Annotated in this window: 50 protein-coding genes (1 of these 50 running past the window's edge); 26 read left to right on the plus strand and 24 right to left on the minus strand. The window is 59.6% G+C overall.

The annotated features are described in order from the left end of the window. Window positions 1-130 precede the first annotated feature (130 nt). Window positions 131-1,033, plus strand: a complete 903-nt coding sequence (locus MWR57_RS08540; RefSeq protein WP_423124473.1) for an IS110 family RNA-guided transposase — start codon at window positions 131-133, stop codon at window positions 1,031-1,033. Between the two features lie 140 nt (window positions 1,034-1,173). Here the strand turns inward: MWR57_RS08540 and MWR57_RS08545 are convergent, their stop codons facing one another. The 4 genes from MWR57_RS08545 to MWR57_RS08560 form a co-directional block, all read right to left on the minus strand. Next, window positions 1,174-2,388, minus strand: coding sequence for a KamA family radical SAM protein (locus MWR57_RS08545; RefSeq protein ID WP_423124388.1), 1,215 nt, complete (start codon window positions 2,386-2,388; stop codon window positions 1,174-1,176). 347 nt (window positions 2,389-2,735) lie between these two features. Then, entirely contained in the window at window positions 2,736-5,087 is a 2,352-nt protein-coding gene (locus tag MWR57_RS08550) for a response regulator (protein ID WP_423124389.1), read from the minus strand. Beyond that, on the minus strand, window positions 5,074-5,754 hold the full coding sequence (locus MWR57_RS08555) for a YfiR family protein (protein WP_423124390.1): 681 nt from the start codon (window positions 5,752-5,754) through the stop codon (window positions 5,074-5,076). Before MWR57_RS08555 ends, MWR57_RS08550 begins: the two co-directional genes overlap by 14 nt. 11 nt (window positions 5,755-5,765) lie before the next feature. Continuing rightward, window positions 5,766-7,835, minus strand: a complete 2,070-nt coding sequence (locus tag MWR57_RS08560) for a TOL_0244 family TonB-dependent receptor (RefSeq protein WP_423124391.1) — start codon at window positions 7,833-7,835, stop codon at window positions 5,766-5,768. Window positions 7,836-8,098: 263 nt separating this feature from the next. Between MWR57_RS08560 and MWR57_RS08565 the strand changes: the two genes are divergently transcribed. The 3 genes from MWR57_RS08565 (at window position 8,099) to MWR57_RS08575 (ending at window position 12,254) form a co-directional block, all read left to right on the plus strand. Further along, on the plus strand, window positions 8,099-9,400 hold the full coding sequence (locus tag MWR57_RS08565; protein ID WP_423124392.1) for a nucleoside recognition domain-containing protein: 1,302 nt from the start codon (window positions 8,099-8,101) through the stop codon (window positions 9,398-9,400). A 229-nt stretch (window positions 9,401-9,629) separates the two neighbouring features. Continuing rightward, the gene (locus MWR57_RS08570) at window positions 9,630-10,229 is read left to right on the plus strand and encodes a LemA family protein (RefSeq protein ID WP_423124393.1); all 600 of its coding nucleotides are present in this window, start codon (window positions 9,630-9,632) and stop codon (window positions 10,227-10,229) included. A gap of 18 nt (window positions 10,230-10,247) precedes the next feature. Further along, complete coding sequence (locus MWR57_RS08575) at window positions 10,248-12,254, plus strand: M48 family metallopeptidase (protein ID WP_423124394.1); 2,007 nt, start codon at window positions 10,248-10,250, stop codon at window positions 12,252-12,254. Window positions 12,255-12,441: 187 nt separating this feature from the next. Here the strand turns inward: MWR57_RS08575 and MWR57_RS08580 are convergent, their stop codons facing one another. Continuing rightward, the gene (locus MWR57_RS08580; protein WP_423124395.1) at window positions 12,442-12,978 is read right to left on the minus strand and encodes an HPP family protein; all 537 of its coding nucleotides are present in this window, start codon (window positions 12,976-12,978) and stop codon (window positions 12,442-12,444) included. Next, the gene (locus MWR57_RS08585) at window positions 12,975-13,589 is read right to left on the minus strand and encodes a CBS domain-containing protein (RefSeq protein ID WP_423124396.1); all 615 of its coding nucleotides are present in this window, start codon (window positions 13,587-13,589) and stop codon (window positions 12,975-12,977) included. Before MWR57_RS08585 ends, MWR57_RS08580 begins: the two co-directional genes overlap by 4 nt. 273 nt (window positions 13,590-13,862) lie before the next feature. Here MWR57_RS08585 and MWR57_RS08590 point away from each other — a divergent pair, with 273 nt between their 5' ends. Next, window positions 13,863-14,558, plus strand: coding sequence for an XTP/dITP diphosphatase (locus MWR57_RS08590; RefSeq protein ID WP_423124397.1), 696 nt, complete (start codon window positions 13,863-13,865; stop codon window positions 14,556-14,558). A 129-nt stretch (window positions 14,559-14,687) separates the two neighbouring features. Here MWR57_RS08590 and MWR57_RS08595 read toward each other — a convergent pair whose 3' ends face one another. Then, entirely contained in the window at window positions 14,688-15,401 is a 714-nt protein-coding gene (locus tag MWR57_RS08595; protein ID WP_423124398.1) for a YkgJ family cysteine cluster protein, read from the minus strand. Window positions 15,402-15,700: 299 nt separating this feature from the next. Here MWR57_RS08595 and MWR57_RS08600 point away from each other — a divergent pair, with 299 nt between their 5' ends. The 6 genes from MWR57_RS08600 (at window position 15,701) to MWR57_RS08625 (ending at window position 24,172) form a co-directional block, all read left to right on the plus strand. Further along, on the plus strand, window positions 15,701-15,901 hold the full coding sequence (locus MWR57_RS08600; RefSeq protein ID WP_423124399.1) for a hypothetical protein: 201 nt from the start codon (window positions 15,701-15,703) through the stop codon (window positions 15,899-15,901). A gap of 12 nt (window positions 15,902-15,913) precedes the next feature. Continuing rightward, the gene (locus MWR57_RS08605) at window positions 15,914-16,318 is read left to right on the plus strand and encodes a MerR family transcriptional regulator (RefSeq protein ID WP_423124400.1); all 405 of its coding nucleotides are present in this window, start codon (window positions 15,914-15,916) and stop codon (window positions 16,316-16,318) included. Window positions 16,319-16,465: 147 nt separating this feature from the next. After that, window positions 16,466-18,238: an ATP-dependent zinc metalloprotease FtsH gene (gene ftsH / locus MWR57_RS08610; protein WP_423124401.1), complete on the plus strand. Its 1,773-nt coding sequence runs from the start codon at window positions 16,466-16,468 to the stop codon at window positions 18,236-18,238. 805 nt (window positions 18,239-19,043) lie between these two features. Next, window positions 19,044-21,578 carry a bifunctional aconitate hydratase 2/2-methylisocitrate dehydratase gene (gene acnB, locus MWR57_RS08615; RefSeq protein ID WP_423124403.1) on the plus strand — a complete coding sequence of 845 codons (2,535 nt, stop codon included), beginning with the start codon at window positions 19,044-19,046 and terminating at the stop codon, window positions 21,576-21,578. Between the two features lie 81 nt (window positions 21,579-21,659). Next, on the plus strand, window positions 21,660-22,739 hold the full coding sequence (locus tag MWR57_RS08620; RefSeq protein WP_423124405.1) for an AI-2E family transporter: 1,080 nt from the start codon (window positions 21,660-21,662) through the stop codon (window positions 22,737-22,739). A 197-nt stretch (window positions 22,740-22,936) separates the two neighbouring features. Next, the gene (locus MWR57_RS08625; RefSeq protein WP_423124406.1) at window positions 22,937-24,172 is read left to right on the plus strand and encodes an MFS transporter; all 1,236 of its coding nucleotides are present in this window, start codon (window positions 22,937-22,939) and stop codon (window positions 24,170-24,172) included. Between the two features lie 2 nt (window positions 24,173-24,174). Here MWR57_RS08625 and ilvY read toward each other — a convergent pair whose 3' ends face one another. Further along, entirely contained in the window at window positions 24,175-25,050 is an 876-nt protein-coding gene (ilvY, locus tag MWR57_RS08630) for an HTH-type transcriptional activator IlvY (protein ID WP_423124407.1), read from the minus strand. Window positions 25,051-25,475: 425 nt separating this feature from the next. Here ilvY and ilvC point away from each other — a divergent pair, with 425 nt between their 5' ends. The 6 genes from ilvC to MWR57_RS08660 all read left to right on the plus strand — a co-directional run bounded on the left by ilvC (window position 25,476) and on the right by MWR57_RS08660 (window position 30,334). Beyond that, on the plus strand, window positions 25,476-26,948 hold the full coding sequence (ilvC, locus tag MWR57_RS08635; RefSeq protein ID WP_423124408.1) for a ketol-acid reductoisomerase: 1,473 nt from the start codon (window positions 25,476-25,478) through the stop codon (window positions 26,946-26,948). Window positions 26,949-27,234: 286 nt separating this feature from the next. Continuing rightward, entirely contained in the window at window positions 27,235-27,582 is a 348-nt protein-coding gene (locus MWR57_RS08640) for a BON domain-containing protein (RefSeq protein ID WP_423124410.1), read from the plus strand. Window positions 27,583-27,734: 152 nt separating this feature from the next. Beyond that, the gene (locus MWR57_RS08645) at window positions 27,735-27,884 is read left to right on the plus strand and encodes a lmo0937 family membrane protein (RefSeq protein WP_423124411.1); all 150 of its coding nucleotides are present in this window, start codon (window positions 27,735-27,737) and stop codon (window positions 27,882-27,884) included. 51 nt (window positions 27,885-27,935) lie between these two features. Then, window positions 27,936-28,157, plus strand: coding sequence for a DUF3185 domain-containing protein (locus MWR57_RS08650; RefSeq protein ID WP_423124412.1), 222 nt, complete (start codon window positions 27,936-27,938; stop codon window positions 28,155-28,157). A gap of 105 nt (window positions 28,158-28,262) precedes the next feature. After that, a complete protein-coding gene (locus tag MWR57_RS08655; RefSeq protein ID WP_423124413.1) occupies window positions 28,263-28,463 on the plus strand; it encodes an SHOCT domain-containing protein in 201 nt (66 codons plus the stop codon). A 293-nt stretch (window positions 28,464-28,756) separates the two neighbouring features. Then, complete coding sequence (locus MWR57_RS08660) at window positions 28,757-30,334, plus strand: ammonia-forming cytochrome c nitrite reductase subunit c552 (protein WP_423124415.1); 1,578 nt, start codon at window positions 28,757-28,759, stop codon at window positions 30,332-30,334. 97 nt (window positions 30,335-30,431) lie between these two features. Here the strand turns inward: MWR57_RS08660 and MWR57_RS08665 are convergent, their stop codons facing one another. The 12 genes from MWR57_RS08665 to MWR57_RS08720 all read right to left on the minus strand — a co-directional run bounded on the left by MWR57_RS08665 (window position 30,432) and on the right by MWR57_RS08720 (window position 41,706). Next, window positions 30,432-32,246: a methyl-accepting chemotaxis protein gene (locus MWR57_RS08665; RefSeq protein ID WP_423124416.1), complete on the minus strand. Its 1,815-nt coding sequence runs from the start codon at window positions 32,244-32,246 to the stop codon at window positions 30,432-30,434. A 168-nt stretch (window positions 32,247-32,414) separates the two neighbouring features. Further along, window positions 32,415-32,849: a rhodanese-like domain-containing protein gene (locus MWR57_RS08670; RefSeq protein ID WP_423124417.1), complete on the minus strand. Its 435-nt coding sequence runs from the start codon at window positions 32,847-32,849 to the stop codon at window positions 32,415-32,417. 13 nt (window positions 32,850-32,862) lie between these two features. Then, window positions 32,863-34,020 carry an aminotransferase class V-fold PLP-dependent enzyme gene (locus MWR57_RS08675; RefSeq protein ID WP_423124418.1) on the minus strand — a complete coding sequence of 386 codons (1,158 nt, stop codon included), beginning with the start codon at window positions 34,018-34,020 and terminating at the stop codon, window positions 32,863-32,865. 20 nt (window positions 34,021-34,040) lie between these two features. Then, window positions 34,041-34,655 (minus strand): sulfurtransferase-like selenium metabolism protein YedF, encoded by a 615-nt coding sequence (gene yedF, locus MWR57_RS08680; protein WP_423124419.1) that lies wholly within the window; start codon window positions 34,653-34,655, stop codon window positions 34,041-34,043. Window positions 34,656-34,674: 19 nt separating this feature from the next. Next, window positions 34,675-35,022, minus strand: coding sequence for a PilZ domain-containing protein (locus MWR57_RS08685; protein ID WP_423124420.1), 348 nt, complete (start codon window positions 35,020-35,022; stop codon window positions 34,675-34,677). A gap of 26 nt (window positions 35,023-35,048) precedes the next feature. After that, on the minus strand, window positions 35,049-35,729 hold the full coding sequence (gene cmk, locus MWR57_RS08690) for a (d)CMP kinase (RefSeq protein ID WP_423124421.1): 681 nt from the start codon (window positions 35,727-35,729) through the stop codon (window positions 35,049-35,051). Then, complete coding sequence (gene hisC, locus MWR57_RS08695) at window positions 35,722-36,825, minus strand: histidinol-phosphate transaminase (RefSeq protein WP_423124422.1); 1,104 nt, start codon at window positions 36,823-36,825, stop codon at window positions 35,722-35,724. Before hisC ends, cmk begins: the two co-directional genes overlap by 8 nt. A gap of 72 nt (window positions 36,826-36,897) precedes the next feature. After that, entirely contained in the window at window positions 36,898-38,355 is a 1,458-nt protein-coding gene (gene gatA / locus MWR57_RS08700; RefSeq protein ID WP_423124423.1) for an Asp-tRNA(Asn)/Glu-tRNA(Gln) amidotransferase subunit GatA, read from the minus strand. 132 nt (window positions 38,356-38,487) lie between these two features. Further along, complete coding sequence (gatC, locus tag MWR57_RS08705) at window positions 38,488-38,772, minus strand: Asp-tRNA(Asn)/Glu-tRNA(Gln) amidotransferase subunit GatC (RefSeq protein WP_423124424.1); 285 nt, start codon at window positions 38,770-38,772, stop codon at window positions 38,488-38,490. A gap of 64 nt (window positions 38,773-38,836) precedes the next feature. Further along, window positions 38,837-39,895 (minus strand): response regulator, encoded by a 1,059-nt coding sequence (locus tag MWR57_RS08710; protein WP_423124425.1) that lies wholly within the window; start codon window positions 39,893-39,895, stop codon window positions 38,837-38,839. Between the two features lie 78 nt (window positions 39,896-39,973). Then, complete coding sequence (locus MWR57_RS08715; protein WP_423124426.1) at window positions 39,974-41,020, minus strand: histone deacetylase family protein; 1,047 nt, start codon at window positions 41,018-41,020, stop codon at window positions 39,974-39,976. Window positions 41,021-41,118: 98 nt separating this feature from the next. Then, entirely contained in the window at window positions 41,119-41,706 is a 588-nt protein-coding gene (locus MWR57_RS08720; protein WP_423124427.1) for a 5-formyltetrahydrofolate cyclo-ligase, read from the minus strand. Window positions 41,707-42,058: 352 nt separating this feature from the next. On the opposite strand from MWR57_RS08720, the gene MWR57_RS08725 reads away from it, so the two are divergent. The 5 genes from MWR57_RS08725 to MWR57_RS08745 all read left to right on the plus strand — a co-directional run bounded on the left by MWR57_RS08725 (window position 42,059) and on the right by MWR57_RS08745 (window position 48,750). After that, on the plus strand, window positions 42,059-43,534 hold the full coding sequence (locus tag MWR57_RS08725) for a dihydrolipoyl dehydrogenase family protein (RefSeq protein WP_423124428.1): 1,476 nt from the start codon (window positions 42,059-42,061) through the stop codon (window positions 43,532-43,534). 118 nt (window positions 43,535-43,652) lie between these two features. Further along, window positions 43,653-46,775: a DUF5714 domain-containing protein gene (locus MWR57_RS08730; protein ID WP_423124429.1), complete on the plus strand. Its 3,123-nt coding sequence runs from the start codon at window positions 43,653-43,655 to the stop codon at window positions 46,773-46,775. After that, complete coding sequence (locus MWR57_RS08735) at window positions 46,772-47,461, plus strand: TVP38/TMEM64 family protein (RefSeq protein ID WP_423124430.1); 690 nt, start codon at window positions 46,772-46,774, stop codon at window positions 47,459-47,461. The genes MWR57_RS08730 and MWR57_RS08735 overlap by 4 nt, the downstream gene beginning before the upstream one ends. Window positions 47,462-47,476: 15 nt before the next feature. Beyond that, window positions 47,477-48,301 (plus strand): bifunctional DNA-formamidopyrimidine glycosylase/DNA-(apurinic or apyrimidinic site) lyase, encoded by an 825-nt coding sequence (gene mutM, locus MWR57_RS08740; protein WP_423124431.1) that lies wholly within the window; start codon window positions 47,477-47,479, stop codon window positions 48,299-48,301. 122 nt (window positions 48,302-48,423) lie between these two features. Continuing rightward, window positions 48,424-48,750: a hypothetical protein gene (locus MWR57_RS08745; protein WP_423124432.1), complete on the plus strand. Its 327-nt coding sequence runs from the start codon at window positions 48,424-48,426 to the stop codon at window positions 48,748-48,750. 89 nt (window positions 48,751-48,839) lie between these two features. Here the strand turns inward: MWR57_RS08745 and bioF are convergent, their stop codons facing one another. From bioF to MWR57_RS08765, 4 genes are all read right to left on the minus strand, one after another. Beyond that, window positions 48,840-50,003: an 8-amino-7-oxononanoate synthase gene (gene bioF / locus MWR57_RS08750; RefSeq protein WP_423124433.1), complete on the minus strand. Its 1,164-nt coding sequence runs from the start codon at window positions 50,001-50,003 to the stop codon at window positions 48,840-48,842. Next, on the minus strand, window positions 49,991-50,914 hold the full coding sequence (gene bioB, locus MWR57_RS08755) for a biotin synthase BioB (RefSeq protein ID WP_423124474.1): 924 nt from the start codon (window positions 50,912-50,914) through the stop codon (window positions 49,991-49,993). Before bioB ends, bioF begins: the two co-directional genes overlap by 13 nt. A 222-nt stretch (window positions 50,915-51,136) precedes the next feature. After that, a complete protein-coding gene (locus tag MWR57_RS08760; protein ID WP_423124434.1) occupies window positions 51,137-52,474 on the minus strand; it encodes a tRNA nucleotidyltransferase/poly(A) polymerase-related protein in 1,338 nt (445 codons plus the stop codon). A 126-nt stretch (window positions 52,475-52,600) separates the two neighbouring features. Beyond that, window positions 52,601-53,596 carry an NAD(P)H-dependent flavin oxidoreductase gene (locus tag MWR57_RS08765; RefSeq protein ID WP_423124435.1) on the minus strand — a complete coding sequence of 332 codons (996 nt, stop codon included), beginning with the start codon at window positions 53,594-53,596 and terminating at the stop codon, window positions 52,601-52,603. A 371-nt stretch (window positions 53,597-53,967) separates the two neighbouring features. Between MWR57_RS08765 and MWR57_RS08770 the strand changes: the two genes are divergently transcribed. From MWR57_RS08770 to MWR57_RS08785, 4 genes are all read left to right on the plus strand, one after another. Beyond that, window positions 53,968-54,552: a 5' nucleotidase, NT5C type gene (locus tag MWR57_RS08770; protein WP_423124436.1), complete on the plus strand. Its 585-nt coding sequence runs from the start codon at window positions 53,968-53,970 to the stop codon at window positions 54,550-54,552. Then, the gene (locus MWR57_RS08775) at window positions 54,546-54,983 is read left to right on the plus strand and encodes an NUDIX domain-containing protein (protein WP_423124437.1); all 438 of its coding nucleotides are present in this window, start codon (window positions 54,546-54,548) and stop codon (window positions 54,981-54,983) included. Before MWR57_RS08770 ends, MWR57_RS08775 begins: the two co-directional genes overlap by 7 nt. 1 nt (window position 54,984) lies before the next feature. Further along, window positions 54,985-55,926 (plus strand): GGDEF domain-containing response regulator, encoded by a 942-nt coding sequence (locus tag MWR57_RS08780; RefSeq protein ID WP_423124438.1) that lies wholly within the window; start codon window positions 54,985-54,987, stop codon window positions 55,924-55,926. A 193-nt stretch (window positions 55,927-56,119) separates the two neighbouring features. Further along, on the plus strand, window positions 56,120-57,335 hold the 5' portion of the coding sequence (locus MWR57_RS08785) for a 30S ribosomal protein S1 (RefSeq protein WP_423124439.1). It continues 506 nt past the right edge of the window; only the first 1,216 of its 1,722 coding nucleotides appear in the window; the start codon lies at window positions 56,120-56,122; the stop codon falls past the right edge of the window.

The following is a 57,335-nucleotide window of genomic DNA, read 5'->3' on the forward strand; positions in this document are numbered from 1 at the left end:
TCCCCTGAAATGAAGAAAAGTGCATCGAAATATGGCAGAATCTCCCACAGGGTGGGTGCAAAGTTTCAAAGAACAATTTGAAAATCAGGGCTGACGGCAAGAACGCCTTCAGTGAAGACTCTTTTTCAACATCCTGTTAGACCTCCGGCTTGAACCTGCCGGAGAAAATTTGCACATCGCCTACAATGACGAGGGCATCGCTGAAATTTGTCATAGACTGACGGCCATGTCGCCGACACGAATCGTAATGGAGGCGACTGGCGGGCTGGAAACACCCTTGGCGATTGAACTCCTGGCACACTCGTTGCCGGTGTCCGTTATTAACCCCCGCCAGGCCCGGGATTTTGCCAAAGCCACCGGTCAATTGGCAAAGACTGACCGAGTAGATGCCACAGTCCTGTGTGCCTTTGCTCGCGCTATCCGACCGCCTGTGCGACCGCTTAAAGACGCTGACCTGCGCGAGCTCGATGATTTGGTGAGCAGGCGTCGCCAGTTGGTCTCGATTCGTGTTCAAGAGACCATCCGTTTGAGTAGCGCAAAGTCAAAGACTATGCAAAAAAGCCTGAAGACCCACATTGATTGGTTGAACAAACAAATAGCCAAGCTTGATGATGATTTGGGCAAACGTTTACGAACATCCGAAGCTTGGCGCATCAAGGACGATCTGTTGAGTAGTATTCCCGGTGTCGGTGCGGTGACCAGTTTAACGATGCTGGCCAAATGCCCGGAACTTGGGCAGCTCAATCGACGGGAAATAGCAAAGCTGACAGGCGTTGCTCCATTGGCGAACGACAGCGGAAAACATCGCGGTAAGCGTTTTATCTGGGGCGGACGTGCCGATGTGCGAGCTGTCTTGTACATGGCCACCGTTTCGGCAATTCGCTGTAATGTTGCCATCAAAGCGTTTGCCGAACGCCTCAAAAAGACAGGAAAACCTGCCAAGGTAGTCATCGTTGCCTGTATGCGTAAGCTATTGACCATTATGAACGCCATGTTGAAAAATAATGCTCCTTGGACGCTAAAAACTACTTGACCTTAAACACGGTTGCTCTCCCCTTGCGGGAGAGGGTTAGGGAGAGGGGGAATCAGCTATGAGCCCGGCAGATTGGAGCTTCACCCACCCCTGGCCCCCTCCCGTCGAGGGAGGGGGTATTCGATTCGGGCATAGCTTCATCAGCTTGCCCGGCCGGCCGCGCCGATCAGGTCGGGATAGCGGTAAACCTTGCCCTCGTAGTTGCGCAGCAAAAGGTCGTTGCCCTCGCGACCGACCACGGTTTCCGGGAGGAGCGGAATCTTGCCCCCGCCTCCCGGCGCGTCGATCACATAGTTGGGTACGGCATAGCCCGAGGTATGGCCGCGCAGCCCTTGGTAAATCTCCAGCCCCTTGGAAACCGGGGTGCGGAAATGGGCCGAGCCGATAATGGGGTCGCACTGGTACAGGTAATAGGGCTTGACCCGGATCTTTACCAGCCCGTGCATGAGCTGCCGCATGGTGTCCAGGGAATCGTTGATCCCGGAGAGGAGCACGGTCTGGCTGCCCAGGGGAATGCCCGCATCGGCGAGCATGGCGCAGGCCCTGGTCGCTTCCTCGGTCAGCTCGTCGGGATGGGTGCAGTGGATGCTTATCCACAGCGGGTGATGTTTTTTCAGCATACCCACCAGCTCGGGCGTGATGCGCTGGGGCAGGACCATGGGCGCCTTGGTGCCGATGCGGATCATCTCCACGTGCGGGATCTGCCGTAGCCGGCTCAGCAGCCAGTCCAACTGTTCGTCGGCCATGGTAAGCGGGTCGCCGCCGGAAAGCAGCACGTCGCGGATGTTCGGATTGGCCGCGATGTAGGCGATGGCTTTCTGCCAGCGGGCCGGACTGTGGCTCTTGCGGCGACCGACCATCCGGGAGCGGGTGCAGTAGCGGCAGTAGCTCGAACAGTAGTCGGTGACCAGAAAAAGGACGCGGTCGGGATAGCGGTGCACCAGGCCGGGCACCGGGCTGTGGTTCTCCTCGCCCAGGGGGTCGTGCTCCTCGCCTTGGGAAACCAGGAGCTCGTTGACCGTCGGCACCATGGTGCGACGGAGGGGCTGCCTGGGATCGTCAGGGGAAATGAGGCTGGCGTAATAGGGGGTTATGGCCAGGGGCAGGGTGGCGCCATTGAAGGCCATGGCCTGCCGCTCGCTGTCCGAGAGGTCTATGAGCTTGCCGAGTTTTTTGAGGCTGGTGATGCGATTGCGAAGCTGCCAGCGCCAGTCGTGCCAGTCATCGTCGGTGGCGGAGGAAAAATGGCGTTGGCGGAAGGTCTGGGAGGGTGGTTGGCTGGGAAACGGAAAAGCGGTTGGGCAACACCCTGGAGGTTCCTCTTGCTCTTCAAGATCTATAACCTTTTGTTGCATCGTTTTTCTCCTTGCTGGCTGTTCGGTGGAGCTCGGGAAAAGAACAAATAATTTCAAAATGATATCGCTGATATCCGCAGGCGGCTCAACGTATTTGACTGAACCAGTTTATGCTTATTGCACGGAAAAGTGTCAAGAAAAAAAACAGGTCCGCTGTTTTTTTTAACTCTTTGTTTTTTTGTAGTTTTTTGCTTTGTTGGTTGGCGGGTTTGCCGAGGGTGCGGGAGGGGGGATTGAAGGATAGTTCTAACTATTTAAAATAACTTGCAATAATTTAAAGGGCTCCTGGAGGCCAAAGGGCTTGGGGTCACGCCGCAAAAGCCGTATTCGCTGCGAGCGTGAGTATTTCAGGAACCGTGGCCGGTCCGGGTGGGCGGGATCTCTTCAAGGATTTTCCTGAACTCGCCAATGATGATCGGTTTGGAGATATAGGCGTCCATGCCGGCGGTCACGCATTTTTCGCTGTACCCCTTCATGGCATGAGCGGTCAGGGCAACGATGGGGATGTGTCTGTCTGTTCCCTGTTCCAGGGAACGAATTTTCGCGGTTGCCTCAAAGCCGTCCATCTCCGGCATCTGCACATCCATCAGGATCACATCGAAGTGTTCCGCCCGGTATTTTTCGAGGGCTTCCAGGCCATTGTTGGCGACGACCACGGAATGCCCTTCTTTTTTGAGCAACCCTTGCGCCACTTTTTGATTCACCAGATTGTCCTCGGCCAGCAGGATATGGAGTGTTTTCTGTGTCTCTTCGCCTTGAGGCGTTTCGACGGCAGGCTCAAGACGTTCCGCCCGGACAAAAACGGTGGAGATGCTCTTGAGCAGATCCTTGTGCCGGCACGGCTTGAGCAGATAGGCGTGCACCCCGAGGCGGTTGCTTCGCTCCTTGTCCTCCGGCAACCCCGCGGAGGTGAGAATGATCACCGGCAGTTGGGTCAACCGAGGATGCTGCCGGATTTTTTCAATCAGGGTGAAGCCGTCCATGTCCGGCATCTGGATGTCGACGATGGCCAGGGCGAAGGGCGTTCCTGCGTCCAGGTGTTCCTGCAAAACCTGCAACGCCTCCGCGCCGCCGGAAACAGTCCGCGCTCGCATGCCAAGGTGCGTAAGTTTTTGCAGCAGAATCTTTTGGTTGATGGGGTTGTCGTCCACGACCAAAATGGATTTTCCCTCCAGGAAGGCAGGAGATGCCTGCGGAATGGCTTTTTCCCCAGACTGCTTTTGGCAGAGGATGGTGAAGAAAAAGGTGGAGCCGGCATTGGGAGTGCTTTCCAGCCAGATGCGTCCTCCCATGAGGTGGACCAGGCGGGAAGAGATGGAGAGCCCCAGGCCGGTGCCGCCGAATTTTCTGGCCATGGTGCTGTCCACCTGGCTGAAGGCTTCGAAAATCTTTTGCTGCTTGTCTTCGGGGATGCCGATGCCTTGGTCGGAAACGGAAAACAGCAATTCAACGGCGCCATCGTACTCGCCCTTAAGCTGCACATCCAAGAGGATTTGGCCGGATTCGGTGAACTTGATGCTGTTGCCCAGGAGGTTGGTCAACACCTGCTGGAGGCGGAAGGCATCGCCAATGAGGAATTCAGGAACATCCTCCTCGATGTGGCAGACCAGTTCCAGTTTTTTCTCGTGCGCCCGGCCCGCCAGTTCCTGCGTGGTATCCTCGACGGTTTCCCGAAGATTGAAGTCGCCCGTGGTGATGTCCAGCTTGTGCGCCTCGATCTTGGAGAAATCGAGAATATCGTTGATCACCTGGATGAGGCGGCTGGCCGAAAGGTCGATGGTTTCCAGATAATCCCGTTGTTCATCGGTCAATTCGGTTTGCAGGGCCAGTTGGGTCATGCCGATGACGCCGTTCATGGGGGTGCGGATTTCATGGCTCATATTGGCAAGAAATTCCGACTTTGCCTGGCTTGCCGCCTCCGCCGCCTCCTTGGCCAGGACAAGATCGCGGGTCCGCTCCTCGACCTTCAGTTCAAGATCGCTGTGTGCCAGGGTGAGCGCTTGATCCCGGATTTCAATTTCATTGAGCATTTCATTAAAGCCCATGGTCAGCGCGCCGATCTCGTCCTTGTTTTTCACCGGAGCCCGCAAGGAATAATCCTGATCCCGAGTAACCCCGCGAATTGTCGCGGCAAGCTGTTCTATGGGTTTGGTGAAAATCCGCTGGAGCTTCCCCGTGATGATCCAGACCAGGAAAAAAGTTGTCCCCATGACCAGGAGGGCGACCAGAAAATACCGCTTGAGCAGGATCTGTTCATGGTGGAGATCGGAGCGGACAAAGATCAGGCCAACGGTTTTGCCCCCAAGCTCTATCTCCGTAAGGAAATCGACGGAGTTTTTGCCAAAGACCGGGCTATTGACGGGGATCGCCGGCGGCTGAAAACCGGCCGCATCCTTGCCGTAGACGGCAAAGACCCGCTGGTCCGGAGTGAGGATGGCGGCATACCGGATGCTGGGTTCGGCGCGCAGCGCCAGCAGGGTTTCCGTGGCGGCATCCTGATCGGAAAAAACCACGGTGGATTTTGCGTTTTCCGCGGTTGCTTTTGTTAATACGGCCAAATTATTGGCCAGGACATGCCGAAAAGTGAAAAACTCGTAGGAAAACATGGCGATATTGACAAAAAGCAGCACTCCCCCGGTGACGAGCATGATGATGAGCAGAAGTTTTTTTCTGATCGGGAGGCGGTTAAAGTATTCCATGGTCCCTTGCTGTTTCCTGATTCAGGCGCAGGTTCGAGGTGATGGTGCTGGGGGAGGTGGCGCGGAGGGGTCTGTCGTAATCTATTGCCGACTGCTCCGGGCCAACGGCAAGCATGAGCAGCCGCGAACTGATTTTAAGCTCGGCTTTTTCCGTTGAGGCCGGATTGATCTGGAACTTGATTTTGGCGCCTTTTTGCACAAAATTGATGTCGCCGCCCAGGGTGATGAAATTTTTCTCCTCGCCCACGGTTATCACCGGTTTTCCCTTGAGCTGGGCCAGCACCTTGGCCAGGTCGGGATTTTTATAGGATTCCAGGAAAAAAACCATGTGCGCCTTGTCAAGATCCTCTACCGAGTTGGTCGTGATGATTTTCAGGGGCCGCACGCCGACGGTGCTGTTGTGCAGGGCATGTTCAATGGCGCGGTTTTTCTCTCCGTTGCCGACAATCACCAAAATATAGGGGCTTTTCGGGGAATCAAAAGAACGGTCCGGCCATTTGATGAAGTTGAAGAAATTGTAAAGAAAGCCGGCCTTGAGCTCATACTCTTCATAGCCCGCCCCATGTGCCGCGCCAAACGGCAGGCAGAGGAGAAACAGAAGCGCGAACACCGCGAAGATCCGCTTGCCGTCGGGGTTCGTCTTGGGCTGTGAAGGGTTTGGCGCCATGGATTCCTAACCTAGAAGGTCATGCGTACTTGCGCATAGACGCTGCGCTCAATTTCCGAGGGAATGGTGTTGATGAACAAATAACCGAATTCGGGCTGGGCGTTATCCAGCAGATTCTGGCCCACCAGGGAGAGTTCGACCGTGGGGTTGACCTGCCAGGCGACCCGGGCGTCCAGCGTGACATAGTTGTCGATGCCATAGGTCGGCAGGTTGTCCACATAGCGCAGCCAGGTGTCCAGGGTGATGTCGGAGCGGAGGTTCATCATGGACCGCAGCGAGACCTGGTTGCGGGGGCTTTCCCCTTCGGCATCCTCGCTGGCAAAAAGACCCTGGCCTGTCTCCTGCAGATCCAGGCGCAGGTAGGTGTAGGCCAATTGCAGCCGCCACCAGTCCAGGGGCTTGGCGTCGGCCACCAGCTCGAAGCCGTAGGTGTTGCCCTCCATGGTGTTTCCGGCCTCATAGTTGAGCTGATAGAACAAGGCCGGGTCGCCGCTGTTGTTCGCGGTAATAAAGTTCGCCGAGGCAGGGGTTGTCCGCAACCGGCTATAGTCGTTGAGAAAGGCGGTCAGGTCGAAGGCCAGCGCTTCATGGATCTGAGTCCGGTAGCCTACTTCGTAGGCAATGAGTTTTTCGGACTTGAAATCCTCATTGCCGTTAATGACAATCTCCGCCAATCCCGGACCAGGAGGAAGGAAGGGGATTGCCGCGCTGGGAGCAATGGCGCTGCTGATGCGGATATCGTGTTCGGCCTGGGAGGGGGTCCGCACCGCCTGGCTCACCGCACCCCAGAAGGTATGATGCTTGTGCGGGGTAAAGAGCAGCCGGCCGTTGGGCTGGACCTCATAGCCGGTGAAGTCGTTGTGCTCGAACTTGGAGCCCAGGGTGAGGCGGAGCAGATCGTCGACCAGGGTGATTTCATCCTGGACAAAGGCGCTGAGCAGCATATCGGTTCGACTGGCCGGAGCAAAGGAGAAGGTTTGGCTGTTTTCCAAGGAGTCGCGGGTATAACGGTAGCCCAATCCCCAGGTCAGCTCCTGTTTTGTGGTGGCCTGAAAGCGGTGCTGGAATTCGAGATCAGCCGTGCTCCGTTCGTCGCCCAGCAGCCGGTCGTTGCTCCTGGCCAGATCATAATAGGCCTGCAGGGTCATTTCCGAGTTGTCTTTCCCTTTTTTGGTCAGCCGGGTCAGGAGATCTCCGCCCCGAATGTTGCTGGGGTTGCTGATGTCGGTTGTGTAGGGCGGGCTTGTGGCGGGAATGTTCGTTGTGGCGTCCGCATTGCCGTTGTAAGCGTCCCCTTGGATGGTGAACGTGTAAGGGGACTCGAGGGCTCCGCTGTCCACCCGGAAGCCGCCGCGCCACTGGTACCAGTCGTCATCGGCCTTGGTGCCGTCGGCAAAGGCCATATCGTCGCGGTAGAAATTTTTTCCGTACACCCGATAGGTGGTGTGGTCATTGATTTTTCCGCCATGGCGGGCGGTGCCGAACCCCTTTTCCTCGCTGCCGGTTCCCGCGGTGAGCAGGGTGCCCTGGGTGTCCGCCGAGTGTTTGGTGATGATGTTGATGACGCCGTTGACCGCGTTGGCCCCCCACAGGCTGGCCCCCGGCCCCCGGATCACCTCGATCCGTTCTATATCCTCAAGAACGGTGTCCTGGGCATTCCACAGGACTCCGGAAAAAAGCGGATTGTACACGGTGCGGCCATCCATGAGCACCAGCAGTTTGTTGGCGGAAAAGGCATTGAACCCCCGGCTGGTGATGGCCCATTTGTTGGCGTCTATCCGCGCCACTTGGAGGCCGGGCACCATGCGCAGGATTTCCGGGATGCTGGTGGCGCCGGAACGCTTTATGTCTTCCTGGCTGACCACAAAAACAGCGGCCGCAGCCTCGCTGGCCTTTTCGGTTTTTTTGGAAACCGAGGTGATTTCCACGGCAAGCAGCTCTTCAAGGGAAAGCGCGGTAATATTGGCGCGGGCCGCCCAGCACGGCTGGCTGGCGGCCATGAGCATGGAGAGTGCCGCCAGGGTGGTTGCCTTGCGGGAAAGGGGCCTTTTTTTTCGGTGGAACGAGCGGATGCCTGCCATCGTTGCGCCTCGTGTGTTGTGCCCTGCGGCAGAGTGAAGGTGCGACCATGTTGTGAGATAAGGAAAGCATTTCAACTCTTTTCCCGTTGTCCCGGCAAGCGGGAGCGTGGACCGGCGCCATGGAAAGATGCGCATCGACAGCCGTATGCTAATAAGTGTATCAGAAGCTGTGTGAAAATGGAAAAATAAAGCCTGGCTTTTTGGCCGGGGTTTTGATTACCTAGGGTTGCTCTTTTTTTCACCCAGGGCAGACAGGGGAAGGCATGAAACAAAAAGCTTCGGTTATCAATATTATCTGGTTGTCCATGGTTGTGCTGGCCACGGTGACCGCCAGCTATACCAACCGGATGGACGCCCTTACCAGCGCCTCGTTCGAATCGGCCAAGGATGCGGTTACGCTGGCCATCGGCCTGATCGGGCCCATGGCCCTCTGGCTGGGGATCATGAAGGTGGCCGAGGCCGGGGGGCTGATGCGCATCGTGGCCCACCGGGTGCGGCCGTTGATGGTCCGGTTGTTTCCCGACGTGCCCCACGATCATCCGGCCATGAGCGCCATGATCATGAACATGGCGGCCAACGCCCTGGGCTTGGGCAACGCGGCCACGCCCATGGGGATCAAGGCCATGCAGGAGCTGGAGAAGCTCGCCCCGGAAAAGGGCACGGCCACCAACGCCATGTGCCTCTTTTTGGCGATCAACACCTCCAGCGTCACCTTGCTGCCCCTGGGGGTGATCACCATCCGGGCCGCCGCGGGCGCAGCGAGCCCGGCCGCCATTTTCATCCCTTCGCTTATCGCCACCACCTGTTCCACCATCGCGGCCATTGTGGCGGCCAAGATGCTGGCCCGCAACAATGGCGCGGTGGAGTTCCCTGTGCAGGCCACCCAGGAGACAGCACCAATCGAGGCAGAGGCCAGCGGTGAGCCGGAGCTGTATCCGCCCGGCGCGGCAGGGAAATGGTTCGTCTGGTTGCTGGTTGCCGCCTTTGCCGGAGGAGCGGTGTATCAATTGAGCAGCGCCGAGGCGCCGCTGGCCTTTTCCGCCGCCGGCCTCAACAGCCTGTCGAGCTGGCTGATTCCGGCCCTGATCTCCGGGCTGCTCATCTTCGGCTATCTGCGAGGGGTGCGGATCTATGAAACCCTCACCGACGGGGCCAAGGAAGGGTTTACCACCGCCATGCGCATCATCCCCTTCATGGTGGCGATCTTTGTCGCCATCGGCATGTTCCGGGCCAGCGGGGCCATGGATATCCTGGTTGGTGTCCTCTCGCCCGTTACCTCCGCGGTGGGCATGCCGGCCGAGGCCCTGGCCATGGGGCTGCTGCGCCCCCTTTCCGGCAGCGGCTCCTTCGCCTTCATGAGCGAGATCGTCCAACAGTCGCCGGACAGCATCGTTGCCGCCATGGTTTCGGTGATCCAGGGCTCCAGCGAAACCACCCTCTATGTGCTGGCCGTGTACTTCGGGGCCATCGGCATCCGGCGCACCCGCCACGCCCTGCCCGCCGCGCTCTGCGGCGAAACCGTGGGGCTCATCGCCGCGGTGACCGTCTGCAATCTCTGGTTTTAGCAGGGTGTTGAAAAACTCGTTTTTCGATGCCCTGCGTGCGATCCAGGGATGGATCGCCAATTTCGACGAGTCCTAACTCGTTGAAATTGTGAGATCGGACAGAATTTACTTCTGACCGATCGTGGTTGAAAAAAGCCAGGACGGCTTTTTTCAACATCCTGTTAGAACAGTGTGGCCATAACAGTGCTGATGTGACGGTTGGTATCACGCAAGAAGAAAGGAGGACGCGATGGCTGGTCTGAGCCTGGGGGGAATTGTCTTTTTGGCGGTGCTGGTGGTGATGATTGTCTGGGTGGTCGGGATCTACAACCGGTTGGTGGGGCTGCGCAACCGCTTCAAAAACAGCTTTGCCCAGATCGATGTGCAGTTGAAGCGGCGCTACGATCTCATCCCCAATCTGGTGGCCGTGGCCAAGGAGTACATCACCCACGAACGGGAAACCCTGGAGGCGGTCATTGCCGCCCGCAATCAGGCCTCTGGCGCGGAGAAGCAGGCTGCCGCCGATCCGGGCAACGCCGCGGCCATCCAGGGGATGATCGCGGCGGAGGGTGCGCTCTCCACCACCCTGGGCCGTCTTTTTGCCCTGGTGGAGTCCTATCCCGATCTCAAGGCCAACCAGAACATGATGCAATTGAGCGAGGAGCTGAGCTCCACGGAAAACCGGATCGCCTTTGCCCGCCAGGCCTTCAACGACGCGGTCATGACCTACAACACCGGGCGCGAGCTCTTCCCCGCCGTGCTTTTTGCCGGGATCTTCGGCTTTGAGCCCGCGCAGTTCCTGGAGCTTGAGGAGACAAAAGAGCGCGAGGCGCCCAAGGTCGCCTTCTGAGCCTCCGGTCGAGCAACGATGCGGGATTTTTTTGAACAGCAGCACCTCGCCCGGCGGAAGACCTTCCGGCTGGTTGTGTATTTTGCCGTGGCCGTATCCCTGGTCGTGGGGCTGGTTACGCTCTTCCTCTATCTGCTGGCCACCTTCAACCCGGGCCGTCTCTATGTCTCGGTGACCCCTTTCAACCTCTCCCCCAGCCAGTGGGATCTCGCCTTGATGGGCAAAATCGCCATGGTGGTTCTGGCCCTGATCCTTGTCGGCACCGTCTACAAGTACCTGCGGCTGCGCAGCGGCGGCGGCAGCCTCATAGCCCAGCTCCTGGGCGGGCGGGTCGTCTACCCCGATACCAACGATTTTCACGAACGCCGTTTGCTGAACATCGTCGAGGAGATGGCCATTGCCTCGGGGATTACGGTGCCTGCGGTCTATCTGCTCGACCGGGAATCCGGGATCAACGCCTTTGCCGCCGGGTTTTCCCAGGAGGACACGGTGATCGGCGTCACCAGGGGGGCGGTGCAGTATCTCACCCGGGAAGAATTGCAGGGGGTGATCGCCCATGAATTCAGCCATATCCTCTACGGCGATATGGCGATCAATCTCCGGCTCCAGGGGCTCCTGCACGGTATTTTGGTCATCGGGTTGTTGGGCGAGATACTGCTCAAAAGCGCCTTTTCCACGGATCGCGAGGGGGAGCGCGGCAAAGGCAATGGGCAGGGCACCGGCGGTTTTTATGCGATAGTGATCGGGGTTGTCCTGGTTATCCTGGGCTACACCGGGGTGTTTATTGCCAAGCTCATCAAAAGCGCGGTGGCCCGGCAGCGGGAATTTTTGGCGGATGCGGCGGCGGTGCAGTTTACCAGAAATCCCCTGGGGCTTGCCGGAGCGCTCAAAAAAATCGGCGGCTTGTCCGCCGGGTCGAAAATCCGCGACGCGCATGCCTCGGAGATCAGCCACATGTTTTTCGGCAATGGTCTCAGCGAAAGCTGGTTCAATATTTTTTCCACCCACCCGCCCCTATTGGCCAGAATTAAGCGGCTTGATCCGGAATTCCGGGGGGATTTTCCGGCGCGGGTCGCCCCGGCCCCGATCACCGAGGAAGAGGCCTTGATGCATGCAGCGCCCGCCGGACAGCCTGGCGGTGTGTCGGGCGAAGTTCCAGCCTCCGGGGATGGACGGCATGTCTTCGTCCATTCCCTGGCCGCGGGCCGTCCCCTGAAAGAGGCGATCGCCGCTCCGCACGGGGAGCATCTGCGTCTGGCCAGGGAGATGATCGACAGCATCCCCTCTCCGGTCCGGGCTGCGGCCAGGAACGGTTTCGGGGCCAGGGCGGTGGTGTACGGCCTTCTCCTTGACCCTGGTAAGGATCTCCGGGCAAAACAACTTTCGGTTCTGGAAAAAGAGGCGGACCCGGAGGTGCGTCAGGAGCTTATGCACCTCCTGCCCGCCCTGGATGGGCTTCTTGCGGAGATCCGGCTGCCCTTGGTGGATCTGGCCATACCGGCCTTGAAAAGCCTTTCCCCAGACCAGTATGGGGCGTTCAAGCGAACCGTTGACCGGCTCATGCAGGCCGACGGCCGGATCGGCCTGTTCGAATACGCATTGCACCATGTGCTGCTTCGGCATCTGGAGCCGCACTTCCACCCGCAGCCAGACTCCGTGCTCCCGGCCCGGTCTCTTGCCCAGATGCGCGACGAAATTTCCTGCATGCTCTCGCTTGTGTCCCGGCTGGGGCATGGGGATGAGGAGCTGGCCAGAAAGTCGCTGATGCAGGCGGTCCGGGTTTTTGGCAAGGAGATGAAGCTGTTTGCCTACCGGCCCGCTTCGGAATGTTCGTTCGCGGGGTTTGACAATGCCCTGAAAATTCTTGCCAAGGGCGGGATCGAGACTAGGCAACAGGTTCTTGCCGCGGCCCTGGATTGCATGACCTACGACGAAAAGATCACCATCCGCGAGGCCGAGCTGTTCCGCGCCATGGCCGAGGCGCTCAACTGCCCGGTGCCGCCCTGGCTGACCGTGGCGAGCTAGGTAAACTGGCCGGCAGCACCGCATCTGCTTTGTCATCGGCTGGCTCGTGTGCACTAGCACACTTCGCCGGCCTCTTGGTCGGCACTGCTGCCGACAATTGACACACGTATCTGCGGCACTGCCGGCCAGTTTCCCGATCTGTGGGTTGCTCAGTTTTCACCCTGCGTTGGATAGTTACGTTTTTGCCTCACCACCAGAATTCGGGGTATCGCCTTGTTTTCGGAATGTTGTTCACGAGAAGCGCGATCACCAGCATGATGCAGGCCCCGGCCCCGGCGGGAACAATTGCATAGAGATAGCCCATGGCGTAGATCTTTTCGCTGCCGATCACGGCGATGAGGGCGGTGGCGCCGCCCGGCGGGTGCAGGGTTTTGGTGAGGTGCATCACGGCGATAGCCGTGGCCACGGCCACCGCCGCTGCCAGCCACATGTGCGGAGCCAGCATTTTGTAGCTGGCCACCCCGATCAGCGCCGAAAGTATATGGCCGCCGAGGAGATTGCGCGGCTGGGCCAGGGGGCTTTTTATGGCGCCGTAGATCAACACCGCCGAAGCGCCGAAGGAGCCGATCAGCATGAGCAGGTCCGATTGGGGCAAGAGATTGTAGTTGATGAACGCCACCGCACCAATGCCGAGAAAAGCGCCGATCCAGGACCAGAAAATCTCGGACAGGCTGACCCGGGGCGGGCTTGTCGTTGTGCCGCGCATCTTGTCGAAATAGTTCATGAAATCCCCTTGTCCGGAAAAGCGTGCATGAGATCGCTGCGGGTGAGAATGCCCAGCAGCCGGTTCTTGGTGTCCGTCACCGGTATCCGGTTGATGCCTTTTTCCCGCATCAGGGTGCCGGCTTCGTGCAACAGGGCGGTTTCTAAAACCGTGACCACGGGGGTGGTCATGATTTCCCCTGCGGTTGTGCCGCGGATGCAGAGCGCGGGGCAACCTCCCGAGGCAAGGCTGTTGGCGATCAGGGCCATGCAGGAGGTCTGGCTGCCGTCACCCATGTTGCGGAAAAAATCCCGCTCCGAAAGGATGCCGACCACGGTGCCATCTTCCTGCACCACGGGAAGACCGGTGATGTGGTGTTTGGCCATGCGCGCCGCCGCCTCGGCCAGGGGAGTGGCGGGGAGAACCGTTATGACCTCTCGGGTCATGATCTCGGTGACACGCAAACTGTTGTATAACCGCGTTTCCGCATGCTCATAGGCGAGGAGATAGAGTTCCTTGAAATCCCCGGCCGAGATGTCGAGATAGCCGGGGATTTTTTTCATCGCCTCGTAGACATCTTCGTCGGAGAGAAGTTCTGCCGGGTTGGGCGCGGGACTGGTTCGTTGCGACATCAGCGGTTCCCCCTTGTGCTGAATTGAAAGAGACGCATGGGCCGGTTGCAGGATGAACCGTATTGCAAAAAACGGCTCCCATCATTGACCTAGGTCAAGTGCTGTAATTATCTTATGCAGAGACCGGCGTGGGAAACAAGGGCGAAGAACAAAGATCCCCAAGCGACCTGTCGCGCCTTCCCTTCCGTGGACCATATTGACTTCCGGCGGTGATGCGGGTAAATGATCATTCTTGCCTGGGCAGTGTCAGCGGCGACAAAAAGGAGAAAAATCATGTTCAATATATTGGTGTTGGCCACGACAAATAAGGGAAAGCTCAAGGAATTCCGGGAGCTGCTTAAGGATTTTCCCGTGGAGATCCGCAGCCTGGCCGATTTCGGCCCCATCCCCGCAGTGGTGGAAGACGGCGAAACCTTTGACGACAACGCCTATAAAAAAGCGCATTTCACCGCCAAGGTTCTGGGGCTGCCGTGCATTGCCGACGATTCCGGGCTGGCGGTGGAGGCGTTAAATGGGGCGCCGGGGGTGTATTCGGCCCGCTATGCCGGGGAGAATGCCAGCGATGCGGAGAATACCGCCAAGCTGCTTAAGGATATGGAAGGCGTTGCCAACCGCAAGGCCGCCTTCCACTGTGTCATCTCCATCGCCGTGCCTTCCGGCCCGGCCCTTACCTACGAGGGAACCTGCGAAGGCGAGCTGCTCACCGCGCCGAGGGGCGAGGATGGCTTTGGCTATGATCCGATTTTTTACTGCCCCACCTTGGGCAAGACCTTTGCCCAAGCCTCCATGGAGGAAAAAAACCAGGTGAGCCACCGGGGCCGGGCCATGGCCGAGATGGCCGCGGAGTTCGAGCAGGTGCTCAAGTGGGTGAAGCAAAGGCTGACCGAGGAAAAGCCGGCCAAACCGGACCACGAACAGTTCGAGCACAACGACTGGTCCGAGGAGATCATGGTGCGCGAGGTGAAGTAAGGGTTTGTAACCGTCCAGCAGCACCGCATCTGCTTTGTCATCGGCCTGTCCGCATACTATATGTATGGCGGACAGGCCTCTTTCGCGCATCTACGGCAGCAGCGAAGCGGCGCTGCTAAACGGTTACAATTACTTGGGTAGCCGAGAATTTTGCATCCCGAACATATCTTTACTCCCCTCGCCCACTTGTGGGCGAGGGGAGTTTCTCTGCAAACTGATTCTTCCTCCCTCCTCGACACACTCCAGCCCAGACCCTGTGAGCTGCTTGAACAGCGGTCTGCCAAAGAGAAAAAACTCCATCTCCAGCGAAATTCCCACCTTGTGGGCAACCTCACCCCTGATGGCCAGATCGGCGCGGACCATTTCGGTGAGCCGGGCGAGGGAGTCCCGGTCCGTGTCCGCGAGCAGCTCGGTAAATTCCTTGCCAGGGCAGGCCCGTTCGTGGCGGTCGATTTCGGCGAGGATCGGGTCGTTGGGGTTGATCAGGTCGGCGCGGCGCAGGGTGTTTTGGTAGATGGTGGCCAAAAGCGCTTCCGGCTGCCAGCACTTTAGAATCCTGCAGGTTGCCGGGCGGTGCGCATAGATGGTGCAGCCGTTGTTGGCCTCGGCAAAGAAGAGGCAGGTCCAGCCACTGCCTTGCCCCCGGATCTTGAGCAGCTCCACCGGTACCGGTTCAAGCCTGCCGGTGGCCGGGTTGTACCCCCTCTCCCCCTGCCGGATGGTGAGCAACTGGTCGTGCCGGATATACCCCTGGCGGACAAGCGCAAGATCATCGCGGTTGAGGGCTGGTCCGCCTTTTCGGCAGCAGGTTCCGCATTGTCGGCACGTTGTGGGCTCTGTCATGTCTCAGGAAAGAAGGCGCAAAGGGTATTTCGGGCGCAATATGATCCTTCCTCGGTCCAAATGCGAAGCATTGTTAGCCCGTTTGCGCACGAATAATTCCGCAGATCTATTGCAAGGTTTCATGTACATTATTTTTTATACAGTTGCAGCTCTTTGTTTTTATTGAAAAAATTTATTCGACCCTGCTCCCTTCGGGCCCCTTCCGTTTTCCCTGGCATAGCCCTTGCGTATACCTAAGAGCAAAGCGGTGCACGAAATGATTCTGCGCTGCCCAGGACACATGAGACAGGAGGTCGGCCATGAAGAAAACACTTCGCAGCGAAAAAAAAGGCGCAGCCCCGGTCGTTATCCAGACCACTGCCAAGCTAGCCGAAACCTTCTGGTTTGTCAGCTCCTTTGTCATGTCCCTGCTCATGGGTCCTTTCGCGGCCCTGCCTGCCATCATCGCGGTTTTTTCGCTGAAGATCGATGGACCCATGCCTTTGGAACTGCCCCGTTAAGGAGGATTCGCCATGAATGCACCGTGCCGCACCCCTGAAACCTCCGCGCCCGTCTTTGTCCATCCTTTGCTGGCCGATGACCAGGCCGTGTTCACCATCAGCGCCGCCGCCGAGATGCTGGCCATAACCCCGCGCACCCTGCGGATGTATGAGAGCGATGGGCTGTTGTCCCCGGTCCGCCACGGCAAATGGCGCTATTACAGTCTGGATAACCTGAAATGGGTTTCCTGCCTGCGAAGCATGATCCACGAGCACGGAATCAGCCTGGCCGCCATCCACAAGCTGCTGCAATACACGCCCTGCTGGAACATCGCCGGCTGCCCTTTTGAAAAACGCAAGCTCTGCACGGCCTTCATGTCCAGCGGCTTGGTGCCGAAAAAGATCGCGCCCCTCGGCGACCGGACAATGTCCGCCTGATTGCTTGCGTCTTTCCGTCCGCATCGTGTACAAAGTAAAAAATAGGGATTTCGGCTAAAGGCTGAAGACTGAAAGAATCAGTTTTCTGGCACGATTTTTTCCTTCAGCCTTCAGCCTTTAAACCTTCAGCTTTTCATGAGGTCTGCCTTGAACCAATTCTACAAAAACCTGTCCATCTGGCTGGTCATCGCCCTGGTGGGGCTGTTGCTGATCAATCTTTTCAATCCCGCTGGCGAGCCGGTCAACCAGATCAGCTACAACGATTTTCTGGAAAGCGTCAATTCTGGCAAGGTGAGCCGGGTCACCATCACGGAAAATGTGGCAGAGGCCCAGGATCTGGTGGGCAACCGCTTCAAGACCGTGCTGCCGGACAGTCTGGAGCAGGTGCAGCCTTTTATGAAGGAGGGGATCACCCTCCAGGTGGAAAAGAAAAAAGAACCCCATTGGCTGCTGGCCATTCTCGGCTCCTGGCTGCCCATGATCGTCCTGGTGGGGCTGGGCCTGTATTTCATGCGCCAGCAGCAGGGCGGAGGCGGCAAGGGGCTGATGACCTTCGGCAAGAGCCGGGCGCGGCTCATCGAGGGCGAGGAATCCAAGATCACCTTTGCCGATGTGGCGGGCATCGAGGAGGCCAGCGAGGAGCTGGGCGAGATCGTTGATTTTCTCCGCGACCCAGGCATCTTTACCCGGGTGGGGGCCAAGATTCCCAAGGGCGTGCTCCTTTCCGGCGAGCCGGGCACGGGCAAAACCCTGCTGGCCCGCGCCATTGCCGGGGAGGCCCAGGTGCCGTTTTTCTCCATCAGCGGCTCGGATTTTGTCGAGATGTATGTGGGCGTCGGTGCCAGCCGGGTAAGGGATTTGTTCAAGGAGGCCAAGAAAAAGGCGCCCTGTATCATCTTCATCGATGAGATAGACGCGGTGGGCAGGCAGCGCGGGGTCGGGGCCGGCGGCGGCAACGACGAGCGCGAGCAGACCCTGAACCAGTTGCTCGTGGAGATGGACGGCTTCGAGGCCAATGCCGGGGTTATCATCATCGCGGCCACCAACCGGCCCGATATCCTGGACCCGGCTCTCAAGCGGCCGGGCCGCTTCGATAGGCAGATCGTCGTGCCCCTGCCCGATGTGCGGGGCAGGGAAAAAATCCTCAAGGTCCATGCCGCCAAGGTCCAGTTGGACAGCGATGTGGATATGTCCATCATCGCCAAGGGCACCCCCGGTTTCTCCGGGGCCGAGCTGGCCAACATGGTCAACGAGGCAGCCTTGATGGCGGCCCGTTTCGAAGTGGGCCGAATCTCCATGGCCCTCATGGAAAAGGCCAAGGACAAGGTGATGATGGGAGCGGAGCGCACCAGCATGATCCTGAGCGACAAGGACAAGCGGCTCACCGCCTACCACGAGGCGGGTCATGCCCTGGTGGCCCGGCTGCTGCCCGGCACCGATCCGGTGCACAAGGTGACCATCATCCCCCGGGGGAGAGCCCTGGGGCTGACCATGCAGTTGCCCACCGACGAGAAGCACTCGCAGTCCCGCTCCTGGCTGATGAACAACCTCTGCATCCTCCTGGGTGGCAGGGTGGCCGAGGAGATCGTTTTCGGCGATGTGACCACCGGGGCGGGCAACGACATCGAACGCGCCTCGAACATTGCCCGGAAGATGGTCTGCGAATGGGGGATGAGCAAGGAGATCGGCCTGTTGAACGTGGCCGGGCCCGATGAAATGGGGCGGAGCAGGCAACCCTACAGCGGGGAGACCGCGGTGCGCATCGACCAGGCCGTGACCGGGTTGGTGACCGAGGCCAGGGATACGGCGACCCGGCTGCTCAACGAGAACCGGGCGATTCTGGAGGCCATGGCCAAGGATTTGCTGGAGAAGGAAACCATCGGCAGCGAGGATATTGAGCGGTTGATGGCGGCTGGCTGATAATTGAGTGCTGTTCTTAGGGCGTTCGGCGGCGGGAGGAAACTCCTTCCGCCTTTTTTTGTTCCCTCTTTCTTCTTTTGCTTGCCCAAAAGAAGAAACAAGAAAAGGGCACCCGTGTCACTTGTCCCGCCGCTGGCGGGATTCCCTGCGCTCCTCGATACTGCCGGGGCTTTGCAAACTCGGCTAACGCCTCAAACAGTGCAAATCCCCTTTTCGGCAGCCTCTCCGGTGCTCGGCTGCGTGCCAATGGGAGTCTTATTCTCCCCCATTTGTCCTGCCGCGCCTCGCAGACGGGGGCGGGGAAAAACGCTAAAACTGTTTGAGGGCGAAGCCCGAGTTTTTTAGCGTCCCGCTCCCGGCGAGAAGCAAGGGAAGCCCGAAGGGCCAGGACTGGCTGGGGTGCTTTTTTCTTGTTTCTTCTTTTGGGCACGCAAAAGAAGAAAGAAAAACAGCAGAACGGCTCTTCTCCGGCACTCCCGGATGTCTGTGCCCGACCCTCATGTTCTTCTTGACAGGTCGAGCCCGGCAAGGGTAGGAATCTGGTTTGAAAAAAAATCACCGGACCATGTCCAGCATGGTCCGGTGATAAAAGTGCAGAATACAAGAAAGTCCCCTCTCCCCTGGCGGGAGAGGGATAGGGAGAGGGATAGGGAGAGGGGGAAGGTCCTGGTTGGGAGGCCGTTGCCAACTTCACCCACCCCCCAACCCCCTCCCGTCAGCAGTGTTAACGGCGAGGGAGGGGGAGTCTCATGTAAAAAGCTCACCGGGCCATCCCGGTTTCTTATTATGTAAGGAGGTCGTACCCATGCTGGAAGCGTATCAAAAACATGTTGCCGAGCGGGCTGCTCTTGGCCTGCCCCCCCTTCCCCTTTCCGCCGACCAGACCACCGCCTTGGTTGCGCTGCTGCAAAAACCGGCCGTCGGAACGGAAGCCACCCTGGTGGATCTCATCTCCAATCAGGTACCTCCGGGGGTGGATGAGGCCTCCAAGGTCAAGGCCGAATTTCTGGCCGGGGTGGCGCAGGGCAGGATCGTCTCGCCGCTCATCGACAGGAAGGCGGCGGTCAAACTGCTGGGCACCATGCTGGGGGGCTACAATGTGCAACCGCTCATCGATCTGTTGGATGATGCAGCCCTGGCCCCGGATGCGGTGGCTGCGCTTTCCTCCACCCTCCTGGTCTATGATTCCTTTAACGAAGTGGCAGCCAAGGCAAAAAGCAATGACCATGCAAAGCAGGTGCTCACCAACTGGGCCGAGGCGACCTGGTTCACCTCCCGCGCCCCCATGCCCGAGGAACTCACGGTCACCGTGTTCAAGGTTGCGGGCGAGACCAACACCGACGATCTTTCCCCGGCCTCCGAGGCGTGGAGCCGTCCGGATATCCCCCTGCATGCCCAGTCCATGCTAATAAACCGGCTGCCCGGTTCGCTTCCGGTTATCGAAGAGCTGAAGAAAAAGGAGCACCCCATCGCCTATGTGGGTGATGTGGTGGGCACCGGCTCCTCCCGTAAGTCCGGGGTCAACTCCATGCTCTGGCACATGGGCCGCGACATCCCCCATGTGCCTGCCAAGCGCACCGGCGGGGTGGTCATGGGTTCCACCATCGCGCCGATCTACTTCAACACCGCCGAGGATTCGGGCATGCTGCCCATCCAGTGCGACGTGACCTCCCTGGAGACCGGCGACATCATCACCATCAACACCCGCACCGGCACCATCAGCCGGGAGGGGCAGGTGGTTACCACCTTCAGCCTTTCCCCCGCCACCCTGCCCGACGAGGTGCAGGCCGGCGGGAGGGTCAATCTCATCATCGGCAGGGGGTTAACCGCCAAGGCCCGCGAGGCGTTGAGGCTGCCGCCTTCCACCCTGTTCCGGGAGCCGGAGGTTCCCAAGGACAGTGGCAAGGGTTACACCCTGGCCCAGAAGATGGTGGGCAAGGCTTGCAATCTTCCCGGAGTACGGCCCGGCATGTACTGTGAGCCCAGGATGACCTCGGTGGGTTCCCAGGATACCACCGGCCCCATGACCCGCGACGAGATCAAGGAGCTGGCCTGCCTGAAATTTTCCGCGCCCCTGGTGATGCAGTCCTTCTGCCATACCGCAGCCTACCCAAAGCCTGTGGATGTGAAGACCCATCAGACCCTGCCCGGCTTCATCAGCGAACGGGGCGGGATCAGTCTGCGCCCGGGCGACGGGGTGGTCCATTCCTGGCTCAACCGCATGGTTTTGCCCGACACGGTGGGCACGGGCGGCGATTCCCACACCCGTTTTCCCATCGGCATCTCCTTTCCGGCTGGTTCGGGCTTGGTCGCCTTTGCCGCGGCCACCGGTTCCATGCCGTTGGTCATGCCGGAATCGGTGCTGATCCGTTTCACCGGCACAATGCAGCCCGGCATCACCCTGCGCGATCTGGTCAACGCCATCCCCTGGGTGGCCATCCAGAAGGAGTTGCTCACCGTGGAGAAGAAAGGTAAGAAGAACCTCTTTGCCGGGACGGTGCTGGAGATCGAGGGGTTGCCCGATCTGGCCGTGGAGCAGGCCTTCGAGCTGGCCGACGCCTCGGCCGAGCGTTCCGCCGCTGCTTGCACGGTGCGGCTCAATAAGGAGCCGGTGGCCGAGTTCCTCCGCTCCAATGTCGAGCTTTTGAAAAGCCTGCTCACCCGTGGCTACCAGGACGCAGATGCCATCCGCAACCGGATCGCCGCCATGGAGGCGTGGCTGGCTGCGCCCGAACTGCTGGCCCCGGATGCGGACGCCGAATACAAGGCCGTGCTTGACATCGACCTCAATACGATCACCGAGCCGGTGCTGGCCTGCCCCAACGATCCGGACGATGTGAAGCTCCTCTCCCAGGTGGCGGGCACTGCCATCGACGAGGTCTTTGTCGGCTCCTGCATGACCAACATCGGCCATTTCCGGGCCTTGGCCAAAATTTTGGACAACCGGCCCCAGGTGGGGGTGCGCCTCTGGGTGGCGCCGCCCACCCGCATGGACGAGGAGCAGCTCAAGAGTGAGGGTCTGTACAGCATCCTCGGCCGAGCCGGGGCGCGCACCGAGATCCCCGGCTGCTCGCTTTGCATGGGCAACCAGGCGAGAACCCGCGACAACGCCGTGGTTTTTTCCACCTCCACCCGCAACTTCGACAACCGCATCGGCACCTCCACCAAGGTGTTCCTGGGCTCCGCCGAGCTGGCCGCGGTTTGCGCCGTGCTGGGCCGCATCCCCACCGTGGCGGAATACCACGCCATCCTTGCCGAACGGGTGACCCCCAAGGCGGATGAGGTGTACCGCTATCTCAACTTCCACCGGATCGAGGGGTACGCCGAGAAAGGCTGGTAGGGAAAAAGCCTTTTTTTGTTCCGGAGTTGGTACGATGCGGCGGAGGTCTGCGCCCGGATTTTCCTCAGAAAGGAGACAACAATGGACAAGAAAATGTATCTGAGCATCGTGGCTGCCATAGCCACGGCCACCGCGGTTTGGCTGTTTGCCCTGTTGGCGGCCCCCCTTGCCAAGCCTTTGGCGTGGGCTCTTATCATCGGTCTTGCGACTCTTCCCCACCATGACCGGTTGGCAAAGAAGTTTCCTCGCCATCCTAACCGCTCGGCCGGAGTGATGGTGCTTGCCATAACCATTTGCTTCATGCTCCCGGTTGCAGCCCTGATCATCATAATCGCCCAAAACGCCGTCGGCTGGTACAAGGAAGGCGAACAGCTCGTTTCGGCGTTCAGCACCGACGGGGCAGGCACTCTCAGCCAGTTTCCCCTTGCCAGCGGGATTATTTCCTTGGGAGAGCGGTTCGGCATCGATCTTTCCGGGGCCGGAGCAAAACTGGCTGCCACCGTTTCGGGATATCTCCTGCATGTGGCGAGCAACACCGCAAAAAATCTGGGGCAGCTCCTCTTTACCCTGGCGGTGGCGCTGTTCATCCTCTTTTTCGTCTACCGTGACGGGGCAAGGATTATGGCCGCGGCAATCGGACGGTTTGCCACCAACCAGGACAGAGCGCGCCATTATTTTTCCGAGATTCGCGCCACAATCACCGCCGTGACAGTGGGAACGCTCTTCACCTGTCTTGTGCAGGGCATACTCGCGGGGCTCGGATATTTTGTCGCCGGCGCCCCTGCCCCGGTTCTCTGGGGTGCGCTGACGGCGGTGGCGGCGCTCGTGCCGGTTGTCGGCACCAGCATTATCTGGGCGCCCCTTGTCGTCCTAGTCGCCATCAATGGCGCCTATCTCGCGGCGGGACTCCTGGCGCTCTGGTGCATTTTTTTCGTGGGCTTTGCCGATAACGCGATCCGGCCGCTCGCCATCGGGGCAAAGAGCAATATCCCTGCTCCGGCGATCGTGCTCGGAGCGATCAGCGGCGTGATCGCCCTAGGGATTCTCGGTCTTATTCTTGGGCCTGTTCTCTTCGCGATTCTTACCACTGTGTGGCGGGATGTAACGCGTGGCGAGCGGTTGATACACGCCGGCAAAAAGAGCACAAAACCACTCAAATGATGCTCCTGGTCAAAGATCCACGCTGAAAGGCCGGCAGGTTTTCGCCAGCGCATGGTTCTGTTCCGAGTGTCCGGCCTGTTGCAAAGCCCCTTCGGCGGTGGACCCAGGGCTGACACTGGTTGGGGGTTGCGAGAAGTGAAAGCCGGTGGTATTTCTGTCTGCTTTCCGCGAAAATTTTCCCGCAGGGAGCCGCAATCATGGAAAGCCAAGTGCATCCGACCCCTGTAACCGCGCAAACGGACGCGGAAAAAACAGCCTTCACCATCCTGGTCATGATCAGTGTCTGTCATCTGCTCAATGACATGATGCAGACCCTGTTGTCCGCGATCTATCCCCTGCTCCAAACCAATTACGGCTTGAGCTTTGCCCAGATCGGCATGATTACCCTCACCTTCCAGGGCACGGCCTCGGTCCTCCAGCCCGTGGTCGGTTTTTATATCGACCGGAATCCGAAACCCTATTCCCTGGCCATGGGCATGGGCCTTACCCTCTCCGGGCTGGTGCTCTTTTCCCAGGCGGGCAGTTATCCGGTGCTGTTGCTGGCCGCGGCTCTGGTGGGAACCGGCTCCTCGGTGTTCCATCCGGAATCGTCCCGGGTGGCGCGGATGGCTTCGGGAGGGCGGCATGGCTTAGCGCAGTCGCTGTTTCAGGTGGGAGGCAATGGCGGTTCGGCCATTGGCCCGCTGCTTGCCGCGCTCATCGTCTTGCGCCACGGACAAGCAAGCCTTGCCTGGTTTTCTCTCGCGGCCCTGCTGGCCATGTATCTGCTGATCAAGGTTGGCCACTGGTACAAAAAGCACGGGCTGACGCGGCTGCAATCACGGGCGAGCGCCACAGCGGTCCAAACGCTGCCCCGCGGCAAGTTGGCGCTGACCCTGGCGGTGCTGCTGGCCTTGATGTTCTCAAAGTTTTTCTACCTGGCCAGCATGTCCAGTTACTATATCTTCTATCTGATGGATAAATTTCAGCTCCCGGTGCGGAGCGCGCAATTGCATCTGTTTGTCTTTTTCGGCGCGGTTGCTGTCGGCACTTTTTCCGGAGGGCCGCTTGGGGACCGGTTTGGCCGCAAGGTGGTGATTTGGGGTTCGATCTTGGGGGTGCTTCCCTTTACCCTGGCCCTGCCCTATGCCAATCTGTTCTGGACCGGGGTGCTCAGCGTGCCCATCGGGGTGATTCTGGCCTCGGCTTTTCCGGCCATTGTGGTCTATGCCCAGGAACTCCTTCCGGCCAGGGTCGGCACGGTGGCCGGGATGTCCTTTGGTTTTGCCTTCGGCATGGGCGGGATCGGCGCCGCGGTGCTCGGCCATCTCGCCGACCTGACCAGCCTGGCCTTTGTGTATAGCCTGTGCTCGTTTCTGCCTGCCATCGGTCTGCTGGCCATCTTTTTACCGAACCTGGAAACGGAATCCAGGCGGCGGATGCGCCCGGCTTAACCTCACCGCACCCCGGCGATCTCCCAGAAGGCCTGGATCTTGGGGTTGCGCAGGTTCTTCTTTACGGTGCAGACCCCCAGGGAAAACGGGGCCAACCGGGGGAAAACCTCGAGCACCGCGATCTGCTCCTGGAGCGGGCTTTTTTCCAGCACCAGCAGGGGCACCACCCCGACGCCGCAGCCCAGGCTGACCATGGCGATGATCGCCTCGTTGCCCGCCACCTGGGCGTAGATGTTGGGCAGGATCTTTTTCGCGGCAAACCAGCGGTCGAGCCGCTCCCGGCTCAGTCCCTGCTCGGCCACGATCAACGGGGTTTTGCGCCAGTCGATCTCCGGGCCGTCGCGGATCACCGTTTCGGGGAAGGCCAGGGGCGCGATGAAGACCAGGGGCGTTTCGGTGAGCGGCATGAACTCCAGGCCGCTGGCCTGCTTATCCGGCAGGGCGTCGATGATCACCTCCACCTCGTTGTTGCGCAGCCGGGCCACCCCCTGGGCCGCGTCGCCGGTCTGGAGCTTGATGTGCACCTCGGGGCAGGCTTTGCGGAATCTGCCCAAGATGCCAGGGAGGATGGAATAGGCCGCGGTCACCGAGCAGTAGAGGGAAATGTCGCCGTGCAGGGTTGCCTCGCCGGCAAGGCTCTCCTTCAGCCTTTTCCAGCGCTCGATGGATTCCTCGGCATACTGCTTCAGCCCCTCGCCCGCCCGGGTCAAGCGCACCGAGCGGTTATCCCGGTCAAAAAGCCGCTCTCCCACCTCCGCCTCGATGCGCTGGATGGTGCGGGTCAGGGCCGAGGGCGTCACATGGCAGGCGCGGCTGGTTTTGCCGAAATGCAGGGATTCCGCCAGGTGGCGAAAGAGCTTGAGTTCCTCCATGTCCATGGTGCATTCCTTACAGGTGCTTCGACAGGCTCAGCACGAACGGGGATATATGACAAGGCGAAATTCCGTTCGCCCTGAGCCTGTCGAAGGGCATTTTGTGTGAGGTCGCGCGCGGGATGGTTGCTTCGCTCAACCAACAATTGTTGCAATTCTCGCAATACAATATCGCGAACAAGTCACTTGACGCAACAGAAAATGGGGCTATGATGGTTCTCGGAAGCAAGAAAAGAAAGACATGATTATCAGGTAACTATCCATTTTTATGGGGAAAGACTCAAAATACCCCCAACCTGTAACTGTTCAGCAGTGCCGCAGATGCGCGGAAGAGGCCTGCGAAGTGTGCTGTTGCACATAAGCTGGCCGATGACAAAGCAGATGCGGTGCTGCTGGACAGTTACATTTCCAAGACGATAAGGAGAAACACCATGGGAGAGAATTACTTCAACAGCCTGCCGCTGCGTTTGCAGCTTGAGGAACTTGGCCAGTGCCGCTTCATGGACTCCTCCGAGTTCAACGGGGTCAAGGCGCTCAAGGGCAAGAAGATTGTTATCGTCGGCTGCGGCGCCCAGGGGCTGCACCAGGGGTTGAACCTCCGCGACAGCGGCCTGGATGTTTCCTACGCCCTGCGCGAAGAGGCGATCAAGACCAAGCGCCAGTCCTACAAGAACGCGCACGGCAACGGTTTTGCCGTGGATACCTTCGAGAAGCTGATCCCCAAGGCCGATCTGGTCATCAACCTCACCCCGGACAAGCAGCACACCAAGGTGATCAAGGCGGTCATGCCGCTGATGAAGAAAGGGGCGACGCTCTCCTACTCCCACGGCTTCAACATCGTGGAAGAAGGCATGCAGATAAGGAAGGACCTCACGGTTATCATGGTTGCGCCCAAGTCCCCGGGCACCGAGGTGCGGGAGGAGTACAAGCGCGGCTTCGGCGTGCCCACCCTGATCGCGGTGCACCGCGCCAACGACCCCCAGGGCAAGGGCTGGGAGCTGGCCAAGGCATACGCCTGCGGCACCGGCGGCGACCGGGCCGGGGTGCTTGAGTCCTCCTTTGTCGCCGAGGTCAAATCCGACCTGATGGGCGAGCAGACCATCCTTTGCGGCATGCTCCAGGCAGGCTCCTTGCTCTGCTACGACAAGATGATCGAAAAGGGCATCGAGAGCGGTTATGCCTCCAAGCTTGTCCAGTACGGCTGGGAGACCATCACCGAGGCCCTCAAGCACGGCGGCATCACCAACATGCTGGATCGCCTTTCCAATCCGGCCAAGATCAAGGCGTTTTACCTTGCCGAGGATCTCAAGGAGATCCTGGCCCCGCTCTTTCACAAGCACATGGACGACATCATGAGCGGCCATTTCTCGCAAACCATGATGGAGGATTGGGCCAACAACGACAAGAACCTCCTCAAATGGCGGGCCGCCACCGGCAAAACCGCCTTTGAGAAATCCACCTCCACCAAGAAGAAGATCAGCGAGCAGGAGTATTTCGACAACGGCATCCTCATGGTGGCCATGGTCAAGGCCGGGGTTGAGCTGGCCTTCGACACCATGGTTTCCGCCGGGATCAAGGAGGAGTCCGCCTACTACGAGTCGCTGCACGAGGTGCCGCTCATCGCTAATACCATCGCGAGAAAGAAGCTCTACGAGATGAACGTGGTCATCTCCGACACCGCCGAGTACGGCTGCTACCTCTTTGCCCACGCCGCCGTGCCCATGCTGGCCAAGTTCATGAAGAAGATCGACACCGACGTGATCGGCAAGGGTCTTTCCGTGAAGGACAACGGAGTAAACAATATCGAGCTGGTTCAGGTCAACGAGGCGATCCGCTACACCGGGGTCGAGGAGATCGGGGCGGAATTGCGTTCCTACATGGGGGCCATGAAAGCCATTCTGTAATTGCACAACAAAAAAAATTGCGTATCAAGGGGAGCCCGCAAGGGTTCCCCTTTTTTGTTTCCGCAGGCGTAGCCTAACAAAAAATGCCGTGCCCCCGGGCAAGGATTTTGTGATACACTCTTTATATCTGTGGTGTGTGTTTGTTCGTACAATCAGCCAAGACAGAGGAGGGAAAAAGAATGAGAAAACGGGCATGGGTCGGTTTGGTCATGGTTTGGCAGAGCCGGAAGTAGCTTTTCCGGCCGGAGGAAAACCAAGAATAAATTCATTCACAAGGAGAATCATCATGAAACTGATCAATCTGTTTGGGAGCTTTTTTCTCGTTATTCTGCTGGCTTCTTTTTTGGGCTGCGCCTCGACGGCAAAACAAGAGGGAACCGGAGAGTATATTGACGACACGGTCATTACCGCCAAGGTAAAGGCGGAAATTCTCGGGGAGCCTTCGCTGAAGTCCAGCGAGATCAACGTGGAAACGTTCAAGGGCGTGGTGCAGTTGAGCGGCTTTGTCAATTCCCAGGCCGATATCAACAAAGCGGTCGAGGTTGCCCGCACCGTCAAGGGGGTGACCTCGGTCAAGAATAGCATGCTGGTTAAGCAGCAGCCGAAGAAGAAAAAGGTTATTGAGGGCTGCTAAGCGCGGCCTCGATTGCATCGTAAGCAGGCAGTAACGCGGCTCGGCTGCGCCAAATCCTATTGTGCTTCCCGGAGAGTTGCTCCGGGAAGCAAGTGGCTCGACAGAGACATTCCTCTCCGGGTTCACCACCAGAAGAAATAAAGGAGGCTCATATGTTGTGGACGATTGCCGTGATACTGATAATTCTCTGGGCCTTGGGATTGGTCAGCAGTTACACGCTGGGCGGTTTTATTCATCTCCTGCTGGTAATTGCCATTGTTGTTGTGCTGCTCAACGTCATTCAGGGCCGGCGCCGCCGGTAACTGACGGGAGAGGTTTTCTCTTCCGCCCGGTTGATAACCGAAAGGACCTAAATGAAAACAAACACGCTGATAGCCATCGTTCTCATCGCCATAGGGATTCTGGCCCTTGCCTATCAAGGCATCACCTACACGACCCAAGAGAAGGTCGTTGATCTCGGCCCTATCCAGATGACGGCGGAGAAACAAAAGACGTTTCCGCTCCCGCCGGTCGTGGGGATCGCTACCCTGGTGGGCGGTATTGTTTTACTGGTTCTAGGGAAAAAAAATGGCTGAGGGCTGCGGAACGTTTCAACAGCGCGGAGGTTGTTTTTCTGCGCCTATTGGGAAAGAGGTGGAACAATGTGGGGATATGATTGTTGGTCCGGATGGGGGCATGGCATGGGGATTGGAGGGGTGGTCATGATGCTGGTGTTTTGGGCGCTGCTTGTTGCCGGAATCGTTGTGCTTGTCGGCTGGCTCAGAAGGAAGGACTTCCCCGGCCAGAGGGAGACGCCGCTGGATATTCTTAAAAAGCGTTATGCCCAAGGCGAAATAGGCAAGGACGAATTTGACCGGATGAAAAAGGATCTGGAATCATAATCGAGTTGGTTCAGGCAACGAGGCGACCCGCGCCATCGGAGTCGAGGAGATCGACGCCGAGCTGCGCTCCTCCACGGGGAGCCATCAAGGCCATTCTGTAATCCTGGTTTGAGAAAAATGGCGTATCAATCGGAAAGGGGAGCCCGCACGGGCTCCCCTTTTTTGTCGCGCGCCGCTCGCGGTTTCAGCCCGGCAAAAATTGCCTTGACCTGCTTCAAGTTTCCCGTGCTATACTTTTCATGTCATGGGAGTGTATTTTTCCTAAAATCACCCACATAGAGGAGGCGCTGAGCATGAAAAAGCGGATATGGATAGGCTCGATCATGGCCCTGACCCTGGTCTGGGCAACCCCTGGTCTGGCGGCGACCAAAACGGCCAAGTCCGGCAAGGGCGTGGATGAGGCCACCTGTTTTTCCTGCCATGAAGAGGTCAAGGAGCTGAAGAAGAGCGGGAAACACGCGAGGCTTGCCTGTACCACCTGCCATTCCCAACTGGACGCCCATCTCGCCAACGCCGAGACCAAACCGGTGACCAGTCTCGATCTTGCCACCTGTGGCGGTTGCCACAAGGATCAGTTCAAGAGTTTCTACCGGGTCAACTATGATGCCCAGGCCCGCAAGGAAAAAGGCACCCCCACCGGCCGTTCTCCCATGCAGGACAAGCTTCTCGCCCCCCACGGCTTCACCAAGGAACATAACGAACCCCGCTCCCATCCCTTCATGGTCGTGGATCAGCTCACGGTGGACCGTTTTGCCGGGGGCCGCTACCAGTTCAAGAACATGTTCGGCATGACCCAGCCGGGCAAGACCTGGGATGTGCTGGAGGATACGGGCAAATTGCTGCCCTACACGGCCAAGGCCGGGAACTCCGTCTGCCTGCAGTGCAAAACCTCAGACTTGATCCTGAAATGGAAGTACATGGGCGACAAGGACGAACAGGCCAAATGGGACAGATCCTCCGATGTCAACGCGCTCATCAAGGATGTGCATAACCCGGTGGGCTGTATCGAGTGCCATGACCCCCACGCCACCAAGCCGCGCATCGTTCGTGACGCCCTCATCGACGCCATTGAACGGGAGGGCGGCGCCCGGCCCTATGATGCCGACAAGGGCAAAGGAAAGGTCAAGGTCGTGGATTTCCGTGGTTTCCGCAAAATTGGCCTGCTCGACAAGATGGATTCCACCCTGTTGTGCGGCCAGTGCCATGTGGAGTACAACTGCAACCCCGGCTTCGAGCCGGAAAGCGGGGCCAAGGTGGGGATGGACGACCGTCGGACCAACCATTTCCCCATGAAGAATGCCTTGGATATTCTCGCCCACTACGACAAGCTCAAGTTCCGCGATTTCAAGCATGCGGTGACCGGCGCCAACCTGATCAAACTCCAGCATCCGGAGATGGAAACCTACTGGGGCAGCGTCCACGACAAGGCCGGAGTGCAGTGCCACAACTGCCATATGCCCAAGGAAAAGAACGCGGCGGGCAAAGCCTACACCTCCCATCAGGTGGTGCGGCCCAAGGATCATGTCAAGCAAGCCTGTTTGACCTGCCATCCCAAGTCCACGGTGGAGGAGAAGCTTTACCAGATCCAGGCGGTGCAGAACTACACCCGCGGCAAGATGCGCAAGTCCGAAGCCGCGCTGGGTGAATTGATCGATACCTTTGCCGCCGCCCAGAAGGCCGGCGTGCCGGAATCGGTGCTGGCCGAGGCCCGCAAGCAGCATGAGATTGCCCATGTGCTCTGGGAGTGGTGGACCGCCGAAAACAGCGATGGTTGGCATAATCCCGGTCTGGCCCGGGAGAGTCTGACCTCTTCCATCGCTGCCTCCCAGAAGGGGACACACCTGCTTAAGGAAGCGATGAAGAAAAAATAAGGAAAGAAAGAAGCGATAAAAAAAGGAACGGCGGGCTTGGCCCGCCGTTCCTTTTTTTAGGTCCTGTTTTCCTGCCGCAGCATGGGGTGTTGTTCTTTCAGTTGCCGCCACCCCGCACCAATCCGATCAGCATCTTCACCGTTTCCCGCATCTGTTCGGCTTGGGCGCTCAGCTCCTCGGAGGCGCTGGCTGCTTCCTCGGCGGTGGCTGCGTTCTGCTGGGTCACCGTGTCCAGCTCGGTAACCGCCAGATTGACCTGGCCTACGCCCGAAGCCTGTTCCCGGGAGGCTATGGCGATCTCCCCCATCAGCATGGCGACCTTGGCGGTGCTCTCGGCCACTTCCCGAAAGGATTGGTTGGTGGAGGTCACCAGCTTTTCGCCGGTTTGCACCTTATGCACCGTCCCCTCGATGAGCCCGGCGGTATTCTTCGCTGCTTCGGAAGCCCGCATGGCCAGGTTGCGCACCTCGTCGGCCACCACGGCGAAACCGGCTCCGGCCTCTCCGGCCCGCGCCGCTTCCACCGCCGCGTTCAGGGCCAGCAGATTGGTCTGGAAGGCGATCTCGTCAATGGTCTTGATGATCTTGGAGGTTTCCTCGCTGGCCTGCGAGATTTCCGCCATGGACTGGGTGAGTTGGCCCATGGAGGTATTGGCTGTGTCGATCACCCTCCGCGCCTCGCTGGTCAGGGCTTCGGCCTGCCCGACATTGTCGGCGTTTTGTTTGGTCACGGCGGCAATCTCCTCCAGGGAGGCGGAGGTTTCCTCGATGGCGGCGGCCTGATTGCTCGCCCCGTCCGCCAGGGACTGGCTCACCGAGGAAACCTGGCCGGCCGCCGAGGTCACTTCCTCGGCGCCGCTGTCCAGCTCAAGGCTGATCCTCTCCAGTGCGCCGCCGATCAGGGAGGAGAGATACGCCGCGAGTAAGGCGCTGATCAGGATAACCAGCAGGGCCGTGGCCGTGGTGACAATCAGCGAGGTCCGCGCCTGACGCATGCCGCTCTCCGCGTGGGCCACAAGCGCATCGGCAAGATGGGTTTCGATCTCCTTCATCAAGTCGATTTTGCCGGTCATGGCGTCAAACCAGCGTTCCGCATTGACACCGAAACCTTCCTCAATCTCCTCCTTGAGTTTGCCAAGCACGGTTTGCTCCATGCCCATTACCTCGGCAACCACGGGGGTTTTCATCTTTTCTTCATAAAAAGCTGTCCCCTGTTGCTCGGAAAACAGCTTGAAATTATTCAAAAAAGAAGACTGTTCGGAGAGGTTCTGCACGAACTTTCTCCGCATGCCCGGGGCAAACCGGTCATTGGCAAAGGTATTGTTCAGCACCGCCCGTTCGATGCCCATGCGTTCCTTGGCCTCGACAAAGTTGTAGTAGGCGGTGAGGGCCCGCATGGTTCCGGCATTGGGGGTGGTTCTGGCGATGAGGGGAATCGTGCCCAGAAATCGGCCGATTGCCCCGGTGTAAAAGGCTATGGCCTCGGGGGCGGCGAGGGTAAGGCTGTCCGCCTGCGAGCGGATCGCGCTGATGGCGCCGAACCCGGACAGTGCGTTCTGCAATTCTTGCGTCAAGGCCGGGTCCGTTTTGTCGGCCTTGGAATGGTTGAGAAAATCCTTAAGGGCAGCGATCCGCGCGTCGGTTTCTTCGCGCTGGGCCGGGAGCCGGTCACCGAATTTTTTCCCTTGGCTTCCCAGAAATCCCGCGGTCATCCCCCGTTCTTTCTGGGCTTCGTGGGCGATCTCGGTGATCAAACCAGCCATGGCGGCAAGCTCCTTGACCATGGTGGCTTGGGCAATGGTTTGATACCGTTCCACCCCGTTGGCAACCAGAATGACCGCCAGAAAAAAAACCGGGATGGAAACCAGAAGCCGCATCTGGTTTTTGATGGCAAGCGTGTGGAAGAAAGACATGGGGAACCCTCCTGGGAGCGGAAATGCGATGGGCCGGCGGCGGCACATGCGCCGGCACGACACGGAATGCGCGTACGGGATTATAATGATACTATCACGATCAGGTGGGAAAAAAGAATGACTTAAGTCAAGATCGGAATAATTCGCAAAAAGCGTGCGGGGAGTTTTTTACGGATGGACCAGGGGTAGTCCTGCGCCCCTCCAGGCGCTGATGCCGCCATCCAGGTTGTAGATCTCCCCATAGCCCTTGCCGGAAAAATAGCGACCCACCGCATAACTGCGTCCGCCCACGGCGCAAATCAACAGGAGGGGGCGGCCCGTGGGCAAGGTTGCCGCGCCCTTGGCGAGCTCGCCAAAGGGCATGAGGAGCGAGCCGGGAATGGACCCTTCGTACAGCTCCTCCGGCGAGCGGACATCCACCAGAACCAAATCCTTACGGCTGTCGATGAGGGCCTTGGCTTCTTGCGGAGGCAGGGAGCGAAAGATAGGAGATGTTCCCGCGGCGGCGGAAATCTGCGCATTTTCTGCGGATTCAGGGTCGGAGCAGGCGACGGTGACACAGAGCAGCATCACGGCGGCGATAAGGTGCAGGTATCGTTGCATGGGGTTCCAATGGTTATCGGGTTGCGTTGATTTGGTCCAGGGCGGCGAGCACGGTGCGGATATCCCCTTCGGTGTTGAAAAAGCCGGGGGAGAGACGCAGGGTGCCCTGGGGAAAGGTTCCGATGCTGCGGTGGGCTGCGGGCGCGCAGTGGAGCCCTGCCCTGGCCATGATTCCGTAATTGCGGTCGAGGAGAAAGGCGAGATCGGCCACGCTTTTGCCGTCCATGGTCAGGGAAACCGCAGCCCCTCTGGTGTCGCTGGGGGGGGGGCCGTACACGGTGACGCCCTGTATCTGGCTCAACCCCTCCAGCAGTATCCGGGTGAGGCGCGCTTCGTGGCGCCGGATCGTGTCCCGTCCGGTTTTTTTGATATACTCCAACCCCGCAGCCAGACCGCCGATGCCCACAGTGTTGGGTGTTCCCGCTTCATGGCAGTCCGGCATGAGCTGCGGCTGTTCTTCGAGTTCCGAATTGCTGCCCGTGCCGCCCATGGTCAGCGGCGGGACTACGAGCCCTTGCCTGAGCAGGAAGCCGCCGGTGCCGGTGGGGCCGAACAGCCCCTTGTGTCCGGTGAAGGCGAGAAAATCGATGCCAAAGGCTTCCATGTCCAGGGGGAAAACCCCGGCGGACTGGGCCGCGTCCACCAGAAGCAGCGCCCCGCCCTTGCGGGCTCCGATGGCACCAAGATCGGCCATGGCGCCGGTCACATTGGAGACATGGTTGATAATGATCAGCCGGGTCTTTGCGTTCAACTGCCTGGGGATATCATCCGGGTCGATATTGCCGCTGGGATCGGTTGGTAGAATCGTCAGGGAAATCCCCCGGGTTTTTTCCAGATACCGCAGGGGGCGCATCACCGAGTTGTGTTCCATGCCCGTGGTCAGCACCTGGTCGCCGGGTTGGAGCAAGCCGAAAATCCCCACATTGAGCGCCTCGGTGACATTGCTGGTGAATACTACCCGGCTCGAATCCGGGCAGCCGAAGAAATCTGCGACCAGCTCGCGGGCCTCAAAGATCACCCGGCTGGCAGCCAGGGAAAAGCGGTGCGCCGAGCGGCCGGGGCTCAGGGATATCTCTTGGATCAACCGGTGCATGGCCGCACCCACCTCCGGCGGCTTGGGAAAGGAGGTGGCGGCGTTGTCGAGATAGATGGGAGAAGAGGAATCGGGCATATGGGGGGCGAAGGGGGCCTTCAGTAGGGGCTGACCACTGTGGTGGCCTGGGCCATGGCGTCCATGATCTCGAACATGTTGGTGACCTGGCCCACCAGCAGGGAATCCTTGAGGTTGAAGAAATCGAGGCAGGTGCCGCAGGAGTAGATTTCCACCCCCTGGGCGGCCAGATCCTGCAACGGCGCGATCAGGTCGGATTCGGTGGCGGTGATTTTCACCCCTCCGTTGTAAAAGAAGATCTTTTCTGGCAGGGGGTTGAGGTTCTTGATCGTTTTGACATAGGCCCGCATGAGCACGCGGCCCAAGGCATCGTCGCCGCGGCCCATGGTCTCGGCCGGGATGACCATGACGATGCCGGTGGTGGGCAGGTCGCAGCGGTATTCCTCCGGAGCTGGAACTGCGCCAGCATCCTTGGCGGAGGTGTCCTTGCTGAGCGTGATGTGGCGGGTGTCGCCGGAGGCGCGTATTGTCACTGCGCAGCCCTGGCTCTTGCCGAAGCGGGCCAGATTGCTCTGGGCTGCCTCGTTATCGACCAGCACCTCCACCGAGCCTTGGGCCATGGAGTCGAGTAATTCCTTGGCCCTGATCACGGGTTGCGGGCAGGCCAGTCCCCGGCAATCAAGTACCGTATGCATAGTATTCCCCAGCCCTGCTTCAGTCATTGAAGCTTATCTGGTTCACCAGATCGCGGATGATATCCTGGGTCTTCGCATCGAGCTTGGGCGCGGCAAATCCTGTGTCGTAAAAATCAGGGTTGATGTCGTTGGAGCTCCACATGCTCTGCGCCTCGAAATAGAGATCCTTTTGCGAAAAATACCCCTCCGGCAGCATCATCCGCAGGTGATAGTTCCGGTTGGTGGGAATCCGCTGCTTGCTCACCAGCTTGAGGCCGCCGGTGGTTACATCCACGAGGTGGCCCAGGAGTTCGTTGGCCTCATCATCGTAGACTTCAAGGTAATAGACAAGGTGTCTGCGTTTCAGGGCTCTGGTCTCGTCGGTCATGACTTTCTCTCCTGTTGGCCGCTGGATCAACGGGCTGACTCGGCAATGCGCTCCAGCATGAAGGCAATGACCGCTTCGGGGCCCATGCTGGAAGAATCGACAAGAATGGCGTCATCCGCGGCTTTGAGCGGGGCAAGCGTGCGTCTGGAATCATCATAGTCACGTTTGCTGATCTGGTCCAGAATTTCCTGAAAATCGACGATCTGCCCTTTTTCCGCCAGTTGCTTCTGGCGGCGGCGGGCCCGCTCCTCGGCCGAGGCGTTGAGGAAAAATTTGCAGGATGCCTTGGGGAACACCACCGTCCCCATGTCGCGGCCCTCGGCGACAATCCCGCCCTTTTCTCCCAGTTGCCGCTGGAGAGCGGTGAGTTTTTCCCGCACCAGCGGGTTGGCGGAAACCCGCGAGGCGACCATGCCCATCTCCGGGGTGCGGATGGCCTGGGAAACGTCCTCGCCGTCCAGCAGCACCCGCACATCGTCATCGGTGTTGGGGGTCAGGGTCAGTTCGATTGCGGCCAAGGCTTTTGTGAGCGCGGGTGTGTCGGCCAGGTCAATCCCCTGCCGCTCAAGCGCCAGCCCCACCGCCCGGTACATGGCGCCGGTGTCCAGATAGGTAAAATGGAGCTTGGCGGCCAGCCCCCGGCTGATCGTGCTTTTGCCCGCGCCCGAGGGGCCGTCGATGGTGACGATGCCCTTGGGATCAAGCACGGTCCACCTCGGTGAGCGCAACGGCCAGCGCCTTGACGAAGCGCTGGTTTTCCGCGGGCAATCCCACGGTGATGCGGATATAGGTCGGAAAGCCGTAGGCGTTCATGGGCCGGACGATGACCCCCTGGTGGAGCAGGGCTTCGTAGAGCTTCTTGCCGTCACCCTTGACATCGATGAGGAAAAAGTTGGTCTGGCTGGGAAAGGGTGTACAGCCGAGCTTTTCCACCTCGCTGCCCAACCAGCCGATCCCCTCCCGGGTAAAGGCGATGGTTTTCTCGTAATGCTCGTCATCACCCAGGGCGGCCAAGGCGCCAGCCTGGGCGGGCAGATTGACGTTGAAGGGCTGCCGGACCCGGTGCAGGTAATCGGCGATGTCGGCGTGCATCAGGCCGTAGCCCACGCGTAAGCCCGCCAGGCCGTAGGCCTTGGAAAAGGTGCGCAGGGCCACCACCGGCACCCGGTGCTTGAGATAATCCCGGGCGTCGATGCGCAGAGCCGGTTCGACAAAATCCACATACGCTTCGTCCAGGGCGACGATCACCTGATCCGGCACCTTGTCGAGGAAAGCGCTGAAGGCCTCGTGGCTGAACACCGTGCCGCAGGGGTTGTTGGGGTTGTCGAGAAAGATGAGCCGGGTTTTTTTCGTGATCTGGCCGAGGATTCCGTCCAGGTCATGGTGCATGTTGACCAGGGGCACCACCCGGTTGATGCCGCCCTGGGCTTGAACCGCTTTCTGGTACACGAGAAAGGTGGGCTGGCTGGTGATCACCTCTTCGCCCGGCCCGAGAAAGGCCGCGATGAGCAACTGAATCACCTCGTTGGAGCCGTTGCCAAAAACCAGCTGGTTCGGGGATACGCCGATCTTTTCGGCCAGCGCCTGGGCCAGGTAATAGCAGCTGCCGTCGGGGTAGCGGTGCAGGTTCTTCAGGCTGTCGGAAACAGCTGCCACCGCCTTGGGCGAGGGGCCCAGGGCGTTTTCATTGGAGGCCAGCTTGATGGAGCCGGTGATGCCGTACTCGCGCTCCAGCTCTTCCAGGGGCTTGCCCGGCGGATAGGGGATGAGGCTTGCGATGTTGTCGCGCACAGGGAGTTTCATGGGCGTAAATCCTTCAATGCGGTATCCCGTCATTCCGGCGAAAGCCGGAATCCAGTTGTGTGAACATACCTTCTACAGTTTCGGCTTGTTCCCAGCCAGGTCGAGCCGTTGTTCCAGGGCATAGGCGGCCCGGAAGATTTTTTCCTCGGCAAAATGGCTGGCCTGGAGCTGGAGGCCGATGGGCAACCCGCTACTGCTCATCCCGCAGGGCACCGACATGCCCGGCAAGCCTGCCAGATTGGTGCAAATGGTAAGGATATCGGAGAGATAGACACTCAGTGGGTCGTCGATTTTTTCCCCGATCCTCCAGGCCGGGGCGGGGGTGACCGGAGAGACCAGCAGGTCGCACTGGCTGAAGGCCTTGGCGTAATCCTGGACGATCAGGGTGCGGACCTGGGAGGCCTTCTTGTAATAGGCGTCGTAGTAGCCGGAAGACAGGGCGTAGGTGCCGATGATGATCCGCCGTTTCACCTCCTCGCCGAAGCCCTGGGAGCGGCTGTGGCGGTACATCTCCAGCAGTTCGTGCTGGTCGTGGTCGCGGAAGCCGTACCGGACCCCGTCGTAGCGGGCCAGGTTGGAGCTGGCCTCGGCCGGGGCGATGATGTAGTAGGCCGCCACCCCGTACTCGGTGTGGGGCAGGGAGATCTCCACGGTCTTGGCCCCGGCCTCGGTGAGCAGCCCGATCCCCTTGCGCACCGCCTGCTCCACCTCCGGGTCAAGCCCCGCGCCGAAGTATTCCTTGGGAATGCCGATGGTGAGGCCGTTCAGATCCGCTCCAAGGGCGGCGGTGTAGTCCGGCACCGGCTGGTTGACCGAGGTGGAATCCCGCGGATCGTATCCGCTGATGGCCTTGAGCATGATGGCCGCGTCGCGCACATCCTTGGTGAGCGGTCCGACCTGATCCAGGGAGGAGGCATAGGCCAGCAGGCCGAAGCGGGAGACCCGCCCATAGGTGGGCTTGATCCCGACGATGCCGCAGTGGGAGGCGGGCTGGCGGATGGAGCCGCCGGTGTCAGAGCCCAGCGAGGCGATGCATTCGTCCGCTGCCACCGAGGCTGCCGAGCCGCCGCTGGAGCCGCCGCAGACATGGGCCAGGTTCCAGGGGTTCTTCGGCACCCCGTAGGCGCAGTTTTCATTGGCCGAGCCCATGGCGAACTCGTCCATGCTCGCCTTGCCGAGGATCACCGCGCCCTCAACCCGCAGCTTTTCGATTACCGTGGCGTCGTAGGGGGGGATGAACGGTTCGAGGATCTTGGAGCCGGCCGTGGTGCGCAGCCCCTTGGTGCAGAGGACATCCTTGATGGAGAGCGGGATACCGCAGAGGCTGCCGCCCTCGCCCCTTTTGCGCTGTTCGTCCGCACCCTCGGCCTGGGCCAGGGCGTTGTTGCGGTCCAGGGTGATATAGGCGCGGACCTTGTCCTCCACCGCGTCGATCCGGTCGAGTACCGAACGGGTCAGCTCCAGGGAGGAGATCTCCCCCTTGGCCAGGAGATCCTGTAAGGCATGAATGGTTAAGGCGTGGAGTTCCATAATGCACCGTACCGCTTGATTTTCTGAGATGTCTGCCGGAGGCGCGGGGAGGGCCAACAAAAACGGACCTCGGAAAGGAGGTCCGCAAGGAAACCGGCAGGCAGCTACGTATTTGCAATAACTCCTAGTATCCTAAATAACCCTGGGCACCACGAAGGCTTCGCCGTTTTGCAACGGGCCGTTGGCCAGGGCCTCCCGCTGGGGCAGAGAAGCCTTTGTCTCGTCTTCGCGGAAGGCATTGCGGAGGGCCAGGGCATGGGTCGTGGGCTGAACGGAACTGGTGTCCAGCTCATCCAGCTTTTCCACATAGCTCAGGATGGTGTCCAGTTGGAGGGTGGTTTTTTCCACCTCCGCCTCCGACAGCGAAAGCCTCGCCAGCGTGGCGACATATCGTACTTCTTCCGGGGTGATTTTCATGCCTTGTTTTGTAACGTATTCAGCCGGGCAAGTCAATGCCTGATGGTCTTGGTAAAAGCAGGGGTCAGCCTACCGCCATTTTTGCCTGGGTTTCGAGAACCTCGACAAATATCTCCACCACCTCCGGGTCAAACTGGCTCCCGGCGCAACGGCGCAGTTCGGCAATGGCATCGTTGAGCTCCAGGTTCTGCCTGTAGCTGCGCTTGGAGGTCATGGCGTCATAGCTGTCCGCCGCGGTGATGATCTTGGTCAGCAGATTGAGGTCATTTCCGCCCAGGCCGTCAGGATAGCCCTTGCCATCCATGCGTTCGTGGTGGTGGCGGACAAGGAACAGCTCCTGCTGCATGAAGGCCAGGGGCTTGATGATGTTGGCCCCGACCTCGGGATGCTTTTTCATCAGGATCCATTCCTCATCGGAAAGCGGCCCGGGTTTCCGGATGTAGTTGACATCCACCACCAGCTTGCCGATGTCGTGCACCTTGCAGGCCCGCTCCAGCACGGTCAGATCATCCAGGCCCAACCGCATGGCCCGGCCGATGTTCATGGCGTGGAAGGTGACCCGGTTGGTGTGGCCCGCGGTGTACATGTCCTTTTCTTCCAGGGCCGTCTGCAGGGTGAGCATGGTATTCAGGGCGGAGATTTCCAGGTTTTCGTTGTATTCTTCCAGCAAGCGATTTTTTTCCGCCAGCTCCCTGGTTTTGTTGCGCACCTCGACTTCCAGGTTTTCCTTGTAGGCCTTCTCCTGGAGGACGTACATCCGCTTCTCGATGGCCCGCTTGACCTTGATGTTGAAGATGTCCAGGTCTTCGATGGGCTTGGGGATGAAGTCGTAGGCCCCCAGGTTGATGGCCTTGACCGCGTATTCCATGGAGCCCGCGCCGGTGAGGAAGATCACCGGAATTCCGTAATTGCGGTCGTTGATGAGCTTGAGGGTTTCAAACCCGTCCAGGCCGGGCATGTTGATGTCGAGGATGACGAGGTCAAAATCCCCATTGAGGGCGGCCAGCGCCTCTTCGCCGCTGGCGCAGGGCACCACTGCGTGGCCGAACATGGTGAGGATTTTGTAGACGGCTTCCCGAACCAGGGTGTCGTCGTCCGCGATGAGGATTTTTGCCTGTGCCATGTGAAGATCCTTCAGGGTGTGTGTGATCATGGGCCGCGCTGGCAGTAATGATTATCCTTTTATAACACAGAGTTTCCCTTAAAAAGTCCAGTGTTTTTTTGCCGCATCCAGGGCCGCATCCAGGGCGGGCAGGGGTTTTTTGCTCTGGGCCATGGCGGTGAATGCCTCGGTGGGCAGACCTCCCTTTCCGGCCATTTCGTGGAGGCTCGCCAGCACGCCATCGGCAAGCCCTTGCAGGAAGTAGCCCCCCTCCAGCACCAGCACCAGCCGTCCTTCGCAGAGTTCCGTGGCCAGATCGACCAAAATCCTGGTCATCCCGGCAAACCCGGCGGTGGTTACACCCATACCGCCCAAGGGATCGGAGACATGGGTGTCGTACCCGGCGGAGACCATGATGCAGTCCGGCCTGTACTGGCGGGCGACCGGAGCAACCAGTTCGGTCATGATCCTGGCGAAGTCCTGATCTCCCTGGCCGCCTGGCAGCGGGACGTTGAGAGTGTACCCCTCGCCCTTGCCCGCGCCGGTTTCCTTGAGGGCGCCGGTTCCCGGGTAATGCGGGTACTGGTGGGTGGAACAGTAGAACACCTGGTCGGTGTCGTAAAAGGCGTTTTGGGTGCCGTTGCCGTGGTGCAGATCCCAGTCGAGGATGAAGATCCGCTCCATGCCGAGATGCTTCAGGCCATAGCGGGCGCCGATGGCGATATTGTTGAACAGGCAAAAGCCCTTGGCGCGGTCCGCTTCGGCATGGTGTCCGGGCGGGCGCACCAGGGCCGCGGCATTGTCCGCCTTACCCGCGGCCACCAGCTTGAGGCCGGTGATAACCGCGCCCGCGGCGAGAACCGCCGCCTCGTAGGAGCGCGGCGAGGTGTGGGTGTCCGGGTCAAGCACGTCGAACTGCTTGCCCGCCGTCTCGGCCACCCGTTCGATATGCTCGGCAGTGTGGTTTGCGGCCAGATCCGCGTAGCTCGCGGGCTCGCATTCGGGATAGAAAAAGGTTTCAGCTTCTTCCGGCCGGGCAAGGGCCTGGTAGATGGCGCTCAAGCGCTCCGGGCTTTCCACATGGTCGTAGCCCGGATCGTGTTCCAGAAAGAGCGGGTCTTTCAGGACCGCGGTTTTTCGGAGCATGGTGTTTTTCTCCTTAGGAGCCGTTACGAAAGAATCTGTACTTTCTTGACCCTTTCGTTACGGCTCCTTATGCTGTTTTGGCCATCATGATGACGACCTTATTGTATTACACGGCCAAATCTGATGGTGCGGGTTTCGGTGATAAGATAATCGAGCTGCTCATCGTGGCTTTCAAGGGGCACGGCCTCAACGACCTGCAGATCAAAGGCCAGGCCGATCCGCAGGGCTTGCGGCGCCGCGGTGTGCAAAAAACGGTCATAATAGCCGCCGCCGTAGCCCAGCCTTCCTCCCTGGGCGTCAAAGACGCTGCCCGGCGTCACCACCACCTCGATGGCGCCTGGGTCCACCAGGGGCAGGGTCTGCAAGGGCTCGGGAATGGAGCAATAGCCCGGAACAAGATCCCGGCCCGGATCGGTGATGGCATAGGGGAGCAGCCGGCGCTCCGCGGACAGGGTCAGCGGCACGCTTACGGTCACGCCTTTGGCGAGGCAATACGCAATGAGGTTCAGGGTCTCCACCTCGCTGCGGAAGCTGACATAGGCAAAAACATGGCGGGCGCCGGCAAACTCCGGCAGGGCCAGGAGGCGTTCGGTAATGGCCAGGCTTTTTCGTTGCCTTTCCTCCGGGGAAAGGCTATCTCGGGCGGCCATAATTCTGGCGCGCAGGGCGGTTCGTGTCTCACGCATTGCTGGTCCTTTTTGCCCGGCTTTTGGGCAAGCTGAAGGTATAACGCACTGTCCCCAATACGCTAAGCGTTTTTCTTAAGAATTGACCGGCACCCGAGAGTGGCGTACATATTTTAAATGCTCCGGGCGATTATTGTAAGGCCTGGGCGGACATCTGGCGGAGACCGGCTTCGCCGCACGGTCTGTGCAATGATTTGAGAGGAACGCCATGCTCTCCTTTTACAAAAATCTTCCCATCGCGGCCAAACTTTTTCTGAGCAGCCTGGTTTTTGCCCTTCCCATGGCCGTGCTGATTTTCTTTATGAACATGCGACATCAAACAAAATTCAAGCGCTAAACAATGAGGCACGGCATGGCGAACTATGAGTATGACCTCGGCATCATCGGGGGCGGCGCGGCAGGGCTCACGGTCGCTTCCGGCGCGGCCCAGCTTGGGGCGAAAACCCTGCTTATCGAAAAAGAGGAGGCGCTGGGCGGCGATTGTCTGCATTTCGGCTGCGTGCCGAGTAAAACCCTGATCAAGACGGCCCATGTCTATCATCTCATGAAAAACGGGCCTCATTTTGGCCTTCCAGCCATAACCCCGCCGCCGGTGGATTTCAGGGAGGTTTCCGCCCGGATCAAAGCGGTGATCGGCATTATCCAGAAGCATGACTCGGTGGAGCGATTCTGCTCGCTGGGCGCCAAGGTTGCATTCGGCAGTCCGGAATTCGCCGACGAACATACGATTACCCTGGACGGCAAAAGAATTTCCGCCCGCGCCTGGGTGATCGCCACCGGCTCCTCTGCCCTGGTCCCGCCGATTGAGGGACTCGACAGGACACCCTATCTGACCAACCGGGAGATCTTTTCTTTGGAGAAACTCCCCAGCTCCATGATCATTCTGGGTGGCGGCCCCATCGCCGTTGAAATGGCCCAGGCCTTCTGCCGGCTTGGTTCCCAAGTGACGGTGATCCAGCGCAGCGGCCAGATCCTGAGCAAGGAAGACAAGGAGATGGCGGACCTTGTCCAGCAGGAGCTGGAAAAAGAAGGGGTTGCCTGTGTCCTGAACACTGCGGTGGTCCGGGTCGGCGATCTGGGTCGTGAGCGGGAAGTGGTGATTAAAAATGAGGCAGGCGCGACCCGGACCCTCAAGGCCGAGGCGCTGCTGGTGGCCCTTGGCCGTTCGCCCAATGTTGCGGGGCTAGGCCTCGGAAAAATCGATATCCCTTTCGATCAGCAAGGGATATCGGTGAACAGCCATCTCCGAACCAGTCACAAACATATCTATGCGGCGGGAGATGTCATCGGCGGCTACCAGTTCACCCATGTGGCCGGCTATGAAGGCGGGGTGGTTCTGAGCAACGCCATCTTTCATCTGCCCAGGAAAGCCGACTACACCCATGTGCCCTGGTGCACCTATACCCATCCCGAATTGGCCAGCATCGGCATGAACGAAAAAAGCGCCCGCAAAGCCGGGATCGAGTATTCGGTGTGGCGAGAAGAATTCAGCGGCAACGATCGCGCTCTTGCCGAAGGGGAGAGTGCCGGCCGGATCAAACTGCTGCTGGACAAAAAGGAAAAGCCCCTGGGCATCCAGATCCTGGGGCCCCATGCCGGCGATCTTTTGAGCGAATGGGTGGCGATCATGAACGGCGGGGTCGGGTTGTCGAAAATCGCCTCGGCCATACACCCCTACCCAACCTTAGGGGAGATCAACAAAAAGGTAGTGGGCTCGGTTTTTGCACCGAAGATATTTTCCAGCACGGTCAGGAAAGGGCTGAAATTTTTCTTCAGCTTCAAGGGGCGGGCCTGTGGCGAGGACGTCGCCTGCGAGGAGGAAAAATAGCGGGAATGGCGCCCGGCGCCGTTTGCTGGATGCACCCAGTGAGGGATTGCGCTCCTTGTCTGGGCGGGGTATATTGAAGGAAATCATTAAATTGCAAAAGGTGTCAGGAGAGTATTGCATGCTTGAAGAATGGCAACGCTTGGAGCAGGATGGAACCCCGGTATATGTGCAGCCGGAAAGGCCGGACTGGTTCGTGCCGGATCACGAGGCTGATTGCCTGTTGCAGGAGTTGCAATGCCGCGGTATCGGCACCGCGCTGTTAGAAAAAGACCTCGACGGGCGAACGTTGACGGCCCGACGCCTTGTCTCCCAGCTTGCCGACGGGCCGGTTTCTCCGTACCCGGGCCGCTATCCGCTGCTCTCTTTGCACAGCCTGAAGGAATGCTGGTTTCATCTCACCGACCGCTGCAATCTGGCCTGCCAGCACTGTCTCTTCGCCTCCTCCCCGGCCCAAGGGGCGACCCTCGCCCCGGAAGCTCTGGCCCAGGGCATTGCCGAGGCCAGGGGGCTGGGGTGCACCCTCTTTTATTTCACCGGCGGCGAGCCCTTTGTCTACCCCGGCTTTGTCTCCATGGTCTCCGAGCTGCTTGGTGATCCAAAGATTCATGTGGTGGTGCTCAGCAACGGCCTGTTGATCAAGGAGCATTTGCCCGGGCTTTTAGCCCTGCCCAGGGGCCGGTTTCATCTCCAGCTCAGCCTGGATGGCTTGGCGGCGCAGCATGAGGCCTTGCGGGGGAAAACCACCTTTGCCGGGCTGTTGGAAAGCGTGGGGTTGCTCAAGGAGGCGGGCTTCCCCCTGACCCTGTCCGTGGCGGTGAACCGGGCCAATGTGCGGGAACTGGCCGAGATCGTCGCCCTTGCCGCCGGTCTGGGGATAGGCAATATCCACCTGCTCTGGCATTTTGTCCGGGGCAAGGGCAGCATCGCGCAGTTTGTTGCGCCGGCCGAGATTCTTCCCGAGCTGATCCGGGCCCAGGAGATGGCCGAGAAGATGGGGGTGCGCATCGACAATGTGGAAACCATGCGCAGCCAGGTGTTCAGCACCCCGGGCACCCGGCACGACCTGTCCAACACGGGATGGGAGTCGCTTGCCGTGGGGCCGGACGGGGTGATCTACCCCTCCCCTGCCCTGGTCGGCATTGCGGATCTGGCCTGCGGCCCCTTGGCCGACGGGCTGGAAACGGTCTGGCGCCGGAGCCCGGTGCTGGAAAAGATCCGCAGGGCAACCCTGGCTGCGAGCGAGACCTATCAGGCCAACCCCTTGCGTTTTCTGGTGGGCGGCGGCGACATTGACCACAGCTATCTGGCCGGCAACGAACTGGTGGGGCACGATCCCTATGTGGAGCTCTACAACGGGCTGGCCCTTTGGCTGATCAGCCGCCAGGCCCGCCGATATCCCGTCCGGACGCAGGGGGAAATCCTGCTGCGGATGGGCGAGGTGCGCCACGATTGCCCGGATGGCGGGGAAGTGGCTCTCACCCATTGCAACTGCGTGGTTTCCCTGGCCGAAGACCAAGGGCACGCCACGGTGCGAGAGTTTTACGGCCGGGCCGCGCTGGTCTGCAACGAGGAGATCGTCAACCCCTTTGCCCCGGAGCAGGTGCTGGCCAATTTCATCCCGGCCGACTCCCGGAAAAAATCCTACGGCTGCGGCAGCCCGGTCAAGGATGCCGAGCCGCAACCCGGAGAGGTGCTGGTGGATCTGGGCAGCGGCAGCGGGGTCGAGTGCTTCATGGCCGCCCCCCAGGTGGGGCCGGCGGGGAGGGTGGTCGGCATCGACATGACCGATGAGATGCTCCATCTGGCCGCGGTGGCCAAAGCCAAGGTGGCGAGCCGGCTGGGCTATGACAATGTGGAGTTCAAGAAGGGCTTTCTCGAAGACCTTCCCCTGGGGGAGGCCACGGCCGACGTGGTGATCTCCAACTGCGTGATAAACCTGAGCCCGGACAAGCGGCAAACCCTGCATGAGATCTTCCGGATTCTCAAGCCCGGCGGCAGGCTGGTGGTTTCCGACATTGTCACCGATGAGCCTATTCCGGTGACCATCAAGAACAACGAACAGTTCCGGGGCGAATGTTTGGGCGGGGCGCTGCGGCAGGAGGATCTGCTGGCCATGCTCCGTGGTGCCGGCTTTGCCGGGATCAGCCTGATCAAGCGGTTCCCTTACCGGGTTGAAGGGGAAACCCGCTTTTACTCCCTCACCTTCCGGGCGTATAAGCCGAAAGATTCGCGCCGGGTGGAGGTCATCTATCGGGGGCCGTTTGGAGCGGTATGGACGGAAAGCGGGGAGATGCTCCTCAAGGGGCGCCGAGCGGCCATTACCGTAAGCGAGGCGGAAAGCCTGGGTGATTCCCTGTTTGTCCTCGATACGCACGGGGCGGTTTCCAACCTGACCCTGGAAAACAGTTGCTGCGCCTCTCCGCTCGAACTTCTTCCGTCCAGCGGCTGCTGCGCCACCGGCCCCAAGGAGGAAACGGGCAAGATTGTCGCCCTCCCCGCCCTGCGCCAGCCGGTGAACGGCCGTCATCCCTCGGGCTGTATGGTCTGCGGCAAGGAGATCGGCTATCTCGCCCGCGAGCGGGAGGTTTCCTGCCATTACTGCGGAGGGATCAAGAAAACCAATGCACTCTGCGTCGAGGGGCATTACATCTGCGACGCCTGCCACCAACAGGACGGCCTTTCCGCCATCCGGCTGCTCTGTGCCGAAACGAAAGAGCAGGACATGCTGCTCCTTCTCGACGCCATCCGGAGCCATCCCGCCATCTCCCTGCATGGGCCCGAGCATCACGCCATGGTGCCGGGCATCATCCTGGCCACCTACCGGAACCTGGGCGGCAGGATCAGCCGGGAGGCGATCCTCACCGGCATTGAGCGGGGCAGCAAGGTGCCGGGCGGGGTCTGCGGCTTCTGGGGCAACTGTGGCGCCGCAGTGGGGGTGGGCATCGCCTTCAGCGTCCTGCTTGAGGCCACGCCCCTTACCCCCAAACCCCGGCAACAGGTGCAGGAGATCACCTCCCGGGTGCTGGGCGAGATTGCCCTGACCCAAGGGGCGCGCTGCTGCCAGCGGGAAACGGTGACGGCCCTGCGGGAAGCCGCGCTTCTCTCCCATCATCTGCTGCCGATATCCCTCCAGGCAGAGGCTGATTTTGTCTGCAACCAGTTTGCCGCCAACCGGGAATGCATTGGCAGCCGGTGTTCCTTGTGGAGCAAGGCGGCATCACGGATTGGCGGTGCGCAATGAGGCCAGGAAAGACCCCCGGGAAAGGGATCGGCAAGGCGGTTGTTTTCGCCCTGTTTCTCGCCGCCATGATCGTCCTGTTTCGCTTCACCCCGGTACGGGAGTATATCTCCCCGGACTCCCTGCAATCCCTGGTGAACTCTTTCGGTCCATGGGGGCCGCTGGTCTTTGTGCTCCTCTACGCCGGAGGCATCTGCCTTTTTCTCCCCGCCACCCTGTTCACCGGGCTCGGCGCCCTGCTCTTCGGCACCTTGTACGGTTTTTTGTACAATGAGTTGGGCGCCCTGCTCGGCGCCTCCCTGGCCTTTTTCATCGGCCGCTACCTGGGGCGGGATTTTGCCGCGGGGCTGATCGGCGACCGGCTGAAAAAATACGATGACCGGATCGCGGCCAACGGTTTTGCCACGGTGCTCTATCTGCGGCTGATTTTTTTCCCCTTCACCCCCCTCAATTTCGGCATGGGCTTGACCAGGGTGACATTTAAGGAATATTTTTTCGGCACCCTGTTCGGCATCCTCGCCGGCGGCTTTGTCCTCACCTTTTTCTTCGCCACCCTGGCCGAGGTCTGGAGATCCGGCGACTGGTGGCAGTTGGTGAGCTGGAAGACTCTTTTTTCCCTGGCGCTTTTTGTCGGCTCCTTCTTTATCCCCACGCTGATCCGAAAATTCAAGCCCGAGGGGACAGGCTGAGAAAGGAGTTGTGCCATGCCCGAACTGCCGGAAGTGGAAGTGGTCTGCCAAGGGCTTGGACCCCTGGTGCGCACGCGTAAAATCCTCTCGGTTTCCTTTAGCAACAAGAAGCTGCGCAAGCCTTTCCCCAGGGCCAAAATGTACAGCCGGGTTGAAGGCTCCTTCATCCTGGGGGTGGAGCGCCGCGCCAAATACATCATGCTGCGGTTGACCGGCAAGAGCGTCATGCTCTTCCACCTGGGCATGACCGGCAAGATCGGTCTCTTTGACCGCGATTCCCCCCGACGCAAGCATGATCATCTCCGCTTTTTGCTGGATAACGGCAAGGAGATGCGCTTCAACGATGTGCGCAGATTCGGCTGTGTCGAGGTCTATTCGGAAAAAGAGCTGCGCGAGAACGATCCCTTTGCCGGGCTGGGTCCGGAGCCTTTTTCCGAGGATTTCTCCGCCGACTATTTGCTGAATAAAGCCCGGGGCAAGCAGGTGCCGGTGAAAAGCTTTCTCATGGACAACCGGGTGGTGGTGGGCTTGGGCAATATCTACGCCAACGAGACCCTCTTTGCCGCCTGCACCCACCCGCACACCCCGGTCAACCGGTTGTCCAGGCTCGACTGGCAGCGCATTGTCACAAAGAGCCGGCTCATCCTTAAAAAGGCCATTGCCATGGGCGGCTCCACCATCTCCGATTACGAGAATGTCAGCGGCGAGGCCGGGTATTTTCAGTTGGAGCTTGCGGTGTACGGCAGGCAGGGCCAACCCTGTTCCCGCTGCGGGCAGCCGGTAGTGCGCAGCGTTTTGGCCGGCCGGGCCACGTTCTGCTGTCCTGTGTGTCAAAAATAAGGGAAGGCTGGGGATTTTTTTGGGGGAACGGATATTTTTTCTTTACTCGGGCGAGGAGCGGAGGTATAAAGCGAATATTTGTCACTCCTGACCGAGGGAAGAGTTGTCTGGGTGATCCAGGCGTGATCACTACCAAAGTGTACTGCGCATTGTCGCAATTATTAAAACACAAAGAGAGGAAGAGAACCATGAAATCAGTAAAAACCACCGTTGCCATTGCCCTGATGCTGCTTCTGTCCACCGGCATGATCGCCTGTAAGAAAGCTGAAGAAGCCGAAGTAGCCGCGCCGGCCGAGCAGACTGCTCCCGCTCCTGAGGTTGTAGTTGCTCCGCAGGCCGAGCCGGGTGCTTCTACTGTAGTAGTAGTTCCGCCGGCTGAGCAGGCTGCTCCTGCTGAGGCTGCTCCTGCTGACGCTGCTGCTCCTGCTGAGGCTCCTGCTGCAAAGTAAGTCGCTGTTTCATTTCCGGGCTGGGTGTGTCCCAGCCCGGAAATTTTCCTCTCCTGCTTTTTTCTTTCTTTTCCCCCTGGAAATACCGGCTATCTCTCCATGATCTCCAGCAGCGTTTCGGCTGCCTGGGAAAGATCCGTCGTGCTGTGGTGGCGGGTGATGGAGAACCTGAGCCGTGCCGTGCCCTGTGGTACGGTGGGTGGCCGGACGGCCGTGACGAAGATCCCCTGTTTCCGGAGGAGTTCTGCGATGTGCAGCGCCGCTTCGCTTTCCCCGACCACAATGGGGATGATCTGCGAGGGGCCAAGGTCCGCTTCGTATCCGCCTTTGCGCAGCACCCCTTTGAAATAACCGATTTTTTCTTGCAGTTCGTGGCGCAGGCCAGGCTCGTGCCGGATGAGGCGCACCGCCGCCAGGGAGGCCGCGGCAACCGCCGGCGGCAGGGCGGTGGAAAAGATAAAGCTTCTGGCCCGGTTGACCAGATACTCGATCATCTCCCTGTTTCCAGCCACAAAAGCGCCATAGCTGCCAAGTCCCTTGCCGAAGGTGCCCACGGCCAGATCCACCGCTCCGCTCATCCCATCTTCTTCAATCACCCCGCCGCCGTTGGGACCAAAAACCCCGGTGGCATGGGCTTCGTCCACCATGAGCAGGCAGCCGAACCGCTCCTTGAGCGCTACTAGTTCGCGCAATGGGCAGCGGTCGCCGTCCATGCTGTAAATGGATTCCACCACGATCAAGGGGATGGTTGTCCCCCGGTTTTTGGCAAGCAGCTCTTCGAGATGATTGAGGTCGTTGTGGCGGAAGCGTATTACCTTGGCGCCGGAGAGGCGGCAGCCGTCATGGATGCTGGCATGGTTCAGCCGGTCGCTGAAGATGAGGTCGTGGCGGCCCATGAGGGCGGGGATGATGCCGGTGTTGGCCATGTAGCCGGAGCCGAAGGTGAGGGCTCCTTCCTGGCCCTTGAGCTGGGCCACGGCTTGCTCCAGATCATGGTGCACCGCAAGGTCGCCGCTCATCAAGCGCGAGGCGCCGGAACCGGCGCCGAACCGGCTCAGTGCCTCTTGGGCGGCCGCGATGAGGGCTGGATGTTCGGCAAGGGCCAGGTAGTCATTGGAGGAAAAATCGAGAAGCGTGCGGTTGTCGTCCCCGGCAAGGATGAGCCGTCCTTTTTCCCGGGCGATGACGGGGCGCAGGCTGCGCAGCCTGCCCTTTTCCCGCTGCTCGTTGAGCCATGCCTTCAGATCGACCATAATTGCCTGATCTCTTCGGCAAAATGGCGATCTGCCCGGGGGGAACGGCCCCGCTGGGTGAGATAGCCGCCGATCATCATGCCGTCGGCGCCGCCCATGAACGCGGAGCTTAAGAAATCGGCCAGGGCGGATTCTCGCCCAGCAGCCAACCGGATGGCGGCCTGGGGCAGAATCAACCGGTAGAGGGCGATGGTCCGGAGAATTTCCGCGATGGGCAGGGGGGGAATACCCGCGCAGGGGGTGCCGGGCAGGGGAATGAGGATGTTGATGGGCACCGAGTCAATCCCGCATTCGACAAGGCTCAAGGCCATGGACAACCGGTCCGTTTCCGATTCCCCCAACCCGAAAATGCCGCCGCTGCACACCGAAAGCCCGGCCTCCTGGGCGGCTTTGATGGTGGCGATCCGGTCAGCAAAACTGTGGGTGGTGCAGACCTGCGGGAAAAACTCTCTGGAGGTCTCCAGGTTGTGGTGGTAGCGGGAAACCCCCGCCTCTTTAAGCGCAAGGAGTTCATCTTTTCCCAAAATACCGAGGGAGGCGCAGATATTGATTCCCACCTCTTCGCGGATGGCGCGGATGATATCGAGCATGCGGGGCAGGTCGGCTTCGGCCAACCCCCTGCCGCTGGTCACCAGGGAAAAGCGGCTGGCCCCGTTTTTTTGCGCCTCCCGGGCGGCAGCAATGATCTGGGCGGTGTCCAAAAGCGGATACACCGGCGCCTCGGTCCGGTAATGGGCGGATTGTGCGCAAAAATGGCAATCCTCGCTGCATTTGCCGGATTTGGCGTTGATGATGCTGCACAGGGAAAAGGAGGTTCCGCGCCGCGCCAGCTTTGTCGCCAACGCCTGCCGCATGAGCTCGGCCAGGGGCATTGCCTGGAGTTCGGTGATGTCGGGGGGCTGACGAAGCATGGCTTTCACGATAATTGTCCCAAAAATCGGCCACGAAACCCACGAAAGAACACGAAAAATTTACAACTGTTCAGTAGCCGCGAAGCGCCGCTACTGAACAGTTACGGGTTCGGTGAGGGTTATCTTTTTCTTGGTATTGAGCTGGATGTTTATAAAAATTTCAAATTTCGTGTTCTTTCGTGGGGTTCGTGGCTAAAAAAACAAGCGGCGGCAGGCGCCAACCTATTTGAGGCCGAAGATCCCGCCCTTTTTGCCGGAAAACGCCGGGGTGCGGCTTTCTGCCCGGGGCTGACGGGGCTTGCCGGTTCTGGGCTTGGTGCTTCTGGGAGGAGCCGCAGACTCGGGCCGTGGCGCAAGATCGGCGGGCGAGCCGCCAAGGGCTTCCTGGTAGAGTTGAAAAAGGAGCAACCCGTCCGGGAAATAACTCTTGCGTTTCAGCCAGCCGGGCCAGGCCTGTTCCGCGCCGTGCCGGACAAAAACCGGGAGATTGACCAGCAGGGAGGTGATCTCCTCTCTGGAGGCCCGCTTGACATTGAGGTGCTCCAACTGGGCATCAATCTGGGTGCGGAGGGTGCGGGAAAAGGCAAAGGTTTCTCGGCCTTCGGCCGGCAGATGCAAAAGGTCGAAGCGCGCCTGACCCCAGGGCAGCAGGAGAGCCGCGAGCAGGAGGTGTTCCGGCAGAGGGTTGCCGCTGGCATGCAAGCGGTCAATTACCCGGCACAGGGCAAACAGGAGGCTGGTTTCGCCCGAGGGCTCTTCCGCCTCCCGGCTGATGATCCCATCATAGCACGGCAGGAGGAGAAAAAACATGCCGCTGGCAACGGCGAGCCGGCACCAGGGGGCGCAGGCGCCGCTGTTCAGATCCTTGAAAAATTCGTCCCGCACCCGGGAATCCGGGCAGAGGCGCAGGGTGTCCAGGTTGGCGATAATGGCCTGCCAGGTGCGCGCCTCGATGGTAAAACCGCTTCGGGCCGCGTGGCGGATGGCCCGCATCATGCGGACGGGATCCCGGACAATCCGCCGGTCCGGCTCCCCGACAATGCGGATAATCCGGTTGTTGAGGTCGGCCACCCCGCCCGTGTAATCGATGATGGTGAAGTTTTCTATCTCGTAGAACAGGGCGTTGATGGTGAGGTCCCGCCGGAAGGCGTCTTCCGCCTCGGAGCCGAAGGTGTTGTTGTGGGCCAGCACCTCGTCTTCTTCCCGGTCGCCCTCTTCAAACTCGCTGCGGCAGCGCAGGGTGGAAACCTCGACGATCTTGTTGCCAAAGAAAAAGACCTGCACCAGCCGGAACCGGCGGCCGATGATCCGGCTGTTGCGAAACAGGGTGCGCAGCTCTCCGGGCCGGGCGTTGGTGCTGATGTCGAAATCCTTGGGTTTCTTGCCCAGGTAGAGATCGCGCACCGCGCCGCCCACCAGGTAGGCGGAAAAACCCGCGTCCCGGAGGCGATGCATTACCTTCAGGGCTTCGCGGTCGATATCCTTGCGGGAGATGGGATGTTCGGCCCGTGGGATGATGAGGGGGTCCGGCAGTTCAGCCAGGTCAGCGGATGGGGCCATGGGATTTTTCGGGCAGGAGCGCAAGGTGTGAGGACTCCTCCTCAGCCGTTGTAACAAAATAGTATGGTCATCGGGATAGCCAAAACGGCCTAATAAGCCGTAGCGAAAAGGTCATGAAAATAGAAATTATTGCGCAACGGCGCCCGGATACGTTACTCCAGGTTCCTTGTACATGGACTCGGCCTGCGAAACAAACTGGTCGAAAACCTCGCGGACAGTGAGGATTTCCTTCATCTTAAAGACGTTTTCGCCGGAAAAAACCAGGCCATCCTCGATATTGCCCTCGCAAGCCGCGGTGAGCCGGTCGCTGATGCAGTACACATGGTCGCATTTTTTCAGGCATTTGTATTTGCATTCCTTGGCCTTGAGGTCTGCTTGGCTCAGCAGCTTTTCCACAAAGGGGGTTCTGATGGCCCGGCCCGGCAAGCCCACCGGGGACTTGATCAGGGCGATGTCTTCCTTGCGGGCGTGGAGCATGGCCTGCTTGAAGCTATCCGCCACCGAGCATTCCTTGGTGAGGACAAAGCGGGTGGCGATCTGCACCCCGTCGGCGCCGTACTTGTCCATCATTTCCGCCATTTCAAAGCCGTTGGTAATGCCGCCGGCCGCAATCAGGGGCACTTTTTTGACCACCTTGCGGATCTCGGGAAAAAGCTCGCGCAGGGGCACCGTCGTGCCCAGATGGCCGCCTGCTTCCTTGGCCTCGACCACGATGGCCGCGGCGCCCAGCTTCTCGGCGAGCATGGCAAAGGAGGGCGAGGAAACGATGGAAACGATGGGGGTGTTGGTCTCCTTGCCGATCTTGAAGATATCCCGGGAAAAACCGGCGCCGGTGACGATCATGTCCACTCCGGCTTCGATGGAGCCCTGAACCAGGCTGTAAAAATTTTTCATGGCGAACATGATGTTCACCGCGATGATCCCCTTGGTCGCGGCCTTGGCCTTGCGGATGTCGGCTTGGAGTTCTTCCACCGGAATGGCCGAGCCGCCGATGGTGCCGATGCCGCCGCACTCGGCAACGGGAACGGCCAGGGCCGAGGTGGAAACGCGGATGGACATGCCTCCCTGAACAAGGGGTACCTGGGCGGTGAACTTGCCGATGGTAAGCGGGGGTAGCTTCATGAAATTCTGGTGCTCCGTTTAGTTTGAGGACGAATGAGCAACTATGCTTTTTTTCGTTTTTTTTGTCAAGGAAACCTGATGGCTTCCGACAAATAAGGAAAAAAGTCGCCTGTTCGTGACGCAAAATTAAAAAAATCACAGCAGCGCAGCACCACCTGTCGCTTTCGCTTTCTGCGGACATCGCATGGTGCTGCTCTGTCAGCAACCCTTCCGGGCCAACAGGCGATTTTTCTCGTCCGGAGAGAAGAGTTTTTGCCTTTTTCATCGGTTTTTGGTTTACACTAACCGATATAGTTGCGCTGTGGCGCGAAGATGTACCCGATTTTGATTCTTCTTCGCAACATATATATGCGCGGATCAAGGAATGCTGCATGCATATTCACCCAAGCCGTATCGGCTTTGACATAGACGGCGTGGTCGCCGATACCATGGAGGCCTTTATCCGTCTGGCGCGGAGCGGGTATGGGGCCAAGGTGCGTCCGGAGGAGATCACCGAATTTCAGGTGGAGGAGTGCCTCGACCTCGACCCGGCCATGATCGAGGAAATTTTCCGGCGTCTGCTGGAAGAGCCTGTTGCCTGCGGCCTGCGGCTCATGCGTAACGCCCGGCGGGTGTTGACCCGCTTCGCTGGGCATGGCCCCCTCACCTTCATCACGGCCCGGCCGCAGAAAAAACCCATTGCCCGCTGGCTGAAAAAAGAACTTGGCCCGCAGGTCTATGGCCGGGTGCGCCTGGTCGCCACCGGCGAGCACGACAGCAAGGCTGCCCATATCAAGGAGATGGGCTTGGATTTTTTTGTGGATGACCGCGCCCAGACCTGCCTGCAACTGGCCCGGGAAGATGGTATTCAGCCCATTGTCTACCGCCAGCCCTGGAACCAGGGCAAGCATGATCTGCCGGAGGTGGAGAGCTGGCGCACCATTCATGCGCTGTGTTATGGGGAGGGTGGATGGTGAGCCATTGTCCCGCCTGCGGCCAGGCGATACCACCCCATAGAAATCCGGTGCCCACGGTGGATATCATCATCGCCATGGGCACCGGCGTTATCCTGGTGAAGCGGAAAAATCCGCCGGTGGCCTGGGCCTTGCCCGGCGGCTTTGTGGATTACGGCGAGTCGCTGGAGCAGGCGGCGGTGCGGGAGGCTTGTGAGGAAACCGGGCTGTCGATCCGGCTTGGCCGCCAGTTCCATACCTATTCCGAGCCGGATCGCGACCCCCGCCAGCATACGGTGAGCACGGTTTTTCTTGCCACGGCGGAGGGGACGCCCGTGGCTGGCGATGATGCGGGCGAGGTTGCCGTCTTTCACGAAGGCTCGCTGCCGCCTCTGGCCTTTGACCACGCAAGGATTCTGGGTGACTATTTTGCCGCACAACGAGCAGTTGCCTGAAATGAATACCCGCATCCTGCTGGTGGATGATGATCCGTTCATCCTTGAGATGCTCAAGGTCTCCATGGCCGCCCTGGGGCACGCCTTTGACACGGCCATGGACGGCGAGGCGGCGAAGGAGAAACTCCGGCAGAGCGAGTTCACCATGGTTCTCACGGACCTGACCATGCCCCGGTGTGACGGGATGCAGCTTTTAAAGCATGTCAAGGAGGGATATCCCGGCGTCGAGGTTATCGTCATCACCGGTCATGCCGAGCGCTATGGCTATACCGATGTCATCCGGGCCGGCGCCAGCGATTTCCTCATCAAGCCCTTCGGCATGGATGAGCTGGAGGCCAAGGTCAGCAGGGTCATTCGCGAGCAGACCCTGATCCGAAAGCTTGAACATCTCTCCATGTGCGACATGCTCACCGATCTCTACAACCGGCGCTGTTTTGAGATGAAGCTGCACGAAGAGGTGCCGCGGGCCCATCGGCAAGGATATCCGGTTTTTCTCTCCCTGCTGGATGTGGACCGTTTCAAGGAATACAACGACCAGTATGGGCATCCGGCCGGAGACCGGGTTTTGCAGGACATCGGCAGAATCCTCGTGCAGTGCACCCGGGAGAATGTGGACTGGTGTTTCCGGTTCGGCGGCGACGAGTTCGCCATTATCATTCCGTACGCCACCGCCGACCAGGCCGGGCTGGTTGCCGGCCGCATCCTGGAGCGGTACAACCATGACCCCCGGTACGCCTCGACCAGCCTCAGTGTCGGCTTGGCCCAGTTTGTCCGCCACCCCGGCCAGACCTGGGCGGAGGATATCGCCGAGCTGGTGGCTCGCGCCGACAAGGCGCTCTATTCGGGCAAGGCGCAAGGAGGCAACCAGGTGGTTGTCGACTCCTCCCCGCCGGGTTCCGGCGAATTGCCCTCCGGAACAGATGCCGAAATTCCCAAAAAATAGGGGCGCGGGAAACAGTTTCTCTCGCCCCCCCCTCCTTCCTCCTGCCCTGTCTCCGCTGTATCCCCCTTTTATTTTAAATAGTTAGGCGGTGTTTTTCCCCGGAGCTTCTCGTTCCTCCTCCGCCGATAAAAAGTTTGTATTTGGTCATATTCTCTGGTATATAGGCTCGATCTATCAAAGGAGGATTGTTTCCATGGCAACTAGCACAACAGCAACCAAAACGAAGTCCGATGACAATGTAGGGGAAATGAGCTTTGCTCAGCTTTTCGAGGAAAGCCTCAAGGTGGCGGAGGTGGGTGAAGTCGTGCCCGGCACCGTCATCGCCCTGGCCAACGATTTTATCGTGGTCGATATCGGCGACAAGTCGGAAAGTGAGATCCACTGCTCCGAGTTCAAAAACGAAAATGGCGAAATCGACGTCAAGGTGGGCGACATCTTTGACGTCTTCGTGGAGAAGCGCGAGGCCGAAGGCGGCCTGAAACTTTCCCGCGAAAAAGCCATCGGCATCAAGGTTTGGGAAGACATCGCCAAGATCCAGGAAGCGGACGGCACCATCTCGGGCCGCATCGACAACCGGGTCAAGGGTGGACTTTCCGTCGATATCGGCGTTCCCGCCTTCCTGCCCTACTCGCAGATCGATCTCCGTCCTGTCAAGGATCTGGACAGCCTCATCGGCCAGACCTTTGAGTTCAAGGTTCTTAAATATAACCGCAAGCGCAACAACGTGGTTATCTCCCGCCGCGCCATCCTTGAGGACGAGCGCAAGAAGCTGCGGGAAGATATGCAGTCCAACCTGGTCGAAGGCCAGGTGGTTACCGGCACCATCACCAATATCACCGATTACGGTGTGTTCATCGACCTGGGCGGCATGGACGGTCTTTGCCACATCACCGATCTCTCCTGGGGCCGTGTTTCCCATCCCTCCAAGCTGTTCAAGGTGGGCGAGGATATCCAGGTCAAGATCCTCAAGTACGACCGCGAGAACGACAAGGTTTCCCTTGGCGTCAAGCAGCTCAAGGAAGATCCTTGGGCCACCGTGCAGGAGCGCTACCCCATCGGCGCCAAGGCCATGGGTAAGGTGGTCTCCATCACCGATTACGGCGTCTTTGCCGAGTTGGAAGAAGGCGTTGAGGGTCTGATCCATGTTTCCGAGATGTCCTGGTCCAAGAAGACCCGGCATCCCTCCAAGATCGTCGGGGTCGGCGAGGCTGCCGAGGTGGTCATCCTCAACATCGACGTGGATGCCAAGCGCATCTCTCTCGGTATGAAGCAGTTGCAGCCCAATCCTTGGGATCTGGTCAGCGAGAATTATCCGGTTGGCTCCATCATCGAGGGCAAGATCAAGAACATCACCGACTTCGGCGTCTTCATCGGCATCGAGGAAGGCATCGACGGTCTGATCCATGTCT

It is taken from the genome of Hydrosulfovibrio ferrireducens, assembly GCF_046883345.1.
GTDB lineage: Bacteria > Desulfobacterota > Desulfobulbia > Desulfobulbales > Desulfurivibrionaceae > Thiovibrio > Thiovibrio ferrireducens.

Coding starts and splice junctions, on each gene's coding strand:
- MWR57_RS08730 (WP_423124429.1), top strand. CDS start 43,653: ATGCTTGAAGAATGGCAACGCTTGGAGCAGGATGGAACCCCGGTATAT.
- MWR57_RS08715 (WP_423124426.1), bottom strand. CDS start 41,020: ATGCTCCGAAAAACCGCGGTCCTGAAAGACCCGCTCTTTCTGGAACAC.
- MWR57_RS08570 (WP_423124393.1), top strand. CDS start 9,630: ATGGCTGGTCTGAGCCTGGGGGGAATTGTCTTTTTGGCGGTGCTGGTG.
- MWR57_RS08590 (WP_423124397.1), top strand. CDS start 13,863: ATGTTCAATATATTGGTGTTGGCCACGACAAATAAGGGAAAGCTCAAG.
- MWR57_RS08645 (WP_423124411.1), top strand. CDS start 27,735: ATGTTGTGGACGATTGCCGTGATACTGATAATTCTCTGGGCCTTGGGA.
- MWR57_RS08770 (WP_423124436.1), top strand. CDS start 53,968: ATGCATATTCACCCAAGCCGTATCGGCTTTGACATAGACGGCGTGGTC.
- MWR57_RS08600 (WP_423124399.1), top strand. CDS start 15,701: ATGAAGAAAACACTTCGCAGCGAAAAAAAAGGCGCAGCCCCGGTCGTT.
- MWR57_RS08650 (WP_423124412.1), top strand. CDS start 27,936: ATGAAAACAAACACGCTGATAGCCATCGTTCTCATCGCCATAGGGATT.
- MWR57_RS08765 (WP_423124435.1), bottom strand. CDS start 53,596: ATGAAGCTACCCCCGCTTACCATCGGCAAGTTCACCGCCCAGGTACCC.
- MWR57_RS08665 (WP_423124416.1), bottom strand. CDS start 32,246: ATGTCTTTCTTCCACACGCTTGCCATCAAAAACCAGATGCGGCTTCTG.
- MWR57_RS08555 (WP_423124390.1), bottom strand. CDS start 5,754: ATGGCGCCAAACCCTTCACAGCCCAAGACGAACCCCGACGGCAAGCGG.
- yedF (WP_423124419.1), bottom strand. CDS start 34,655: ATGCATACGGTACTTGATTGCCGGGGACTGGCCTGCCCGCAACCCGTG.
- MWR57_RS08735 (WP_423124430.1), top strand. CDS start 46,772: ATGAGGCCAGGAAAGACCCCCGGGAAAGGGATCGGCAAGGCGGTTGTT.
- MWR57_RS08565 (WP_423124392.1), top strand. CDS start 8,099: ATGAAACAAAAAGCTTCGGTTATCAATATTATCTGGTTGTCCATGGTT.
- ilvC (WP_423124408.1), top strand. CDS start 25,476: ATGGGAGAGAATTACTTCAACAGCCTGCCGCTGCGTTTGCAGCTTGAG.
- MWR57_RS08760 (WP_423124434.1), bottom strand. CDS start 52,474: ATGGCCCCATCCGCTGACCTGGCTGAACTGCCGGACCCCCTCATCATC.
- MWR57_RS08710 (WP_423124425.1), bottom strand. CDS start 39,895: ATGGCACAGGCAAAAATCCTCATCGCGGACGACGACACCCTGGTTCGG.
- MWR57_RS08545 (WP_423124388.1), bottom strand. CDS start 2,388: ATGCAACAAAAGGTTATAGATCTTGAAGAGCAAGAGGAACCTCCAGGG.
- MWR57_RS08560 (WP_423124391.1), bottom strand. CDS start 7,835: ATGGCAGGCATCCGCTCGTTCCACCGAAAAAAAAGGCCCCTTTCCCGC.
- gatC (WP_423124424.1), bottom strand. CDS start 38,772: ATGAAAATCACCCCGGAAGAAGTACGATATGTCGCCACGCTGGCGAGG.
- MWR57_RS08640 (WP_423124410.1), top strand. CDS start 27,235: ATGAAACTGATCAATCTGTTTGGGAGCTTTTTTCTCGTTATTCTGCTG.
- MWR57_RS08550 (WP_423124389.1), bottom strand. CDS start 5,087: ATGGAATACTTTAACCGCCTCCCGATCAGAAAAAAACTTCTGCTCATC.
- hisC (WP_423124422.1), bottom strand. CDS start 36,825: ATGAAACTCCCTGTGCGCGACAACATCGCAAGCCTCATCCCCTATCCG.
- MWR57_RS08675 (WP_423124418.1), bottom strand. CDS start 34,020: ATGCCCGATTCCTCTTCTCCCATCTATCTCGACAACGCCGCCACCTCC.
- MWR57_RS08595 (WP_423124398.1), bottom strand. CDS start 15,401: ATGACAGAGCCCACAACGTGCCGACAATGCGGAACCTGCTGCCGAAAA.
- MWR57_RS08780 (WP_423124438.1), top strand. CDS start 54,985: ATGAATACCCGCATCCTGCTGGTGGATGATGATCCGTTCATCCTTGAG.
- MWR57_RS08580 (WP_423124395.1), bottom strand. CDS start 12,978: ATGAACTATTTCGACAAGATGCGCGGCACAACGACAAGCCCGCCCCGG.
- MWR57_RS08605 (WP_423124400.1), top strand. CDS start 15,914: ATGAATGCACCGTGCCGCACCCCTGAAACCTCCGCGCCCGTCTTTGTC.
- MWR57_RS08585 (WP_423124396.1), bottom strand. CDS start 13,589: ATGTCGCAACGAACCAGTCCCGCGCCCAACCCGGCAGAACTTCTCTCC.
- MWR57_RS08660 (WP_423124415.1), top strand. CDS start 28,757: ATGAAAAAGCGGATATGGATAGGCTCGATCATGGCCCTGACCCTGGTC.
- MWR57_RS08775 (WP_423124437.1), top strand. CDS start 54,546: ATGGTGAGCCATTGTCCCGCCTGCGGCCAGGCGATACCACCCCATAGA.
- MWR57_RS08620 (WP_423124405.1), top strand. CDS start 21,660: ATGGACAAGAAAATGTATCTGAGCATCGTGGCTGCCATAGCCACGGCC.
- MWR57_RS08685 (WP_423124420.1), bottom strand. CDS start 35,022: ATGACCGACGAGACCAGAGCCCTGAAACGCAGACACCTTGTCTATTAC.
- MWR57_RS08725 (WP_423124428.1), top strand. CDS start 42,059: ATGGCGAACTATGAGTATGACCTCGGCATCATCGGGGGCGGCGCGGCA.
- bioF (WP_423124433.1), bottom strand. CDS start 50,003: ATGGTCGATCTGAAGGCATGGCTCAACGAGCAGCGGGAAAAGGGCAGG.
- acnB (WP_423124403.1), top strand. CDS start 19,044: ATGCTGGAAGCGTATCAAAAACATGTTGCCGAGCGGGCTGCTCTTGGC.
- MWR57_RS08670 (WP_423124417.1), bottom strand. CDS start 32,849: ATGCAACGATACCTGCACCTTATCGCCGCCGTGATGCTGCTCTGTGTC.
- MWR57_RS08575 (WP_423124394.1), top strand. CDS start 10,248: ATGCGGGATTTTTTTGAACAGCAGCACCTCGCCCGGCGGAAGACCTTC.
- bioB (WP_423124474.1), bottom strand. CDS start 50,914: ATGCTTCGTCAGCCCCCCGACATCACCGAACTCCAGGCAATGCCCCTG.
- gatA (WP_423124423.1), bottom strand. CDS start 38,355: ATGGAACTCCACGCCTTAACCATTCATGCCTTACAGGATCTCCTGGCC.
- MWR57_RS08720 (WP_423124427.1), bottom strand. CDS start 41,706: ATGCGTGAGACACGAACCGCCCTGCGCGCCAGAATTATGGCCGCCCGA.
- ilvY (WP_423124407.1), bottom strand. CDS start 25,050: ATGGACATGGAGGAACTCAAGCTCTTTCGCCACCTGGCGGAATCCCTG.
- MWR57_RS08655 (WP_423124413.1), top strand. CDS start 28,263: ATGGGGATTGGAGGGGTGGTCATGATGCTGGTGTTTTGGGCGCTGCTT.
- mutM (WP_423124431.1), top strand. CDS start 47,477: ATGCCCGAACTGCCGGAAGTGGAAGTGGTCTGCCAAGGGCTTGGACCC.
- MWR57_RS08625 (WP_423124406.1), top strand. CDS start 22,937: ATGGAAAGCCAAGTGCATCCGACCCCTGTAACCGCGCAAACGGACGCG.